Source organism: Roseateles chitinivorans (assembly GCF_050632235.1).
Lineage (GTDB): Bacteria > Pseudomonadota > Gammaproteobacteria > Burkholderiales > Burkholderiaceae_C > Roseateles > Roseateles chitinivorans_A.
This window is the reverse complement of the sequence record NZ_CP192584.1, coordinates 6214809-6271829: the sequence shown is the minus strand read 5'-3', so window position 1 is coordinate 6271829 and position 57021 is coordinate 6214809. Positions and strand designations below refer to the sequence as shown.

The 57021-nt window shown below is 64.9% G+C and carries 49 protein-coding genes, 1 tRNA gene and 3 pseudogenes (1 of these 53 cut by a window edge); 33 read left to right on the top strand and 20 right to left on the bottom strand.

The features are described 5' to 3' along the window. Positions 1-146: 146 nt before the first annotated feature. The gene (locus ACQ859_RS28725) at positions 147-569 is read left to right on the top strand and encodes an OsmC family protein (protein WP_431263835.1); all 423 of its coding nucleotides are present in this window, start codon (positions 147-149) and stop codon (positions 567-569) included. A gap of 26 nt (positions 570-595) precedes the next feature. Here the strand turns inward: ACQ859_RS28725 and coq7 are convergent, their stop codons facing one another. Continuing rightward, a complete protein-coding gene (gene coq7 / locus ACQ859_RS28720; RefSeq protein ID WP_431263834.1) occupies positions 596-1255 on the bottom strand; it encodes a 2-polyprenyl-3-methyl-6-methoxy-1,4-benzoquinone monooxygenase in 660 nt (219 codons plus the stop codon). A 271-nt stretch (positions 1256-1526) separates the two neighbouring features. Between coq7 and ACQ859_RS28715 the strand changes: the two genes are divergently transcribed. The 7 genes and pseudogenes from ACQ859_RS28715 (at position 1527) to ACQ859_RS28685 (ending at position 9468) form a co-directional block, all read left to right on the top strand. Continuing rightward, positions 1527-2561: a porin gene (locus ACQ859_RS28715; RefSeq protein ID WP_431263833.1), complete on the top strand. Its 1035-nt coding sequence runs from the start codon at positions 1527-1529 to the stop codon at positions 2559-2561. Positions 2562-2880: 319 nt separating this feature from the next. After that, positions 2881-3927, top strand: coding sequence for a porin (locus ACQ859_RS28710; protein ID WP_431263832.1), 1047 nt, complete (start codon positions 2881-2883; stop codon positions 3925-3927). A 248-nt stretch (positions 3928-4175) separates the two neighbouring features. After that, entirely contained in the window at positions 4176-5153 is a 978-nt protein-coding gene (locus tag ACQ859_RS28705) for an ABC transporter permease (protein ID WP_431263831.1), read from the top strand. A 1-nt stretch (position 5154) separates the two neighbouring features. After that, positions 5155-6375 carry a M20 aminoacylase family protein gene (locus ACQ859_RS28700; RefSeq protein ID WP_431263830.1) on the top strand — a complete coding sequence of 407 codons (1221 nt, stop codon included), beginning with the start codon at positions 5155-5157 and terminating at the stop codon, positions 6373-6375. 171 nt (positions 6376-6546) lie between these two features. Next, positions 6547-7388 (top strand): annotated as a pseudogene (locus ACQ859_RS28695) (ABC transporter permease). A gap of 24 nt (positions 7389-7412) precedes the next feature. Continuing rightward, a complete protein-coding gene (locus ACQ859_RS28690; RefSeq protein ID WP_431266687.1) occupies positions 7413-8405 on the top strand; it encodes an ABC transporter ATP-binding protein in 993 nt (330 codons plus the stop codon). After that, positions 8402-9468 (top strand): annotated as a pseudogene (locus tag ACQ859_RS28685) (ABC transporter ATP-binding protein). The gene ACQ859_RS28690 and the pseudogene ACQ859_RS28685 overlap by 4 nt, the downstream one beginning before the upstream one ends. A 27-nt stretch (positions 9469-9495) precedes the next feature. On the opposite strand, the gene lptM reads toward ACQ859_RS28685, so the two are convergent. Beyond that, positions 9496-9714, bottom strand: coding sequence for an LPS translocon maturation chaperone LptM (gene lptM, locus ACQ859_RS28680; protein ID WP_431263829.1), 219 nt, complete (start codon positions 9712-9714; stop codon positions 9496-9498). A 43-nt stretch (positions 9715-9757) separates the two neighbouring features. On the opposite strand from lptM, the gene cyaY reads away from it, so the two are divergent. Beyond that, on the top strand, positions 9758-10105 hold the full coding sequence (cyaY, locus tag ACQ859_RS28675; protein ID WP_431263828.1) for an iron donor protein CyaY: 348 nt from the start codon (positions 9758-9760) through the stop codon (positions 10103-10105). 56 nt (positions 10106-10161) lie between these two features. On the opposite strand, the gene ACQ859_RS28670 is transcribed toward cyaY, so the two are convergent. Further along, entirely contained in the window at positions 10162-12603 is a 2442-nt protein-coding gene (locus tag ACQ859_RS28670) for a penicillin-binding protein 1A (protein WP_431263827.1), read from the bottom strand. Between the two features lie 443 nt (positions 12604-13046). Here ACQ859_RS28670 and ACQ859_RS28665 point away from each other — a divergent pair, with 443 nt between their 5' ends. The 12 genes from ACQ859_RS28665 to ACQ859_RS28610 all read left to right on the top strand — a co-directional run bounded on the left by ACQ859_RS28665 (position 13047) and on the right by ACQ859_RS28610 (position 30710). Then, positions 13047-14126 carry a pilus assembly protein PilM gene (locus ACQ859_RS28665; RefSeq protein WP_297528858.1) on the top strand — a complete coding sequence of 360 codons (1080 nt, stop codon included), beginning with the start codon at positions 13047-13049 and terminating at the stop codon, positions 14124-14126. Continuing rightward, the gene (locus ACQ859_RS28660; RefSeq protein WP_431263826.1) at positions 14123-14731 is read left to right on the top strand and encodes a PilN domain-containing protein; all 609 of its coding nucleotides are present in this window, start codon (positions 14123-14125) and stop codon (positions 14729-14731) included. Before ACQ859_RS28665 ends, ACQ859_RS28660 begins: the two co-directional genes overlap by 4 nt. A 7-nt stretch (positions 14732-14738) precedes the next feature. Beyond that, positions 14739-15440 carry a type 4a pilus biogenesis protein PilO gene (locus ACQ859_RS28655; protein ID WP_431263825.1) on the top strand — a complete coding sequence of 234 codons (702 nt, stop codon included), beginning with the start codon at positions 14739-14741 and terminating at the stop codon, positions 15438-15440. 41 nt (positions 15441-15481) lie between these two features. After that, positions 15482-16030 carry a pilus assembly protein PilP gene (locus ACQ859_RS28650; protein WP_431266686.1) on the top strand — a complete coding sequence of 183 codons (549 nt, stop codon included), beginning with the start codon at positions 15482-15484 and terminating at the stop codon, positions 16028-16030. Then, complete coding sequence (gene pilQ, locus ACQ859_RS28645; RefSeq protein ID WP_431263824.1) at positions 16027-18252, top strand: type IV pilus secretin PilQ; 2226 nt, start codon at positions 16027-16029, stop codon at positions 18250-18252. Before ACQ859_RS28650 ends, pilQ begins: the two co-directional genes overlap by 4 nt. Before the next feature lie 168 nt (positions 18253-18420). After that, a complete protein-coding gene (locus tag ACQ859_RS28640) occupies positions 18421-20658 on the top strand; it encodes a hypothetical protein (RefSeq protein ID WP_431263823.1) in 2238 nt (745 codons plus the stop codon). Then, positions 20655-21260 carry a shikimate kinase gene (locus tag ACQ859_RS28635; RefSeq protein ID WP_431266685.1) on the top strand — a complete coding sequence of 202 codons (606 nt, stop codon included), beginning with the start codon at positions 20655-20657 and terminating at the stop codon, positions 21258-21260. The genes ACQ859_RS28640 and ACQ859_RS28635 overlap by 4 nt, the downstream gene beginning before the upstream one ends. Continuing rightward, on the top strand, positions 21241-22356 hold the full coding sequence (gene aroB / locus ACQ859_RS28630) for a 3-dehydroquinate synthase (protein ID WP_431263822.1): 1116 nt from the start codon (positions 21241-21243) through the stop codon (positions 22354-22356). Before ACQ859_RS28635 ends, aroB begins: the two co-directional genes overlap by 20 nt. Before the next feature lie 21 nt (positions 22357-22377). Further along, positions 22378-23508, top strand: coding sequence for a deoxyguanosinetriphosphate triphosphohydrolase (locus tag ACQ859_RS28625; RefSeq protein WP_431266684.1), 1131 nt, complete (start codon positions 22378-22380; stop codon positions 23506-23508). 26 nt (positions 23509-23534) lie between these two features. After that, positions 23535-24239 (top strand): transposase, encoded by a 705-nt coding sequence (locus ACQ859_RS28620; protein ID WP_431263821.1) that lies wholly within the window; start codon positions 23535-23537, stop codon positions 24237-24239. 206 nt (positions 24240-24445) lie between these two features. Then, the gene (locus ACQ859_RS28615; protein ID WP_431266683.1) at positions 24446-29191 is read left to right on the top strand and encodes a glutamate synthase-related protein; all 4746 of its coding nucleotides are present in this window, start codon (positions 24446-24448) and stop codon (positions 29189-29191) included. A 43-nt stretch (positions 29192-29234) separates the two neighbouring features. Beyond that, positions 29235-30710, top strand: coding sequence for a glutamate synthase subunit beta (locus tag ACQ859_RS28610; RefSeq protein ID WP_431263820.1), 1476 nt, complete (start codon positions 29235-29237; stop codon positions 30708-30710). A 210-nt stretch (positions 30711-30920) separates the two neighbouring features. On the opposite strand, the gene ACQ859_RS28605 is transcribed toward ACQ859_RS28610, so the two are convergent. From ACQ859_RS28605 to ACQ859_RS28575, 7 genes and pseudogenes are all read right to left on the bottom strand, one after another. Continuing rightward, complete coding sequence (locus ACQ859_RS28605; RefSeq protein WP_431266682.1) at positions 30921-32057, bottom strand: pilus assembly protein; 1137 nt, start codon at positions 32055-32057, stop codon at positions 30921-30923. Beyond that, the gene (locus ACQ859_RS28600; RefSeq protein ID WP_431263819.1) at positions 31940-34789 is read right to left on the bottom strand and encodes a pilus assembly protein; all 2850 of its coding nucleotides are present in this window, start codon (positions 34787-34789) and stop codon (positions 31940-31942) included. The genes ACQ859_RS28605 and ACQ859_RS28600 overlap by 118 nt, the downstream gene beginning before the upstream one ends. Before the next feature lie 13 nt (positions 34790-34802). Continuing rightward, positions 34803-35417: a pilus assembly PilX family protein gene (locus tag ACQ859_RS28595; protein WP_431263818.1), complete on the bottom strand. Its 615-nt coding sequence runs from the start codon at positions 35415-35417 to the stop codon at positions 34803-34805. Positions 35418-35436: 19 nt separating this feature from the next. Continuing rightward, positions 35437-36630, bottom strand: coding sequence for a PilW family protein (locus tag ACQ859_RS28590; protein ID WP_431263817.1), 1194 nt, complete (start codon positions 36628-36630; stop codon positions 35437-35439). A gap of 8 nt (positions 36631-36638) precedes the next feature. Beyond that, positions 36639-37031: a type IV pilus modification PilV family protein gene (locus tag ACQ859_RS28585; RefSeq protein WP_431263816.1), complete on the bottom strand. Its 393-nt coding sequence runs from the start codon at positions 37029-37031 to the stop codon at positions 36639-36641. A gap of 7 nt (positions 37032-37038) precedes the next feature. Further along, a complete protein-coding gene (locus tag ACQ859_RS28580) occupies positions 37039-37983 on the bottom strand; it encodes a pilus assembly FimT family protein (protein ID WP_431266681.1) in 945 nt (314 codons plus the stop codon). A gap of 56 nt (positions 37984-38039) precedes the next feature. Beyond that, a pseudogene (locus ACQ859_RS28575) lies at positions 38040-38178 on the bottom strand (pilin); the annotation flags it as partial. Positions 38179-38449: 271 nt separating this feature from the next. Between ACQ859_RS28575 and ACQ859_RS28570 the strand changes: the two are divergent. The 6 genes from ACQ859_RS28570 to ACQ859_RS28545 all read left to right on the top strand — a co-directional run bounded on the left by ACQ859_RS28570 (position 38450) and on the right by ACQ859_RS28545 (position 42757). Further along, positions 38450-39292: an ABC transporter ATP-binding protein gene (locus ACQ859_RS28570; protein ID WP_431263815.1), complete on the top strand. Its 843-nt coding sequence runs from the start codon at positions 38450-38452 to the stop codon at positions 39290-39292. Next, positions 39289-40068, top strand: coding sequence for a lipid asymmetry maintenance ABC transporter permease subunit MlaE (mlaE, locus tag ACQ859_RS28565; RefSeq protein WP_431263814.1), 780 nt, complete (start codon positions 39289-39291; stop codon positions 40066-40068). Before ACQ859_RS28570 ends, mlaE begins: the two co-directional genes overlap by 4 nt. 61 nt (positions 40069-40129) lie before the next feature. Then, positions 40130-40618: an outer membrane lipid asymmetry maintenance protein MlaD gene (gene mlaD / locus ACQ859_RS28560; protein WP_431263813.1), complete on the top strand. Its 489-nt coding sequence runs from the start codon at positions 40130-40132 to the stop codon at positions 40616-40618. After that, on the top strand, positions 40615-41664 hold the full coding sequence (locus ACQ859_RS28555; protein WP_431263812.1) for an MlaA family lipoprotein: 1050 nt from the start codon (positions 40615-40617) through the stop codon (positions 41662-41664). The genes mlaD and ACQ859_RS28555 overlap by 4 nt, the downstream gene beginning before the upstream one ends. Before the next feature lie 127 nt (positions 41665-41791). After that, positions 41792-42436 (top strand): MlaC/ttg2D family ABC transporter substrate-binding protein, encoded by a 645-nt coding sequence (locus tag ACQ859_RS28550; protein ID WP_431263811.1) that lies wholly within the window; start codon positions 41792-41794, stop codon positions 42434-42436. A gap of 6 nt (positions 42437-42442) precedes the next feature. Then, positions 42443-42757, top strand: a complete 315-nt coding sequence (locus ACQ859_RS28545) for an STAS domain-containing protein (protein ID WP_431263810.1) — start codon at positions 42443-42445, stop codon at positions 42755-42757. A gap of 86 nt (positions 42758-42843) precedes the next feature. On the opposite strand, the gene ACQ859_RS28540 is transcribed toward ACQ859_RS28545, so the two are convergent. Both ACQ859_RS28540 and zwf read right to left on the bottom strand, forming a co-directional pair. Continuing rightward, positions 42844-43704 carry a MurR/RpiR family transcriptional regulator gene (locus tag ACQ859_RS28540; protein ID WP_088407951.1) on the bottom strand — a complete coding sequence of 287 codons (861 nt, stop codon included), beginning with the start codon at positions 43702-43704 and terminating at the stop codon, positions 42844-42846. 10 nt (positions 43705-43714) lie between these two features. Next, positions 43715-45160 (bottom strand): glucose-6-phosphate dehydrogenase, encoded by a 1446-nt coding sequence (gene zwf / locus ACQ859_RS28535; protein WP_431263809.1) that lies wholly within the window; start codon positions 45158-45160, stop codon positions 43715-43717. Positions 45161-45392: 232 nt separating this feature from the next. Here zwf and tal point away from each other — a divergent pair, with 232 nt between their 5' ends. The 3 genes from tal to ACQ859_RS28520 are packed head-to-tail and all read left to right on the top strand — an operon-like array spanning position 45393 to position 48629. Continuing rightward, positions 45393-46343 carry a transaldolase gene (tal, locus tag ACQ859_RS28530; RefSeq protein ID WP_431263808.1) on the top strand — a complete coding sequence of 317 codons (951 nt, stop codon included), beginning with the start codon at positions 45393-45395 and terminating at the stop codon, positions 46341-46343. After that, positions 46340-47968 (top strand): glucose-6-phosphate isomerase, encoded by a 1629-nt coding sequence (gene pgi, locus ACQ859_RS28525; protein WP_431263807.1) that lies wholly within the window; start codon positions 46340-46342, stop codon positions 47966-47968. Before tal ends, pgi begins: the two co-directional genes overlap by 4 nt. Before the next feature lie 40 nt (positions 47969-48008). After that, the gene (locus ACQ859_RS28520) at positions 48009-48629 is read left to right on the top strand and encodes an HAD family hydrolase (RefSeq protein WP_431263806.1); all 621 of its coding nucleotides are present in this window, start codon (positions 48009-48011) and stop codon (positions 48627-48629) included. A gap of 38 nt (positions 48630-48667) precedes the next feature. Here ACQ859_RS28520 and ACQ859_RS28515 read toward each other — a convergent pair whose 3' ends face one another. From ACQ859_RS28515 to ACQ859_RS28480, 8 genes are all read right to left on the bottom strand, one after another. Further along, the gene (locus tag ACQ859_RS28515; RefSeq protein ID WP_431048699.1) at positions 48668-48877 is read right to left on the bottom strand and encodes a DNA gyrase inhibitor YacG; all 210 of its coding nucleotides are present in this window, start codon (positions 48875-48877) and stop codon (positions 48668-48670) included. Positions 48878-48929: 52 nt separating this feature from the next. Then, a complete protein-coding gene (gene zapD, locus ACQ859_RS28510; protein ID WP_088407952.1) occupies positions 48930-49685 on the bottom strand; it encodes a cell division protein ZapD in 756 nt (251 codons plus the stop codon). A 69-nt stretch (positions 49686-49754) separates the two neighbouring features. Further along, the gene (gene coaE, locus ACQ859_RS28505) at positions 49755-50348 is read right to left on the bottom strand and encodes a dephospho-CoA kinase (RefSeq protein WP_431263805.1); all 594 of its coding nucleotides are present in this window, start codon (positions 50346-50348) and stop codon (positions 49755-49757) included. Between the two features lie 28 nt (positions 50349-50376). Continuing rightward, complete coding sequence (locus ACQ859_RS28500) at positions 50377-51339, bottom strand: prepilin peptidase (RefSeq protein ID WP_431266680.1); 963 nt, start codon at positions 51337-51339, stop codon at positions 50377-50379. Between the two features lie 3 nt (positions 51340-51342). After that, positions 51343-52578: a type II secretion system F family protein gene (locus ACQ859_RS28495; RefSeq protein WP_431263804.1), complete on the bottom strand. Its 1236-nt coding sequence runs from the start codon at positions 52576-52578 to the stop codon at positions 51343-51345. Between the two features lie 125 nt (positions 52579-52703). Next, positions 52704-54437 carry a type IV-A pilus assembly ATPase PilB gene (gene pilB / locus ACQ859_RS28490; RefSeq protein WP_431263803.1) on the bottom strand — a complete coding sequence of 578 codons (1734 nt, stop codon included), beginning with the start codon at positions 54435-54437 and terminating at the stop codon, positions 52704-52706. A 318-nt stretch (positions 54438-54755) separates the two neighbouring features. Continuing rightward, positions 54756-54832 (bottom strand) — tRNA-Pro (locus ACQ859_RS28485). A 39-nt stretch (positions 54833-54871) separates the two neighbouring features. After that, the gene (locus tag ACQ859_RS28480) at positions 54872-55801 is read right to left on the bottom strand and encodes a polyprenyl synthetase family protein (RefSeq protein ID WP_431263802.1); all 930 of its coding nucleotides are present in this window, start codon (positions 55799-55801) and stop codon (positions 54872-54874) included. A 342-nt stretch (positions 55802-56143) separates the two neighbouring features. On the opposite strand from ACQ859_RS28480, the gene rplU reads away from it, so the two are divergent. The 3 genes from rplU to cgtA form a co-directional block, all read left to right on the top strand. Further along, a complete protein-coding gene (gene rplU / locus ACQ859_RS28475) occupies positions 56144-56455 on the top strand; it encodes a 50S ribosomal protein L21 (RefSeq protein WP_297531896.1) in 312 nt (103 codons plus the stop codon). A 37-nt stretch (positions 56456-56492) separates the two neighbouring features. Further along, a complete protein-coding gene (gene rpmA / locus ACQ859_RS28470) occupies positions 56493-56750 on the top strand; it encodes a 50S ribosomal protein L27 (RefSeq protein ID WP_088407914.1) in 258 nt (85 codons plus the stop codon). A 229-nt stretch (positions 56751-56979) separates the two neighbouring features. Then, positions 56980-57021 carry the start of an Obg family GTPase CgtA gene (gene cgtA / locus ACQ859_RS28465; RefSeq protein WP_431263801.1) on the top strand. 1155 nt of this gene lie beyond the right edge of the window, so only the first 42 of its 1197 coding nucleotides appear in the window; the start codon lies at positions 56980-56982; the stop codon falls past the right edge of the window.

Here is a 57021-nt window from a genome sequence, read left to right as displayed (position 1 = left end):
TTTTTGAGGCCTCCGGCCCTGGAGTCGGGCCTCTAAATGCGCAAAATCACCGCCAGAGTGGGTGGCCGCGTGACGTGGCAATGCAGGAAATGGGGTCAGATCGACGCCGGATGGCTCGAACGGCCCATGCAACGAAGGAACGACGAATGGAATGCACGATCAACTGGATGGGCGCTGATGGCATGAGCTTCATTGCCGAGACCGGCAGCGGCCACATGATCAACATGGACGGCGCGCCGGACGGCGGCGGCCGCAACCTGGCGCCACGGCCGATGGAGACGGTGCTGGCCGGCACCGGCGGCTGCACCGCCTATGACGTCGTCCTGATCCTCAAGCGCGGCCGGCACGACGTCCGCGGATGCCAGGTCAAGCTGAGCGCGGACCGCGCGGAGGTCGATCCGAAGGTCTTCACGAAGATCCACATGCACTTCGTCGTGACGGGGAAGAACCTCCCGCAGGCCACGGTCGAGCGCGCGGTCCAGCTCTCCCATGAGAAGTACTGCTCCGCCAGCATCATGCTGGCGAAGACTGCGGCGATCACCACGTCGGTGGAGATCGTCGAGGGCTGACGCCCGCCGCCGGTGGGGGCGGCCCTCTAGAGGTAGTGCGCCGTCCCCGTCATGACCTTGGCCGCGAGGCGCATCAGGCCCCGCACCGGCGCCGGCAGATCGACACCGCCGAGATCACGGGCCTCCTCCGCATGGCGGGCTTCCTCTTCCTTCATCTGCGCCACGATGGCCCGCGAACTGCGGTCCCCGTCGGGGAGCCGCTCCAGGTGGCTGGCGAGATGGGCCTCGACCTGGCGCTCGGTCTCGATGACGAAGCCCAGGCTGACCTTGTCCCCGATCAGGCCCGCGACGGCGCCGATCGCGAAGGCGCCGCCATACCAGAGCGGATTGAGCAGGCTGGGACGGTCGTTGAGCGCTTGGAGCCGTCCGGCGCACCAGGCGAGGTGGTCGATCTCCTCCTGTGCCGCATGCTCCAGGTGTTGCCGCAGCGCCGGGTCGCCGGTGGTCAGTGCCTGGGCGCGGTAGAGCGCCTGCGCGCAGACTTCGCCGACGTGGTTGACCCGCATCAGCGACGCGGCCAGCCTGCGCTGCGGCTCATCGAGCGGTTCGTCGGGGGATTCCGCTTCGGGCGCTCGCCTCGCCATCGGCGCGACGCCCGCCAATGTCTTCAAGCTGTGATCCAGCGCGGATATCCACTTGTCCGCTCCAGAAAGTATGCGCGCCGGGCGCGGAGGCTGAAATTCCATCTTGAATGCTCGCGGTGGGCATGACGCCACAGTTTAGAAGCCGTGCGTCAAGTGGTTCCCTGGTGCCGGCTGATCCTTTGTGCGAATGCGTGATGACACAATTTTTTAATCCCATACGCGTTGCTTCGATCCAACGAAATCAGGACTTTTCCGGGGTGGCGGCTGGTCAGGCGGGATCGGACCTGTTGCAATACACCACAGCTTCATTGCAGGAGCTTGGTTTGCGGGCGATCTACCAACCGCAACCTCATTGAAGATCTAGGAGTCTCTAATGAAGAAATCTCTCGTTGCGCTGGCTGTGCTGGCTGGTTTCGCTGGTGCCGCTGCCGCTCAATCGTCCGTCACGCTGTTCGGCGTGATCGACGTCGCTGCCCGTTACACCAAGGCCAACGGCCAAGACGTCAAGCAACTGACGAACGACGGCAGCAGCTCGAGCCGTATCGGCGTCCGTGGCGTTGAAGACCTCGGTGGTGGCCTGAAGGCTGGCTTCTGGCTGGAAGGCGCCCTGGCTGCCGACGCCGGCACGGCTGGTGACGCACCGACGTCGTCCGCCAACCGCTTCTGGGGCCGTCGTGCTTCCGTGAGCCTGATGGGCGACTTCGGTGAAGTCCGTCTGGGCCGTGGCAAGACCTCGACCCGCCTGGTTGTTGACGACTTCGACGTCTACACCACCACCGGTCTGGGCGACGTCACCCGCACGTACACCCAGCTGGGTTCGGGCATCGACACGTTTAACCGTGCCGACAACCTGGTTCAGTACTTCCTGCCGGCCGACCTGGGCGGCGTGTACGGTTCGTTCGACGTGGCCGCTGGTGAAGGCACCGATGGCAAGAAGTCGTATGGTGGCCGTCTGGGCTACAAGGCCGGCGACCTGAACGTCGCTGGTGGCTATCAGACCACCGACGCGCTGAACTCCAAGTTCAAGCAACTGTCGCTGGGCGCCAGCTACGACTTCAAGGTCGTGAAGGTCCAAGGCCTGTACAGCCAGCTGAAGTTCGGTTCGCGCAAGCAGAACGTGTACACGATCGGCGCCGTGGTGCCGGTGACGGCTGCCGGTTCGGTGACCGCTCAGTACACCAAGGCTGAGACCAACGGCGCTGCTGACGCTATCGTGGCGACGCGCGGCGACGCTCAAGCCTTCACGATCGGCTACCAGCACAACCTGTCGAAGCGCACCGCGCTGTACTCGACCGCGTCGATCATCGACAACGACAACGCCGCCTTCAAGGTTGCGACCAACGCCGTCAACGCCGCTCGCGGTGGCAAGTCCGGCGGTCTGGACGTCGGTATCAAGCACAGCTTCTGATCTCCGGATCAGCGCACTGCGCTACGAAAGCCGCCCCTCGGGGCGGCTTTTTTCGTCTCAACGTTTGTCCGTAGGCCTGGTGTCGCGCAGGTGCCAGGTCTTGCGTGAGTCGATCAAGCACTGTCGCCGCAACGCACTGTTGTGGATTTTGTAGACAGTGAGCGCGGGTTTTCCCTCTGCCGTGCCGTCACAAACTTGACAGGGTTTGCTCGCGTGGGCGATGTGCAACACAAAGCATCTCCGTCTGGGGGCTTCGCTGAGAATCGATCTCGGCGACCACACCAAACATAGATAGGAGACATCACATGAAAAAGCCGCCTTGGCGCTGAGCATCCTGGCAGCGAGCACCAGCGCCGCCTGGGCCCAGTCGAGCGTGCAGCTGTATGGCATCGTCGACGTCGGTCTGCGCTGGACCAGCAACGCCAACGTCGGAAGCTCCGAGAAGCAGGTCATCCCTGGCGGCATGTCCCAGAGCCGTCTCGGCGTGAATGTGACGGAGGACATGGGAGGCGGTCTGAAGGCCATCGCCAACCTCGAGCACCGCCTGAACTCCGACACCGGGACCGTGGCCGCCGCTGACTTCTGGCGCCAGTCCTGGGTCGGCATCCAGTCGGCAGACTTCGGCCGCATCACGCTGGGTCGCCAATACAACATCCTGTTCGACATCTACACGTCGACCTACGCGTCGTTCAAGTACTCGCCCTACATCGAGGCCTACAAGCCCGAGATCGGCCTGTCGATGGGCGCGCGGCAGGACAACATGGTCAAGTACCTGTTCGAGACCGGCCCCGTTCGCGGCGAGATCCAGGTGTCCGCTGGTGAAGGCAACTCCCAGAACAAGTCGTTCGGCGGCCTGCTGCGCTACAACCAGGGCCCCATCGCCTTCGGTGGCGCCTTCCTGCAGGTCGAGGACACCCTGGGCAAGAAGGTCAAGGGTTACACCGCCGGTGGCGCGTACACGGCGGGCCCGTGGTACATCAACCTGTCCTGGGCGAGCAACAAGTTCGACCAAGGCGGTCTGCTGGGCGCTGCCTACACGTCAGGCCTGCTGGGCAACGTGCTGAACGCTGCAGCAAACGACGTGAAGAAGCGGGACATGATCTCCGCGGGCGCCGCCTATCAGTTGACGCCGCAGCTGAACCTGGGTGCCCACTACTGGTATGCCACACAGACGCACTACAGCGCGCCGTTGGCCAACACCAAGAGCAAGGGGCACTACTTGGCCTTCGTCGCCGACTACGCCTTCTCCAAGCGCACCGACGTCTACCTCGAGCTGGACTACACGAAGCATGAAGGCGCGGTCCGCTTCGCCAACAATGCCGAGAAGCGTGGCGGTTCCATCGTGGGTATCCGCCACCGGTTCTGACTCTGCGCTGCCGCGCGTGGTGTTCCGCGCGTCTCCCCGCCAGAAACCGCCCTCGGGCGGTTTTTCCGTTGTGGCGCGACGGCTGGGGCGACGTCGCGTTCACGCCGCGTCAAGGGCTAACCCACTTGCCGGGGGGCGAACGCTCCTCGATGATGGGTTCCTTCTGAAGCGCTCCGCCTCCGGGGTCAGGTCGTGCCAGGGCAGGTCACAAGCCGCGTCGCCCGAGCCCATGCCGGAGGCCCTCGTTCATGCTGGTTTTCATTCTTCGCCGTCTGGCGCAGGCCGTCGTCGTCATGCTGACGGTGGCCTTCATCGCCTTCATGCTGTTCCAGTACGTCGGCGACCCGGTCAACAACCTGCTCGGTCAGGACGCCACACCGGAGCAGCGCGAGCAGCTTCGCAAGGATCTGGGACTCGATCAGAGTTTCATCGTGCAGTTCGCGCATTTCGCCGGCAACGCGGCGCAGGGGGAATTCGGTGTCAGCCTGAAGCAGGGGCGCAAGGTCTCCGCGCTGATCGCCGAGCGTTTCCCGGCGACGCTGGAGTTGTCGGCGACGGCGGCGTTCATCGCGTTGGTGTTCGGCATCCCGCTGGGGGTCTACGCGGCGTTGCGGCGCGGGAGCTTCGGCTCGCAGCTGTTGATGACGCTGTCGCTGCTGGGCGTGGCGTTGCCGACCTTCCTGATCGGGATCCTGCTGATCCTCATCTTCGCGGTGCAGTTGGCCTGGCTGCCGAGTTATGGACGGGGCGAGGTCGTGATGCTCGGCGCCTGGAGCACGGGGCTGCTCACCGGCGACGGGTTGCGCCATCTGCTGCTGCCGGGCGTCACGCTGGCCGTCTTCCAGTTGACGCTGATCATGCGCATCGTCCGCTCGGAGATGCTGGAAGTGCTGCGCGCCGACTACATCAAGTTCGCCCGGGCTCGCGGCCTCACCGACCGCACCATCTACTTCGGGCACGCGCTGAAGAACACGCTGGTGCCGGTCATCACGATCACCGGCTTGCAGCTGGGATCGCTGATTGCCTTTGCGATCATCACCGAGACCGTGTTTCAATGGCCTGGCATGGGTCTGCTGTTCATCCAGGCGGTGCAGTTCGCCGACATTCCGGTGATGGCGGCCTACCTCTGCCTGATCTCGTTGATCTTCGTCGTGATCAATCTGGCCGTCGATCTGCTGTACTTCGCTGTCGATCCGCGCTTGCGCGTGAGCGGCGGCGCGCATTGACATGAACGCTCCTGAGCATCTCACCGCCGCCGCGGCGGGCACCTACCAGCGACTTTTCGAGGCGCGCGGCGAGCTCGTCGCGCTGCGCCGCGAGTTGCACACGATGCCGGAGCTCGGCTTCGAGGAGCACAGGACCGCCGCGCGCATCGTGCAGGCACTGAAGGCCTGTGGTGTCGACGAGATCCATCAGGGGCTGGGCCGCACCGGCATCGTGGCCACCATCCATGGCCAGACGACACCGGGCACGCCGCCGAGACTCTTCGGACTGCGCGCCGACATGGACGCGTTGCCGCTGCGCGAACAGAACGACTTCGCCTGGCGCTCGTCGACCCCTGGCCTGATGCATGCATGCGGCCATGACGGTCACTGCGCGATGCTGGTGGGCACGGCACGCTACCTGGCTCAGACGAGACGCTTCGCGGGTACGGCGGTGCTGGTGTTCCAGCCCGGCGAGGAGGGCTATGGCGGCGCACGCGAGATGATCGCCGACGGCCTGTTCGAACGTTTTCCGGTCGAATCCATCTATGCGATGCACAACTGGCCGCACCTGCCGCCCGGCAAGATCGGCCTCAACCGCGGCGCGATGATGGCGGCGGCGGACCGCGTGAACATCACGATCCAGGGGCGGGGCGGCCATGGCGCCCACCCGCACCTGAGCGTCGATCCCGTCTTGATCGCCGGCCATGTGATCACCGCGGTGCAGAGCCTGGTGTCGCGCAATATCGCGCCGATCGAACAGGCGGTCGTCAGCCTGTGTTCGATGCACGCCGGCGAGCCCAGCGCCTTCAGTGTGATCCCTGAAGCCGCGCAGTTGACCGGCACGGTGCGCAGCTTCAAGCCCGAAGTGCAGCAGTTGCTGGAGGAGCGGATGACGCGCCTGGTCGAATCGGTCGCGCTGGGTTTCGGCGCGAGCGCCAAGGTCGACTACCAGCGCCTGTACCCTGCCACCGTCAACAGCGCGCGCGAGGCCGACTTTGCCGTGCGAGTGGCGCAGTCCCTGGTCGGCGCCGAGAACGTCGACGACAAGCTGGTGCCGAGCATGGGCTCCGAGGACTTCGCCTTCATGCTGCAGGCCAGACCCGGCGCTTATCTGCGGCTGGGGCAGGGTGGCCCCTGCGGACTGCATCAGCCGCGCTACGACTTCAACGACGAGATCCTGCCGCTCGGGTCCGCGCTGTTCGCGGCCCTCGTCGAGCAGGGTCTTCCGCTCGCGCCTCATTGAGCGGGCCCGCCGCGCCCGCCATCGATCCGACAGCCCGCTTCCCGATCCCGAATGACCGCTTCCCTTCCTCCTCCGCCGGCCTCAGGCGCGCCGTCGCCGCGCCCGCCGAATGCGTTCAAGCGCTTCTTCGACGGCGACGTCTGGCATTCCTTCACCCGGTCGCCATTTGCGATGGTGGCGGCCCTCGTCGCGTTGTGCTGCCTGGTCTGCGCGCTGTTCGCGACGTGGATCGCACCGCACGACCCTTTCGATCTCTCCGCGCTCGAGCTGATGGATTCGCGGCTGCCGCCGGCCTGGATCGAGGGGGATCGTCGAAGTACCTGCTGGGCACCGACGACCAGGGGCGTGACCTGCTCTCGGCGATCATGTACGGCGCGCGGATCTCGCTGCTGGTCGGCGTGGCATCGGTGATCCTGTCGATGATCATCGGCGTCGGCTTGGGGCTGTTGTCCGGCTTCGTCGGCGGCAAGGTGGATGCGTTCATCATGCGCATCTGCGACGTGATGCTGTCCTTCCCGTCGATCCTGATCGCGCTGCTGATCGATGGCGTGGGTCGCGTTGTCTTCAAGGACGCGCACGAGTCGCTCGCTTTCGCGGTACTGATCCTCGCGATCTCGCTGACCGGCTGGGTGCAGTACGCCCGGACGGTGCGTGGTTCGACGATGGTCGAGCGCAACAAGGAATACGTCCAGGCCGCGCGCGTGATCGGTGTCCAGCCGATGGCGATCATGTGGCGTCACGTGCTGCCCAACGTCACCGGGCCTGTGCTGGTGCTGGCCACGCTGCAGGTCGCGTCGGCGATCCTGACCGAGGCGACCCTGTCCTTCCTCGGCGTCGGCGTGCCGCCGACCAGTCCCTCGCTGGGTACCCTGATCCGCATCGGCAACGACTTCCTCTTCTCGGGGGAATGGTGGATCACGATCTGGCCCAGCACGATGCTGGTGCTGATCACGGTGTCGGTGAACATGCTCGGCGATTGGTTGCGCGATGCGCTCAATCCCCGTCTGCGCTGATTCGATGGACGGCCCCATGACCGCATCCGCCCCCTGCTGCAGGTCCGCCACCTGCGCGTGGAGTTCCCGACCCGGCGCGGCACGCTGCTCGCGCTGGACGACGTGTCCTTCGACATCGCGCCGGGCGAAGTGCTCGGCGTCGTCGGTGAGTCCGGCGCCGGCAAGTCGCTGACCGGCGCGGCGATCATCGGCCTGCTCGAACCGCCCGGCCGCATCGCCGGCGGCGAGGTCCTGCTCGACGGACGACGCATCGACAACCTGCCCGCCGATCAGATGCGCCGCGTGCGCGGCCGGCAGATCGGCGCGATCTTCCAGGATCCATTGACCTCGCTCAATCCGCTGTACACGGTGGGCCGGCAGCTGGTCGAGACGATCACGACGCACCTCGGCCTGAGCGCGAAGCAGGCCCGTGCCCGGGCGATTGAGCTGCTCGCGGCCACCGGCATTCCGGCGCCCGAGGCGCGCGTGGACCAGTACCCGCACCAGTTCTCCGGCGGCATGCGGCAGCGCGTGGTCATCGCGCTCGCGCTCGCGGCCGATCCGAAGCTCATCGTCGCCGATGAGCCGACGACGGCGCTGGATGTGTCGATCCAGGCGCAGATCATCGCCTTGCTCAAGCGCGTGTGCCGGGAGCAGGGCGCGGCGGTCATGCTGGTCACCCACGACATGGGCGTGATCGCGGAGACCTGCGATCGCGTCGCGGTGATGTACGCCGGGCGTGTCGCGGAGATCGGGCCGGTGCAGGAAGTGATCCACCGACCCGGGCATCCCTACACGTCGGGTTTGATGGGTTCCATCCCTGCGATGGACGAGGATCGCGAGCGGCTGGTGCAGATCGACGGGGCGATGCCGCGACTCACGTCGATCCCGACGGGCTGTGCTTTCCATCCACGTTGCCCGCGCGCCTTCGACCGCTGCCATGAGCAGCGCCCCGAATTGATGACGGCGCCCGCGACCCAGGCGGCGTGCTGGCTGCATGCCGCGGATGTTGCCGTCGCGCAGGGAGGTGTCGCATGACGGTATTGAATGAGACGTCGAGCGCGGCGGACCTGGCGGGAACGACCAGCGCGCTCGCGCAGGCCGGGCCGGGCGCGGTGCTGGTCGAGGTGCGCGATCTTGCGAAGACCTTCGACGTGTCGGCACCGTGGCTGAACCGCGTGATCGAGCGCAAGTCGAGGCAGTTCGTCCATGCGGTGGACGGCGTGAGCTTCTCGATCGAGAAGGGGAAGACGCTCGCGCTGGTTGGAGAGTCGGGGTGCGGCAAGAGCACCGTGGCGCGTCTGCTGGTCGGCTTGTACGCGCCGACGCAGGGCGAGGTCCGTTTCGACGACGTCGACATCGCGACCACGTTGAAAGGACCGGCGGCGCTGGCCTTGCGACGCCGGATGCAGATGATCTTCCAGGATCCGTATGCAAGCCTGAACCCGCGCTGGAAGGTGCAGGATATCGTCGCCGAGCCGTTGCGCGAGCACGGCCTGGTGCGCGACGCGCAGGCGCTGAAGCAACGCGTCGGCGAGTTGCTGCAGTCGGTGGGGCTGGCGCCCGCGGACGCGGAGAAATTCCCGCATCAGTTCTCCGGCGGCCAGCGTCAGCGCATCTCGATCGCCCGCGCGCTGGCGACGGAGCCGGAGTTCCTCGTCTGCGACGAGCCGACCTCGGCACTCGATGTCTCGGTGCAGGCGCAGGTGCTGAACATCATGAAGGACCTGCAGCGTAAGCAGGGACTGACCTACCTGTTCATCTCGCACAACCTCGCGGTGGTGCGACACGTGGCCGATCAGGTGGGGGTGATGTACCTGGGTCGGCTGGTGGAGCAGGCTGACAAGCGCGCGCTGTTCGCGACGCCCCGGCATCCCTACACGCGGATGCTGCTCGACGCGATCCCCGACATCCACATGACGGGGCGTTCGCGCACCCCCGTGCAGGGGAGGTGCCCAATCCGCTGAATCCCCCGAGCGGGTGCAGCTTCCACCCCCGTTGCCCGTACGCCAACACGCGCTGCAGCGCGGAGCGGCCGCAGCTGCTGCCGTTCCAAGGCGTCCGCGTGGCCTGTCACGCGGTGGAGGAAGGGCGGATCTGAGGCCCGCCTCGCGCGGAGCTCGCGGCGTCAGTTCGCGGCGCTTGCCGCCGAGGCGGGCGAAGAGATTGTCGACGCCGAAGCAGGGGCTGGATGCTTGGCCTGCGGCAATTGCAGCGGGCGTTTCTGGCCGCAGGCGCTGACGGCCAGCGCGGCCGCGCACAACATCAGGGTCGTCATGGCCTTGGCGGCGCGATGGCGGGTCGGCGTGGAGGCAGCGCCTACACTTCGCGTCTTCACGTTCTTCATGGGCTCGCAGTCTAGTCCCTCGCGAGCCCGCTTCCGACTGCCCATGACGCCCACCCCGCTGACCGACGCCGACTACGACGCCCGCACCGACGCCGTGCTCGCCAGCATCGAATCCGACGTCGACACCTGGCTCGACGACGACGTGGTCGATATCGACCAGCATCGCACCGGCGGTCTGCTGGAACTGGAGTTCCCGGATCGCAGCAAGATCGTCGTGAACACGCAACCGCCGCTGCACGAGCTATGGCTCGCGTCGCGGCGCGGCGGGTATCACTTCAAGTTCGTTGATGGTCAGTGGATCGACACCAAGGATGGCGTCGCCTTCTTCGCGCGCCTGTCTGAGGAAGCATCGCATCACGCCGGGCAATCGTTGAGCTTCACCCAGGTCTGAGGCCGCGGCTCATGAAAAAGGCGCCCCGAGGGGCGCCTTTGCGTTGGCCGTGTCGATCAGCGCTTGAAGAGATCGAGGATGCTCTTCTTCTCTTCCTCGGAGCCGCTGGTCGGCACATGTTCCTCGCTGCCCAGCGCCTTCACGCCACTGTTGCCGGCGAACTCGTCGTAATACCACTCTCCGTTGATGTTGACGACGCCCTCGGGCGGCTGGATCTCCTGGACCGGCGTGTTGCGCAGCGCGTACTGCATGAACTCGATCCACACCGGCAGCGCCAGACCGCCACCGGTCTCGCGGTCGCCCAGCTTGCGGGGTTGGTCGTAGCCGATCCACACGACCGACACCAACTCGGGTTGGAAGCCCGCGAACCAGGCGTCCATCGAGTCGTTCGTCGTGCCGGTCTTGCCGTAGATGTCGGGGCGTTTGAGGGTGGCCTGGGTGCGAGCCGCCGTGCCGCTGCGCGCGACTTCCTGCAGCAGGCTGTCCATCAGGTAGGCATTGCGAGGCTCGATCGCCCGCTGCGAGTCCTCGAACTGCTTGGGTTGCTGCTGATACAGCACGCGACCGGCGTGGTCCGTGATGCGCTGGACCAGTTGCGGCGCGATCCTGTAGCCGCCGTTGGCGAAGACCGAGTACGCCTGCGCCATCTGCATCGGCGTCACCGAGCCCGCGCCCAGCGCCATCGTCAGATAGGCCGGGTGCTTGTCGGCGTCGAACCCGAAGCGTGTGATCCAGTCCTGCGCGTACTTCACCCCGACGGACTGCAGCACCCGGATCGACACCATGTTCTTGGACTTGGCCAAGGCCCGTCGCAGCGGCATCGGTCCGTCGAACTGGCCGTCGTAGTTCTTGGGCTCCCAGGGTTGGCTGCCCGTGGTCGTCGCGTCGAAGAACAGCGGACCGTCATTGACGACCGTCGCGCCGTTGAACCCCTTCTCCAGCGCGGATGAGTAGATGAAGGGCTTGAAGCTGGAGCCTGGCTGTCGCCAGGCCTGCGTGACGTGGTTGAACTTGTTCTTGTTGTAGTCGAACCCGCCGACCAGCGCCCGCACGCTGCCGTCCTTGGGGCTGAGAGCCACCATCGCTCCCTCGACCTCGGGCAGCTGGGTGATCGTCCACTCGTCCTTGTTGTTCCGGGTCAGCTTGATCACCCGGATCACCGCGCCGCGGCGGATGCGCGTCTTCGGGTTGCCCTTGTCGGACAGGCCCGACGTGGCGGGTTTCAGCCCCTCGCCGGTGATGGTCACGGACTCGCCGCTCTGCAGTGCTGCCACGACCTGCTTCGGGCTGGATTCCAGCACGACGGCCGCCAGCAGTTCGTCATTGGCAGGGTGGTCGGAGAGCGCCTCGGCGATGCGGGTATCCAGCTCCTTCGGGTCGGCGGGCAGATCCACGTAGGCCTCGGGCCCCCGGTACACCTGGCGGCGCTCGTAGTCCATGATGCCGCGGCGCAGCGCCCGGTAGGCGCGCTCCTGCTCGTCGGCGTGCAGTGTCAGGTAGACGTTCAGCCCGCGCGTGTACGCCTCATCGCCGTACTGGCTGAAGATCAGTTGGCGGGCCAGTTCGGCGACGTACTCGGCGTGGCTGGCGGCCTCCTGCGGCGGCCGGATGCGCAGTTTCTCGGCCTTGGCCTGGGCGTGCTGCTCGGGCGTGATGAAGCCCATTTCCAGCATCCGGTCGATGATGTATTGCTGGCGCAACACTGCGCGGCGCGGATTGTTGATGGGGTTGTAAGCAGATGGTGCTTTCGGCAACCCGGCCAGCATCGCCGCCTCGGCGACCGACAGCGCCTTCAACGGCTTGCCGAAATAGACCTCGCTGGCCGCGGCGAAGCCGTAGGCCCGGTGTCCCAGGAAGATCTGGTTCATGTAGATCTCGAGGATCTTCTCCTTGGGCAGCGCGCTCTCGATCTTCAGCGCCAGCAGGATCTCGTAGATCTTGCGCGTGAAGGTCTTCTCGGTGGAGAGATAGAAGTTGCGCGCCACCTGCATCGTGATCGTCGAGGCCCCCTGGCTCCTGGATTCACTGACGTTGGCCAGGCCGGCCCGGATCACGCCCAGGTAGTCCACCCCGCCGTGCTGATAGAAGCGCGCGTCCTCGATGGCCAGGATCGCGTCCTGCATCAGCTTGGGAATCTCGCGGATGTCGGAGTAGCTGCGGCGTTCTTCCCCGTACTCCGCCAACAGCTGGCCCTCGCTGGACATCACCCGCAGCGGCAGCTTCGGCCGATAGTCGGTGAGTCCGCTGATGTCGGGCAGCTGAGGGTAGGCGATCGCCAGGGCCATGCCGACCAGCAGCACGACGGCGCCCACCCCGGCCAGCACCAGCCCGAACACCCAGCCGAGCAACCGCACGAACCAGGGCCGGCGCGGCTTGGCGTCGCCCTTGGACTTCTTGCGGGGCGTGTCGCTTTTCTCTTTCCTGGAAGCGCTGCCCTTGCCCGAATCGGACGGGGCGTCGAAGGAGGGTTCGTTGTCGGGGGAATTCTTCGAGGGCATGGGCCGGAGTGTGCAATCTTGCGTGCCTGGCCGCGCCCTATCAGGGCCTGTACGGGTGACGATGCGGGCCGCGAGCGACGATTATAGGAACGGCCCCAGGCGAGGCTCCGCGCGTCCGATCCGTGACCTCTTGACTGTTACAGGTGTCGTGAGGACTTTCGCGGACACTGCGCGGCTGCCTTTTCTGCCAGACCTGAGACATCCCTCTTGAAGGTGTCCGGGCGGGGGATTGGGCAAAGCGGGAATCTGAGTAATACCGTTCGAAATGGGGTGGAAATCGTCGATTTTTGGCGCTTTCCCCACCCATCGATGGCGTGTATGTTACGCAACGCTGCGTTACTTGCTGTGACCGCTTTGCCTTGGGGCGACAAAGGCTTTGCTGATAGCATTCAAGTAACTTATTAACAAACCGGCGCATGAGCGGCGCGTTGGGGGAACGCATCATGGGGCTGTTGGACCTACTGCGCGGACGTGCGCATCCACCCATGATTGGCCTGGACATCTCGTCGTCCAGTGTCAAGCTTGTGGAATTGAGTCAAAACTCGAACGGCGAATACGTGCTTGAACGTTTCGCCACCGAGCCATTCGAAAAAGGCTGGATTACCGACGGCCAGATCGAGAAATTCGACGAGGTCGCGGACGCTGTCCGCCGGGTGGTCACGCGCAGTGGCAGCAGGACCCGGCAGGCATCGCTGGCGATGCCTCAGAGCTCGGTCATCACCAAGAAGATCATGTTGCCGGCAGGCCTCCGCGAGGAGGAGCTCGAGCTGCAGGTCGAGGCCGAAGCCAACCAGTACATCCCGTTCTCGCTGGATGAGGTCTCACTGGACTTCTGCGTCATCGGCCCGAGCCCGACCTCGGTCGGCGACGTCGAAGTGCTGATCGCCGCATCCCGCAAGGATCGCGTCCAGGATCGTCAGGCGCTGGCGGAGGCTGCTGGCCTCAAGCCGGTCGTGCTGGACATCGAGTCCCATGCATCGCGGATGGCCGTCGGCCGTCTGGTCGAGACGCTGCCCAACGAGGGCAAGGATGCGCTGGTTGCGTTGTTCGAGATCGGCGCCGACACCACCTCGTTGAAGGTGCTGCGCGACGATGAAATGCTCTACGACCGTGACCAGGCTTTTGGCGGCTCGCAGTTGACCCAACTGATCTCGCGACAGTACGGCTTCTCGTTCGAGGAGGCGGAGTTGAAGAAGCTCAGCGGCGAACTGCCGGACGACTACGAGACTCAGGTGCTGAATCCCTTTGTCGATTCTCTGTCGCAGGAGATCGGCCGGGCGCTCCAGTACTTCTTCACCAGCACCCCGCATCACAAGGTTCATTACGTGATGCTGGCCGGCGGCACTGCCACGTTGCCCGGCCTGAAGGAGCGGGTGACGGAGCTGACCGGCTTCGCCTGCATGGTGGTCAACCCATTCGAGAACATGGTGCTCGGTTCTGCGGTGCGCGAGTCCAAGCTGCGCCGTGAAGCGCCGGCGTATCTGACAGCGTGCGGCCTCGCCATGCGGAGGTTCTTTCAGTGATTCTGATCAACCTGCTCCCGCACCGTGAGGAGAAACGTAAGCGCCGCAAGGCCGCGTTCTTCGTCGGGCTGGGAATGTCCCTCGTCGTCGGTCTGCTTGTCGCGGCCTTCATCTATCTGCTGTTGCAGCAGTTGACTGCTGCGCAAGCCGCGCGCAATGACTATCTGAAGGCCGAGATCACCAAGCTCGACATCCAGATCAAGGACATCGCGACGCTGCGTGCGGAAATCGATGCCTTGCGTGCCCGTCAACGCGCGGTCGAGAACCTCCAGAGCGACCGCAACACGCCGGTGCATCTGCTCAACGAACTCGCGAAGTTCACGCCCGAGGGTGTCTTCCTCCAGTCGATGCGGCAGACTGGCAAGGTCGTGGTGATCGCGGGCGTGGCAGCTTCCAACGAGCGCGTGTCCGAAATGCTGCGCAACCTGAGCCGCGCTGAATGGGTGGAGACTCCCGATCTCGTCGAAATCCGGGCTGCTGCCGTGAACCCGCGTGATCCGCGGCGGTTGTTCGATTTCTCCATCAAGGTCGGGATCAAGAGCGTGACGCCCGATCCCGCCGCCGATGGTGCCAGCGGCCCCGGCGCGCCAGCGAAGAAGACGTGAGGACACCATGGCTAACTTGAAAAACCTGGACCTCAACGCCTGGTTCGCGGACTTCTCCGGTCAGTTTCAGAACCTGAACATGCAGGAGCCGGGCCAATGGCCGCCGGCGCCGCGGTACGCCGCGTTCATCGTGGTGGCGCTGCTGACGGTGGTGCTGGGCTGGTTTGCCGTGTTGTCGGACGAGCAGGCGGCACTGGATGCGGAAGGACAGAAGGAACCGCAGTTGAAGGAAGACTTCAACAACAAGCTGACGCAGGCGGTGAACCTGCCCGAGCTTCGCAAGCAGAAAAGCCAGGTCGAGGAGTACGTGCTCCAGCTGGAGAAGCAGCTGCCCGGCAAGGCCGAGATGGATGCCCTGCTGTCGGACATCAACCAGGCAGGCCTGGGGCGTGGCCTCCAGTTCGAATTGTTCCGTCCGGGCGGCATCGTCATGCGGGACTACTACGCCGAGCAGCCGATCGCGATCAAGGTGACCGGGCGCTATCACGACATCGGCGCATTCACGGCGGACGTGTCGAACCTGTCCCGGATCGTCACGCTGCACGACCTGTCCATCATTGTTCCTGGCGCATCTGGCGGCGCCCCGCCTCGCACCGACACCAACACGACCTTGTCGATGGAGGCCACGGCCCGGACCTACCGTTATCTCGACCCGAACGAGGTTGAGGAGCAGAAGAAGGCCGCGGCGGCCGCGGAGAAGAAGAAATGACGCGCTTCGTTCGCCCCCGCACGACGTCGCCCGGCACGGCGATGTCGGATCGAGCTACGATCCGGGCGCTCGGCCTGGTCAGTCTCGCCTTCGCCGGCGCGTTGCTGGCAGGCTGCACGTCCAGCACGGATGAGTTGCAGCAGTGGATGGACGAGCAACGGGCGCAGGCGCGGCCCACTGTCAAACCGCTGACGCCGCCGAAGACCTTCCAGCCGCAGCCCTACGAGGCGCAGGCGGTGGTCGACCCGTTCAGCACCCAGAAGCTGACCGTGGCGCTGAGGCGCGAGGCCTCGCAGCCGAGCTCGTTGCTTGCGGCCGAGATGAAGCGTCGTCGTGAACCACTGGAAGCCTTCCCGCTGGATTCGATGGCGATGGTCGGCAGCGTCTCCAGGGACGGCCGCCCTTATGCATTGCTGCGGGTCGACAGCCTGCTGTATCAGGCGCGGGTCGGTGATTACATGGGCCAGAACTTTGGCCGCATCACCAAGATCAGCGAAACCGAAATCACGTTGCGAGAAGTCGTCCAGGACGCTGCGGGCGAATGGATTGAACGCACCAGTACTCTCCAGCTTCAGGAGCAGGGACGATGAAGAACACTGTTGTGGAGAACGCTTCGATGAGCGTCCGTACGAGGGAACGAGAAGGGCGCGTCAAGCGCTGGCAGGCTCTGGCTTGCGCGGTGGGGCTGGCGGTGCTGATGCCCGTCCAGGCCTGGGCGCAGAACATGATCAAGTCGATCAGTGCGACTCAGCAATCCGGCTCGGACATTGTCCGGATCGAACTGGCGCAACCGCTGACCGAGGTGCCGCGCGGTTTCGCCGTGCAGGTGCCGCCGCGTATTGCGTTGGATCTTCCCGGCGTGTCGAACGGTCTGGGGCGCAACGCGGTCGAGATCAATTCCGGCAACATGCGTTCGGCCAATGTGGCGCAGGCGGGTGATCGCTCCCGCGTGGTGCTGAACCTGCGCCAGGCGAGCACTTTCCGCGCGCAGCTGCAGGACAACTCGCTGCTGATCTTCCTGGATGCCGCATCGGGCGCAGCGCCGGCCGCTGCTGCCGCCGCGACGTCCGCCGCGTCCGAACCTGTCCACTTCGCACCGAGTCAGAACGCCGCCGCGCAAGGGTTGCAAGACATCGACTTCCGTCGCGGCAATGACGGCGCAGGTCGCGTCGTGGTGAACCTGCCGAGCAGTCAGGTCGGCGTCGACATCCAGCAGCAAGGCCAGAACCTGATCGTCGAGTTCCTGCGCAGCACGCTGCCGGAGCGCCTGCGTCGCAAGCTGGATGTCACGGACTTTGGCACGCCGGTGCAGTCGATTGCGGCCAGCCAGCAAGGCGACCGCGTGCGCCTCGTCGTGACGCCGAAGGGCGTCTGGGAGCACAGCGCCTACCAGAGCGACAACCAGTTCGTGCTGGAAGTGCGTCCGCAAAAAGTTGACCCGAACAAGCTGACGCAGGGCCCGGGCTATGCCGGCGACAAGCTGAGCCTGAACTTCCAGAACATCGACGTGCGCGCGTTGCTGCAGGTCATTGCCGACTTCACCAACTTCAACGTCGTCACCAGCGATACCGTCACTGGCAATGTGACCTTGCGTCTGAAGGACGTCCCTTGGGACCAGGCGCTGGACATCATCCTGCAGGCCAAGGGCCTAGGCATGCGCAAGTCGGGCAACGTGCTGTGGATTGCGCCGAAGGAAGAGCTGGCCAGCAAGGAAAAGGCCGAGCTGGAGGCGAAGCAGGCAGTTGCTCAACTGGAACCGCTGCGCACGCAGTCTTTCCAGATGAATTACACGAAGGCTGAAGACGTCGCCAAGGGGCTGACTGGCCAGAACAATCAGGGCGGCGGCGGCGCCCAGACGTCCCGCATTCTGTCGCCGCGCGGCAGCGTGATCTGGGAGACCCGCACGAATCAGCTGTTCGTCAGCGACATTCCAGCCAAGCTCGAAGAGATCCAGGCGCTGATTGCGAAGATCGACGTGCCTGTTCGCCAGGTGCTGATCGAGGCTCGCATCGTCGAGGCCGACGACCGCTTCGGGCGTGCCCTGGGCGTCAAGCTGGGGGCGAGCGACCTGCGTGGACGCCAGGGCGGCATTCCGGGCTACAACGTGGGCGGCAGCAACTACTTGACCATCGGTGGCAACTACTCAGCCGTCGGTTCACAGACAAATCAGCAGAGCGGCTACACCTATGCTGACTCGCAGTTCGTCAACCTGCCGGCCAACACCACCGGTGATGGTTTTGGCGGTGCGACGGCAGCGAACTTTGCCCTCTCATTGTTCAGCGCAACCGCGAACCGCTTCCTGAATCTGGAAATCTCCGCACTGGAGGCTGATGGGCGCGGCAAGATCGTGTCCAGCCCACGTGTCGTCACGGCTGATCAGACCAAGGCGCTGATCGAGCAGGGCGAGGAAATCCCGTACCAGCAATCGACCTCCAGTGGCGCCACGTCGATCAGCTTCAAGAAGGCCGTGCTGAAGCTGGAAGTCACGCCGCAGATCACACCGGAAGGCAACGTGATCCTGACGGTGGACGTGAACAAGGACAGCCGCGGCACGCTGACTCCGCAAGGCTACGCGATCAACAACAAGCATGTGCAGACGCTGGTGCTGGTCGAGAACGGCGGCACGGTCGTGATCGGCGGCATCTATACGCAGGAAGACCTCGAGAGCGAGAACAAGGTGCCTTACCTCGGCGACATCCCGCTGCTGGGCAACCTGTTCAAGAACCGGTCGCGCAGCACGTCGAAGACGGAGCTCTTGATCTTCATCACGCCGAAGGTGGTGAGCGAGCGTGTGACAGCGACTGCACGCTGAGCGACGCTGGCGCCAGCGCCAGTTCGACCACAGCGTCGGAACCACAAAGCCAAAGCGCGTTCGCGTGAGAACAGCCGCCACAAGAGCCGGAAAGGGCCGGTGGCGCGAACGCATTTCAGAGAGGATGCCGCGGCCAGGCAAATGCCGCGGACGCAGGAGTAGCAAGACATGAAGCGAATCGAACGAGTGGCCAGCGTTGGCGACAATTCCACGATGACCCGTGGTGCCGCGCGCCTGGTGTTGACGGCCACGATGGTGGCGGTGCTGGCCGCTTGCGGTGGCGGTGGCGGTGGTGATGCCGGCACGCCGGTGGTGGGGCCGGGTAATGGCACTGGCGGAGGCACCACCACGCCGACGACGCCGACGATCGCCCTGGCGTTGTCCAGTACGACAGTCACCTCTTCGGCGCCGGCGACCGCATCCGTGACGCTGAAGGATGCTTCCGGTGCACCGCTGGCTGGCGTGGTTGTCGCTTTTGCCGTGACGAACAGCCAGGGCACGCCCCAACCCGCATCCGCACTGACGGATGCGAACGGCGTCGCGAAGACGACGCTGGCTCCGACCACGGCTACCGCAGCGGGCGCGGACACGTTGACGGCTACTGCAGTGGTGGGTAGTACCACGCTGAGTGCGACCGCCGGATTTCAGCTGACCGCGACCGATGTGACGATCACCGCGTTCTCTGCCGACGTGACATCGCTGGGCGCTTATGGTCAGACCGGCCTGACAGTGGATCTGGGCGGCACCTCGCCAGCAACGCCCGTCACCGTGACACTGACCTCGTCCTGTGTGTCCGGAGCGCATGCGACGTTGACGCCTGCGTCGGTCTCGACGTCTACCGGAAAGGCCACGTTCACATTCCGCGACAACGGCTGCGGTTCCTACCAGAACAGCGATACGTTGCAAGCTACCGTGTCGGGCTCGGCGGTTTCGCGGTCGCTGACGCTTCCCGTCGTGGCCCCGACGGTGGCCAGTGTGACCTTTGCTGACGCCACGCCGCCGACCATCTATCTGAAGGGGTCGGGGGCCGTCGAGAACTCCAACGTTACTTTCCGCATCGTCGACGCGAACGGCAACGGCGTGCCCAATCAGACGGTCAACCTGACCGCAACGACCTGGGCAGGCGGACTCACGCTGGACGGCGTCACGAATCAGACCATTACGCGCACAAGCGACTCCAATGGCGCCGTGATCGTTCGCGTCAATTCGGGGACGGTCCCGACCCCCGTGCGAGTTCGTGCGGCCTTGGTCAATACTCCCGCTGTTCAGGCCGTCTCGAGTGCATTGTCGATCGCGGTCGGCTTGCCTTCGCAGCTGAATTTCTCGCTGGCGCAAGGCGCTGCCAACATCGAAGGTGCCAACTTCGACGGCACCCCAAACACCTATACCGTGACGGTATCCGACCGCATGGGGAACCCGGTGCCGGATGACACTGCGGTGAACTTTGTCGCTGAAGGCGGGCAGATCAACGCGTCGGCCAAAACGGCGAAGAATGCAGCGGGCATTGCGACGGCGACAGCCAATTTCGTGAGTTCGGAGCCAAGGCCCGCCGACGGTCGAGTTACCGTGACTGCCTATGCATTGGGTGAAGAGTCGTTCATCGACCAGAACGGAAACAACATCTTCGATGCTGGCGAACCGTACCAGGATCTGGGTGACATCTACGTCGATCGGCTGTTCAACAACTTCTACAACTCGAACTCTGATCAGCTGATTTCCGCGAGTCTCGGCGCGAGCCTCGCCTGCAGCGCATGGGCGACCGAACCGGGCGCATCGCTCTTGCAGCTGAATGCGTCGATTCCGAGCAAGCCTGGATCCTGCGATCAGGCCTGGGGCCGCGCTTATGTTCGTCGGGCGGTCACGACCGTTTTCTCGACGTCGGGCGCATTGCCCGTCTTCACGATGAATGACGCCAAGAAGGTGGTCGGAGATGGCTCACCTGCCACTTGCGTATATCGCAATCTGATCGACTTCTCCTACGTTTTGGGCTCCGACGAGAACGGCGCAGCCAGCACGTGGCTGGGTTATTCGCCGGAAGCGACTCCGCGCAAGAATCTGGTCAACTATCTCGCGATGGGGGCCGGTACCCATTACGCTGGTAACTCGACCGTCGGAACACTGAACTTCTACGTTGCTGACAGCAACAGCACGGCATTCAACCCGATGCCAGCGGGTACCAAAATCACCGCCAAGGCGTCGACGGGCATCACCGTCGAAGTGCTGGGCGGAACGCCCTTGATCAGCACGACAGACCCGACGCTCGCCTCGGTTTCGTATACCTTCGCGACCGGTACGTCGGCGGGTACGGTGACGGTGAATTTTGAGAGCCCCAAGGGCACGGTGTCGGGCGTGACCCAGAAAGTGTCCGTGGGAAGCCCCGCTGTCGGCACCGCGTGCAGCAACTGACGATCTCCCTGGTCGGCATGCCCGGCGGTGGTAAATCCACCGTCGGCCGCATGCTGGCCCGGCAGCTCGACATCCCTTTCGTCGACACCGACGCCGAGATCGAAAAGGATCTCGGCGGCGAGACGATCAAGGACTACTTCGCCCGTGAGGGCGAATCGTCATTTCGGGACCTCGAATCGCGCACCATCGCGCGCTTGCTCGATGATGCGGACGCAGGCAGGGAGATGATCCTCGCGACCGGTGGCGGTGCGGTGCTTCGCGAAATCAATCGGGATCGTCTCAAGTCGCTTTCGACAGTCGTGTACCTTCGGTCATCGCCTGAAGAACTCTTCCGACGCTTGAGGCACGATACGCAACGTCCGCTGCTGCAGGTGGCCAATCCGATGGCCAAGTTGCGCGAGCTGTATGGGCAGCGCGATCCCCTCTATCGGCGTTGCGCGCATTTCGTGCTCGAGTCCAGTCGCCCTTCTGTCCACGGTCTGGCGAACATGATCCTGATGCAGCTGGAGCTGGCAGGGTTGATCGATCCGGCGCGGGTCGCGGCCACCGTCGGCGCCAGTGAGGCCCCGTACACTCCCGGGAATGATCGCTCCGGCTCCTGACTCCACGTCCACGGTCGCCATCGACCTGGGCGACCGTCGTTACGACATCCTCATCGGCTCCGGCCTCTTCGACACGTCGTCGTCCTGGTCAGGACTGCCGCGGGCCTCGGCGGCGCTGATCGTCACCAACGACGTCGTCGCGCCGATCTATCTCGATCGACTGAAGCGTCAACTGGCGCCCCATTACACGCGGATCGAAGCCGTGATCCTGCCGGACGGCGAGCAGCACAAGAGCTGGGCGTCGCTCGACGTCGTCATCGACCATCTCCTCGCCGGCGCGGCCGATCGCAAGACCGTGCTGTTTGCATTGGGGGGCGGCGTGATCGGTGACCTCACCGGCTTCGCCGCGGCGATCTACATGCGCGGCGTGCCGTTCGTCCAGGTTCCGACGACCTTGCTAGCGCAGGTCGATTCGTCGGTCGGCGGCAAGACCGCCATCAATCATCCGCGCGGCAAGAACATGGTCGGCGCGTTCTATCAACCGGCCCGCGTCGTCGCCGATCTGGACACGCTCGACACCTTGCCTGAGCGGGAGCTTTCCGCCGGCCTCGCCGAGATCATCAAGTACGGACCGATCGCCGATGCGGCCTTCCTCGAGTGGATCGAGGACAACCTCGACGCGATGCTGGCCCGGGACAAGTCAGCGCTGGCTTACGCCGTGAAGCGCAGCTGCGAGATCAAGGCTTGGGTCGTCGGTCAGGACGAGCGCGAAGCCGGCCTGCGCGCCATCCTGAACTTCGGTCATACCTTCGGCCACGCGATCGAGACCGGTCTCGGCTATGGCGCCTGGCTGCACGGCGAAGGCGTCGGTTGCGGCATGGTGCTTGCGTCGGAGTTGTCAGCACGGCTCGGTTTGATGCCCACTTCCTTCGTCGACCGGATGGCGCGGCTGATCGAGCGGGCGCGCCTGCCGGTCAAGGCGCCTGCGATGCCGATCGATCGATGGCTCGATCTGATGCGGGTCGACAAGAAGAACGAAGGGGGCGAGATCCGGTTCGTCGTCATCGAAGGCCTCGGCAAGGCCGGCATGCGGGGAGCGCCCGACGCGCTCGTGGCCGAGGTGATCGCCGCTCACACTGAGTCCGGATCCCGCTGAAAGCCTGAAACGACCATGATGATGCTGCGCGCGCCCTTTGCCTCCGACCCCGCGCGCAGTCGCGGTCGACGGCATTCCGAGGCGTCGGCGCCAACGCGTAGCGAATTCCAGCGTGACCGCGATCGGATCGTCCACAGCACGGCCTTTCGCCGGCTGGTCTACAAGACGCAGGTCTTCCTCAACCATGAGGGCGACCTCTTCCGCACGCGGCTGACGCATTCGCTGGAGGTCGCGCAGTTGGGGCGCTCCATCGCGCGCAGCCTGGCGCTCGACGAGGACCTCGTCGAGACCATCGCGCTGGCCCACGATCTGGGGCACACGCCGTTCGGCCATGCCGGTCAGGATGTGCTGAACGACTGCATGAAGGCGCACGGCGGGTTCGAACACAACCTGCAGTCCCTGCGGGTGGTCGACAAGCTCGAGCAACGTTATCCGGCCTTCGACGGGCTCAATCTCAGTTTCGAGAGCCGCGAGGGCATCCTGAAGCATTGCGGCAAGCGCGATGCTCAACGCATCGAGGACCGCGAGCCGGGAGGCGTTGCGGCGCGCTTCCTGCGCGGCGGACAGCCGAGCCTGGAGGCGCAACTCTGCAACCTGGCCGACGAGGTGGCCTACAACGCGCATGATGTGGACGACGGCGTGCGATCGGGGCTCGTGACCTTGGAGCAGCTGGAGCAGGTGCCTCTCGTCCATCGCTACCTGCGCGAGACGCTGGCCGCGTATCCGGGCCTGACCGGCAAGCGGCTGCTTGCGGAGACCATCCGCCGGATGCTGTCGCAGCAGGTCTACGACATCATCGACGCCACGCGCGCCGCCATCGAGGCCGCCGCGCCCGCCGACGCCGAGGATGCGCGCACGAAGGGACCACTGGTGCGCTTCAGCCCCGAGATGCGTCAGGCGAGCACGGAGCTGAAGCGCTTCCTCTTTGCCAACCTCTATCGCCACCCGGTCGTCCAGCATCAGCGCGACCGGGCCGAGCAGGTGTTGCGAGAGCTGTTCCAGCTCTACCTCACCGATCCGGGGCATCTCCCGCCGGACTTTGCGGACGGCGAGGACCATGCACGTGCCTGCGCCGACTACATCGCCGGCATGACCGACCGGTTCGCGCTCAAGGAGCACGAGCGGCTCACCGGGAAGAAGCTCATCGCATAATTGGGGACAGACTACTGTTCCCTGCCATGGCCCGACTTCCCCGGCTGGCGCTCGCCGGCCATCTGCACCACCTGATCCACCGCGGGCACAACCTGCAGCCCATCGTTGTCGATGACGACGATCGTCGGGCGCTGCTCGCCGCGCTGCAAGAGAGTGCCGCCACCCACCGGGTCGCGATCCATGCGTACGTGGTGATGCCGAACCATCTGCACTTGCTGGCAACCCCTGCAGCCGACGAGGGTCTTAGTCGCATGATGCAGGCGCTGGGGCGTCGTTACGTGAGCGCTTTCAATCTCCGCCATGGCCGGGTCGGCACCCTGTGGGAAGGGCGCTTTCGCGCCGCACCGCTGGAGGCGGAGAGTCATCTGCTCACCGTTATGCGCTGCATCGAGTTGAACCCGCAGCGTGCCGGCCTCAGCGTCGAGCCCGGCGACTTCGTCTGGTCATCGGCGGCGCACCATCTCGGACGCCGACGCGACCCGCTGATCAGCGATCCGCCGGGATTCTGGGCACTCGGCAATACGCCGTTCGAGCGCGAACTCGCCTGGCGTCGCTGGCTGGAAGAGGGGGAGTCGGAGATGGAACGCGCTCGCCTCATCGACGCGGCGCTCAAGGGGTGGCCACTGGGATCGGCACGTTTCCTGCAATTGCTTGGCGAGGTCAGCCCGCGGCCAATGAGCCCGCGTCCGCGTGGTCGCCCTCGCAAGATCAAGGTGTCGGCGCCGGATTGATTTACTCTGTCCCCAATTAATCGATACCTGAAGACAACGTTCGATCTAATTCGAGTCTGACCCCATTTAGTTGTGCTTGTGCCACTTCGGCACGCGTCTTAACCTGCGCGGGTTTCGTTATCCGAGAGTCCAGGAGGCCACCGATGTCGGCAGCTCAAGATCCGCGCCCCGCGCAAGCATCGTCCCCCGTCGAGAACCCGGCCGCCATGCCGGTGAGCGGCCCGTCCACGAACGAGATCCGCGAGCTCGCCGCCCACGGCCTGTATGACGGCGCCAACGAGAAAGACGCCTGTGGTCTCGGCTTCGTGGCGCACATCAAGGGACAGAAGGCGCACCACATCGTCCAGCAGGGCCTGAAGATCCTGGAGAACCTCGATCACCGCGGTGCGGTCGGTGCGGACAAGCTGATGGGCGACGGCGCCGGCATCCTGATCCAGATCCCCGACGAGTTCTACCGTGCGGAGATGGCCAAGCAGGGCGTCACGCTTCCCCCGCCCGGCGAGTACGGCGTCGGGATGATCTTCCTGCCGAAGGAACACGCGTCGCGCCTGGCCTGCGAGCAGGAACTGGCCCGTGCGATCAAGGCTGAGGGCCAGGTGTTGATCGGCTGGCGCGACGTGCCGGTGGACCGCGACATGCCGATGTCGCCGACGGTGCGAGAGAAGGAACCGATCATCCGGCAGATCTTCATCGGCCGTGGTCCGGACATCATCGTCCCCGACGCTCTCGAGCGGAAGCTGTACGTGATCCGCAAGACGGCTTCCAGCGCGATCCAGGCGCTCAAGCTGACGCACAGCCGCGAGTACTACGTGCCGTCGATGAGTTGCCGCACCGTCATCTACAAGGGGTTGCTGCTCGCCGACCAGGTCGGCAAGTACTACAAGGACCTGGCCGACCCGCGTGTCGTGAGCGCCATCGCATTGGTGCACCAGCGCTTCTCGACCAACACCTTCCCGGAGTGGCCGCTGGCCCACCCGTACCGCATGGTCGCGCACAACGGTGAGATCAACACCGTCAAGGGCAACTTCAACTGGATGCGGGCCCGCGAGGGCGTCATGAAGTCCCCCGTGCTGGGCGACGATCTGAAGAAGCTGTATCCGATCAGCTTCGAGCACCAGTCGGACACGGCCACCTTCGACAACGCCATCGAACTGCTGACGATGTCCGGTTATCCGCTCGCGCACGCCGCGATGATGATGATTCCCGAGGCGTGGGAGCAGCACGAGTGGATGGATGAACGACGCCGCGCGTTCTACGAGTACCACGCCGCGATGATGGAGCCGTGGGACGGCCCGGCCGCGATGGTGTTCACCGACGGCCGCCAGGTCTGTGCCGCGCTGGACCGCAACGGCCTTCGACCAGCCCGCTACTGGGTCACCGACGACGACCTCGTCGTGTTGGCTTCCGAATCCGGTGTTCTGCCGATCCCCGAGTCGCGCGTCGTCAAGAAGTGGCGCCTGCAGCCGGGCAAGATGTTCCTGATCGACCTGGAGCAGGGGCGCATCATCGATGACGAGGAACTCAAGACCCAGTACGCGAACGCCCGCCCCTATCGCCAGTGGATCGAGAACGTCCGCGTCAAGCTCGACGAGATCCCCGCGCCGGAGGTCACCGCCCCGGTGTTCCCGGCTTCGCTGCTGGATCGCCAGCAGGCCTTCGGCTTCACGCAGGAAGACATCAAGTTCCTGCTCGCGCCGATGGCGGCGAACGGCGAGGAGGGCATCGGCTCGATGGGCAATGACAGCCCGCTGGCCGTTCTGTCCGACAAGAACAAGCCGCTCTACAACTACTTCAAGCAGCTGTTCGCGCAGGTCACCAACCCGCCGATCGATCCGATCCGCGAGGCGATCGTGATGTCGCTGAACAGCTTCATCGGTCCGAAGCCCAACCTCCTCGATATCAACGCGGTGAACCCGCCGATGCGGCTGGAGGTGACACAGCCCGTGCTGGACTTCGAGTCGATGGCCCGCCTGCGTGCGATCGAGCATCACACCAATGGCAAGTTCAAGCCCTACGAGCTCGACATCACCTATCCGCTGGATTGGGGGCGCGAGGGGGTTGAAGCCCAGCTTGCATCGCTGTGCGCCGAAACGGTCGATGCGATCAAGGGCGGCCACAACATCTTGATCATCACCGACCGTCACCTGAGCGCGAACCGCGTGGCGATCCCGGCGCTGCTGGCGTTGTCGGCCGTTCACCACCACCTGGTGCGCGAAGGCCTGCGGACGACGGCCGGTCTGGTCGTCGAGACTGGCACCGCGCGCGAGGTGCATCACTTCGCCGTGCTGGCCGGATTCGGCGCCGAGGCGGTCCACCCCTACCTGGCGCTGGAGACGCTGCAGGCGATGACGTCCGAACTGCCGGCCTCGCTGTCGGCGGACAAGGCCGTCTACAACTACATCAAGGCGGTGGGCAAGGGCTTGTCGAAGATCATGTCCAAGATGGGCATTTCGACCTACATGTCCTACTGCGGCGCGCAGATCTTCGAGGCCATCGGCCTGAAGGCCGATCTCGTCGCCAAGTACTTCCGCGGCACGCCGACCCAGGTCGGCGGCATCGGCGTGTTCGAGGTCGCGGAAGAGGCGCTGCGCCTGCATCGCGCCGCCTTCGGCGACGATCCGGTGTTGGAACACATGCTCGACGCCGGCGGCGAATACGCCTGGCGCGCCCGCGGTGAGGAGCACATGTGGAGCCCCGACGCGATCGCCAAGCTGCAGCACAGCACGCGCTCGGGCAAGTTCGACACGTACAAGGAATACGCCCAACTGATCAACGACCAGAGCAAGCGCCACATGACGCTGCGCGGTCTGTTCGAGTTCAAGTTCGATCCGAGCCAGGCGGTCCCGCTCGAGGAGGTCGAATCGGCCGCCGATATCGTCAAGCGCTTCGCCACCGGCGCGATGTCGCTGGGCTCGATCTCCACCGAGGCACACGCAACGCTGGCCGTGGCGATGAACCGCATCGGCGGCAAGAGCAATACCGGCGAGGGTGGAGAAGACCCGGCCCGTTATCGCAATGAGCTCAAGGGCATCAAGATCACGGCCGGCACCAAGATGTCGGACGTCGTCGGCAGCAAGGTCGTCGAGGTCGACTACGAGCTCAAGGACGGTGACTCGATGCGGTCGCGCATCAAGCAGGTCGCGTCGGGCCGCTTCGGCGTCACGACCGAATACCTCGTGAGCGCCGATCAGATCCAGATCAAGATGGCGCAGGGCGCCAAGCCCGGCGAGGGCGGCCAACTGCCCGGCGGCAAGGTCACCGACTACATCGGCTTCCTGCGCCACTCGGTCCCGGGTGTGGGCCTGATTTCGCCGCCGCCCCACCATGACATCTATTCGATCGAGGATCTGGCGCAGCTGATCCACGACCTGAAGAACGTGAACCCGCGCGCCGATGTGTCGGTGAAGCTGGTGTCCGAGGTGGGCGTCGGCACGATCGCGACCGGCGTGGCGAAGGCCAAGGCGGACCACATCGTGATCGCCGGCCACGACGGCGGCACCGGAGCGTCGCCGTGGAGTTCGATCAAGCACTGCGGTACGCCGTGGGAGCTTGGCCTGGCGGAAGCGCAGCAGACGCTGGTCCTGAACCGGTTGCGTGGACGTGTGCGCGTTCAGGCTGACGGCCAGATGAAGACCGGTCGCGACGTTGTCATCGGCGCATTGCTCGGCGCGGACGAGTTCGGCTTCGCGACAGCCCCGCTGGTCGTCGAGGGCTGCATCATGATGCGCAAGTGCCACCTGAACACCTGCCCGGTCGGTGTGGCGACACAGGACCCTCTGCTCCGCAAGAAGTTCAGCGGCAAGCCCGAGCACGTGGTGAACTACTTCTTCTTCGTTGCGGAAGAAGCACGTCAGATCATGGCGCAACTGGGCATCCGCAAGTTCGATGACCTGATCGGTCGTGCCGACCTGCTCGACACGAAGAAGGGCATCAGTCACTGGAAGGCCAAGGGCCTGGACTTCACCCGCGTCTTCCACCGTCCGGAGCTGGCGGCCGACGTGGCCCGCCTGCACAACGACCAGCAGGACCACGGCCTGGACCGCGCGCTGGACGTCAAGCTGATCGAGAAGTGCCTGCCCGCGTTCGAGAAGGGCGAGAAGGTGCGCTTCATGCAGGAAGTGACCAATGTGCGCCGCACCGTGGGCGCGATGCTCTCGGGCGAGTTGATCCGCCGCCGTCCGGAGGGCCTGGACGACCAGACCATCTTCATCCAGATGGAGGGCACGGGCGGACAGAGCTTCGGCGCCTTCCTGGCGCCGGGCATCACCTTCTACCTGATCGGTGACGCCAACGACTACACCGGCAAGGGGTTGTCGGGCGGCCGCATCGTGGTGCGACCCTCCATCGACTTCCGCGGTGATGCGACGAAGAACATCATCGTCGGCAACACCGTGCTGTACGGCGCGACCAAGGGCGAGGCCTTCTTCCGCGGCGTCGCCGGGGAACGCTTCGCGGTGCGCCTGTCCGGCGCGACCGCAGTCGTCGAAGGCACGGGCGACCACGGTTGCGAATACATGACCGGCGGTACCGCGGTCGTGCTGGGCCGGACCGGTCGCAACTTCGCCGCCGGCATGAGCGGCGGCGTCGCTTACGTCTTCGACGAGGACGGTCAGTTCGCCAAGCGCTGCAACACCAGCATGGTCTCGCTGGACAAGCTGCAGCCCGCGCATGAGCAGGAAGCCACGATGGACAAGGCGCTCTGGCACAAGCTGGGAGACGGCGAGGCCCGTACCGACGAGGCGCTGCTCAAGAAGCTGATCGAGGACCACCACCGCTGGACCGGCAGCCAACGCGCGCGGGACATCCTGGACCATTGGGCCGAATCGCGCGCCAAGTTCGTCAAGGTGTTCCCGAACGAGTACCGCCGGGCCCTGGGCGAGATGGGGGCGGCCAAGGAAACCGCCGCCACGATCGCCCACGCCAAGGCCCCCGCCGCCAAGGCCAAGGTCTGACCGTCACCGCATCGAAGATTCAGGAATTCAGGAGAGAGCCGCCATGGGAAAAGTCACCGGCTTCATGGAGTACGAACGTCTGGAAGAGGGCTACGAGCCCGTCGAGGCGCGACTCAAGAACTACAAGGAATTCGTCATCGGCCTCAACGTCGAGCAGGCGAAGCAGCAGGGCGCACGTTGCATGGACTGCGGCACGCCGTTCTGCAACAGCGGGTGCCCGGTCAACAACATCATTCCGGACTTCAACGACCTGGTGTACCGGGGCGGGGACGCGGACTGGAAGAGCGCCATCGCGGTGCTGCACTCGACCAACAACTTCCCCGAGTTCACCGGCCGCATCTGCCCGGCGCCTTGCGAGGCTGCCTGCACGCTGAACGTCAATGACGACGCGGTCGGCATCAAGTCGATCGAGCACGCGATCATCGATCGAGCCTGGTCCGAAGGCTGGGTGCCGCCGCGGCCGGCGAAGGTGAAGACCGGCAAGACCGTCGCCATTGTCGGTTCCGGCCCAGCGGGCCTGGCGGCCGCCCAGCAGTTGGTGCGGGTGGGCCACAGCGTTACGGTGTTCGAGAAGAACGACCGCGTCGGTGGTCTGCTGCGTTACGGCATTCCCGACTTCAAGATGGAGAAGAGCCACATCGACCGTCGCGTCCAGCAGATGGAAGCGGAGGGCGTGGTCTTCCGCACCGGCGTGATGGTGGCGCACCTGCCCGAGGGCTCGAAGGTCACGAACTGGGCCAAGGACGTGGTCACCGCCGAGGAGCTGACGCAGCAATTCGACGCGGTGTTGCTGGCGGGCGGTGCCGAGCAGTCGCGCGACCTGCCGGTGCCGGGGCGCGATCTGGCCGGTGTGCATTTCGCGATGGAGTTCCTGCCGCAGCAGAACAAGGTCAACGCGGGCGACAAGCTCAAGGGCCAGTTGCGCGCCGATGGCAAGCACGTCGTCGTGATCGGCGGCGGGGACACTGGCAGCGACTGCGTCGGTACGAGCAACCGCCATGGCGCCAAGAGCGTGACGCAGTTCGAGTTGATGCCCCAGCCGCCCGAAGTCGAGGACCGGCCGATGACTTGGCCCTACTGGCCGATCAAGCTGCGCACCTCGTCTAGCCACGAGGAAGGCTGCGATCGCGAATTCGCGATCGCGACCAAGGAGTTCCTTGGCGAGAAGGGCAAGGTCACCGGCGTGAAGACGGTGCGCGTGGAATGGGTCAACGGCAAGGTCGTCGAGGTTCCGGGCAGCGAGCAGATCCTCAAGGCAGACCTCGTGCTGTTGGCGATGGGGTTCGTGAGCCCGGTCGCCGCGATCGTCGAGGCGTTCGGCGTGGCCAAGGATGCGCGCGGCAACGCCAAGGCGACGACCGAGTTCAATGGAGGCTACAAGACCAACGCGGCAAAGGTATTCGCGGCCGGCGACATGCGTCGCGGCCAGTCGCTGGTGGTCTGGGCGATCCGAGAGGGCCGCCAGGCGGCGCGTGCGATCGATGAGTTCCTGATGGGTGACAGCGCACTGCCGCGTTGATCCTCGACGACACTCACGAAACTCGAAGGCCCGCTGTCGCAAGACAGCGGGCCTTTTCGTTGGCACTGCGTGCCACTTGAATGTCCCTGGGCGGCATGTCGATGCCAGGCACAGGCGAAAAAAGCCCGGCACTGGCCGGGCTTCTGTTGAAACGAGCGTCGGATTACTGGACGCCGCCCGTGGCGCTGCGCAGCGGGACTTCGCGCCAGTTCAGCAGTCGGTTGCCAATGCCCGCAGGCGGTTTGACACACTGCAGACCGAGCGGGCCGGTGACGGCCTCGGAGCCGGGGGGCAGTCCTTGTCGCCAGACGGTTGCGCCTTGACGTTGCTGTCGCCGGATCCACCGATCGCCAGGGCCACGCCACCATCCCCACCGTCTCCGTGGGGCGACGGAATTCGAACGAACTGGAGATCCGTGACCGCAAAACCTGGCGAGAGGTAGGCGGCATTGTTGGCGAGTTGAGACCGCCCAGAACCCAGGTCGATGGCGTAGACGATGCTGCTTCCGGAAGGGTTGCAGGGGTTGGAGCTGTTCGGCAGCGTCGCGGCGTAAGCCACGGTGCCGCCGTAATACACCGGGTCGGTGATCACTCGATATCCCGCAACGGCGTCGACATACCAGCCCACTTTCTCCGAGTAGTCCACGACCGTTGCTTGCGTCAGATCGTTCAGCCGCGTCAGATTGGAAGGGGTGATCGGGAAAGTCACACCCTTCGGCAGATTGCCAGCCGAATTGAAGCGCCCTGCGTTGCCATCCCAGACGGCATACAAGCGTTGACCTTGAGAATCCTTCAAGTCGCTGGCTGCAAGCAGCTTGCCGGTGCCGAATGCGATGAAGCGGCGGTTGGTGTTGGGCTGGGCAATGACCGCGATCCGGGTCGTGATCGGCTCCGGATTGTTGGCCGAATCGGCCGCCTGAGCGATCTTCACCGGCGTGGCGAAGGGATCTTGGGGATTCTTCTTTTCACCGCGCAGATCGAATCGCCAGACAGCGCCCGACAGATCACCGCCATACACCGACTCGGCCACCAGTGAAGAGATATCGGCGTAGAAGGCCGAGATCGTGGACATCCCGCTGGGGCTGTCCGGCGTGCCGGCGTCCGCCGCCGGGTTTACCGCAGGCGGGTTCACGACCGGCGTGTCGATGCGTGCCAGTTCTTTGCCCGTTTTGGGATCCAGGATGAACAGATGATTCTTGCCGGAGGCGTTGTTGTAGCCGGCGGGCACCATCACCACCCAGCCGAAACGCTCCACCTTGGCGATGAGGGGCTCGCCGAACTGGAAGCCCATGTCGGTCCCCGAGTACTCCCACAGCACCTTCTTGGCGGCGAGCTCGTCGGTGGTGATCCCGTCGACGTCGGTGACGTCCAGGGCATAGATGCTGCGCCCCCCTTGCCCATGCCGCCGACGACGATGGTGTGCCAATCCGACACGGGGTTGTTCAGGTCGCCGTTGGTGCGGTTGAAGTCCACGTCCGCCGTGGCAATGGGGCCGTCGACCAGGAAGCGATGGTTCATGGCCGGGTTGCCCACCCAGGCCAAGCCGTCCAGCGGAGCGCTCGCGAGGAGGTTGGTGGGGCCGAGGTAGGTGCCACCCGGGACGTAAGCGAACAACTCCTTGCCGGGGATCCGCTCGGGCTTGATGCTCGCGTCCAGAGAACCGTCGATCACATGAACGACGCCAGCGTTGGTCGCCGTCACCAGGATGGTTCGGCGGTCAGCCTTCGCGGCCACGAACGCTGCGTAACCCGGGTTCGACGCTTCAGCCAAGGCTGCAGACGGCGGCCCGATGGTCACGAGCTTGGAGTTGACGATGTCCCCGAGCAACGCTACGCGGTTGCGGTAGGCCTTGAGGCTGTTGTCGAGGGTGGAGCTCTGTTCGTTTGTGCGGTCGCCCCGCAGATAATTCAGGTAGCTGCTCCCGTCATCGCCCTTGCCATACGTCGTATCCAAGGCGGACTGCTGCAATTTGGACAGACTGTCGTACTTGAATGGCACGACCGTCTGTTTCTCGGTGTTGTAGGTGGCCATGAACCGCCCATTTTTCCAGCCCACGTCGGCCAATTGGGCTGCGAGCTTTTCCGAGAAGCGCCAGACGTCGTTGCTGGTCAGCGCGTTCGTCTTCGTGTCGACACCCAGCTTGCGTGCGACAACTTCGCCGCTCCAGCTTGTGGCATCGAACTGTGCCGCGTAGTTGGCGGTGTCGGCGGCGCCGATAGAGCGGCTGGTGGTGGACAGAGCTGTCGAATAGGCCTTCATCCGCGACGCGATGCTCGAGAAGGCCTTCGACAGGCCGTCGACCATCGAGTCCGGTTTGCCCGCCGTGAAATAGGTGTCGGGCCTCAACTGACCACCAACGGTATCGCTCGAGTCGCCGGTGTGCCACCAGGCCTGCGTCAGGTCGGCGGTGCGTTTGGTGGGATCAAAGTCGTCGGCCAGCGTGGCGCCGCCGTATTTGGTCGCCAGGTAATACTGGTTGTTCGTCTTGAAGGTCTGGAGCTCCAGCACGTCGACCCAGTAGGTCTGCACGGTCTGCCGCCCCTCAAGATCCGGGCGGACGTCGTTCGTGTTGGCCCAGTAGGCCATGCCGGCCATGAGCGCGCCGTTATTGGTGCAGCAGCCGTTGTAGGGCTGCTGGTCCGCGAGATTCTTGATGCCGCTCATGGTGCCGACGTAATTGGTGAACGTCGTCGCGTCGAACGCCTTGTCGTTGCTCACTTCCGTGGGCTGCGGTTTCGGCTCGGAGTTGCCGGAGCCGCCGGGCACATTGCGGTCGGCATGGGTGTTGACGTCACCGATGCCGAGCACGAAATTCTTCTGGCACGCGTACAGGACCGGGTCCTTCCAAGGGGAGACCACCGGGAAGTTGTCGGCGTACGCCTTGGCATCCGACACCTTCGGTGCGGACCAGGTTGACACATCGCCCAGATTCCTGAGATAGCGGAGCGTTGCGTAGTACAGCTCACCCACCGGGTCATAGGTCTTGTAGGTGCCGGTATTCCCGAACTTGTTCAGGTAATTCATCACCCCGCTGTTCTCGATGGTTCCGAACGCCGTGGCTGTATTCTTGACGTCGTCGGGGCTGGCGTTGGGATACATGACGCCGGTCACCGAACTCCATTCCGCGACGTCATTGACCTTGTCGGTCCCGCCCGGGATGGGTTCGCGCGGACCGACAAACTTCTGCGACGCGCGAAGGACCCCACCGTCACGGTTGAGATCGCCGTCGTTCAGATAACCGAACGCGCTGAACCGGATCTGGTTCGCATACTGCTGGATCAGGCCTTCCGGCTTGTAATTGGTCCCGTACTGCTTGCAGTTGGCCTCCAGATACTCGATGCCCAGCGTGCTGTCGCAAACCTTGGCATTGACGTTGAGCACGAACGACGTGCCCATTGCCCAACTGGTGCTGGCCGGATTGAAGGCGGAGGGGTTGCCGCTGTTGTTGTTGCCGCTGCCGCTGAAGCGCATCTGGCGGCCCAGGCCTTGGATCCGGATCTTCAGGCTGGTCCAGGGAACAGTCTTGTTCTTGTCGATATCCACCAGCGGCGTAGCGCCAGCGATGACGGTGGACGAAGTGATGTTGCGATCGGGGAAGTTGCCGGTGCCGCCCTGGCCGGAAGCGTAGGCCTTCTGAAGCACCGTCACGAAGTCGGTGTCGAGCGTGCGGTACCCGCCGGTGAGGGCCCAGCGGAACGGGTCGATCGTTTGTGTGGTGGCCCAGTTCAGGAAGTTGCCGCTCCACTTGCCCGAGCACACATGATCCACAGCCTTGGCGACCGGCGCGAAGTGGTCGACGGTGATCGCCTTGGCCCCTGGGGCCGCGGCGAGCCGGTAGTCATAACACTTCTTCGGGTCGAAATAGCCCAGATAGGTGGAGACGGGGTTGTAGGTGGCGTCGATATGGGCATTGCCGACGGCGGTGGGGAACTCCACCGACAGCGCCAACGCCAGATTGCCCGGCACGGTGACGGCGGAGAACACGGGCTGATCCGCCAGCGGCGTTACGGCGAATGCCGGAACCGCGGCCAGCGCAGCGGTGGCAGCACTCAGGCGTCTGCTCAGGAGTGATTTGGACATCGTGGAACCTCGATCAGTTCGAAAGCTGGGTCGTGTACGTGGTCTGGAAGAACGAGTACGCGTCGTGCGGCCCCATGACGCGCACGGTGATCCGGTACATCGGCTGCTGCTTCGGTTGCAGCTGGTACTTGTCGGATCCGGCCTTGACTTCGTTGCCGGCCACCAGACATCTGGATTTGTCGAAGGCGCCGGTGGCGTTGCACAGGCGCTCGATCAGATAGTGGATGCGCAGGCCATCGTCAGGGAGCGAAATCTCCTTGGTGGCGCTGCCCGCACCGTTCATCGTCGCAGGCGTCGAGCCGATGTTGAGCATGGCCTGAGGGATGCCGGAAGCATCCGTCGGCAACATGGTCGCGCTGTAGTTGAATGCCGCATTGCTGTTCTCGCGCGAAGCCTCGGTCTTCAGATCGCCCACGGACAGCACAGTCGCGGCAGCACGTACGGCGAGCTCCGCGCGGTTCGCCATGTCGCGCTTGAAGCCGAAGTTGCCGACGCTGGACAGCGTCACGCTCATGGAACGCATCGCGACTGCGGCGCCGATCAGCAGCACCGACAGCGTGATCAGGGCAATGACCATGATCACACCGCGTTGGCGGGAGAGCGGGAAGGGCATGGTAGTGGGGCGCATCGTGTGCTCGGGCAGGGCGTCAGGGAATGTCGGGACGGTCGGACAGATTGGTGATCGCGTTGCGCACCGGCACCGTGAACTCGACGAGCTTGTAGGTGCGTTTGAGTTCGTCGCCTGCGATGTTCCGTGTCACCTGCATGTTCGCTGGCAGGGACGAGAACATCTTGAAGGAGCTCGGCGAGGACACGTCGTTCTCGATGCGTTCGGCGCGCAACAGCATCGACACGCGAATCGCCACAATTGCGCTGAGATTGGCGGAGGAATCGGCGGAGCCGTCGCTCAGCGTGGCGCCGGAGAAGGCGCCGCTGGGGGTTACCCAGTTGGTGGTGATCTTGCCGCCGACCACCGAGCCGATGCCGTAGCGCACCCGAAGGTCCATCACGCCGTCGGCCAGCGGCACCGGGGCGGTGGCGTCATTGGGCATGTTGTTCAATCGCAGCATGTCGTAGCTGACGAGTTGCTGGGCAGCATTGACGCCCAGCAATTGAAATCGCGGGGTATTGCCAGCCTGATTGCCGAGGTTGACCAGCGATGTGAACTCGCCGCTCATGCCGAAGGTGACGATGCTGACGTTGTTGATCGACGACGAGAAGAAGGTTCCGCCCAGCGGCAGCGCGGGATTGGGACTGGCCGAGGCGGCCGGAATAGCCCCGGCCTGCACGACCATGCACGGGGCGGGGAGGGGTTCCGCCAGCAGCAGCAGATCGTTCTGACGAATGCCGATAAAGTTGTCCAGTTGAAGGGTCGTGGCCTTGACACTTTTGGGGATCACCTGCATCGGTGTCTCGCTGACGCCGGCGGACGTGTTCATCACCTGGATCAGGTCGGACCCACCCTGGCCGGCGCCCTCCCAGACCATCAACGGAATCATGCGTACATTCTTCGACACGCTGCCGAACGGTGCCGGGAACGCAGTCAGGGCCGGCAGGATCTGGCTGCCGGCGATGGAGGAATGCATCAGACATCCGAACGATGTGCTGAGTCGGTAGAAACCGGAGCCGGCACTCCGCAGCTGGCGATCCAGGTCGTAGGTCAGATAGCCGCTGTTGAGCGCGAGGTCCGAGGTCGACGAGTTGCGACGCTTGGAGATCTCGTAGCGGTTCACCACCGTGCCCAGTGCGGCGATCAGCACCAGGCCGATCGTCATCGAGATGAGCAACTCGATCAGGGTGAAGCCGCGCGCGGCGCGCGGTGGCAGGGAGTGGAAAGACATCGGCATGATCAGTTCAGGCGCACCTGCGTGACGTACTGACGGGCGATTCCCGTCGGCGGAGTCCACGAGACGGTGATGGTGGCGATCTGCGTCGTGGCATCCACGGCCACGGTGCCGGTGGCGTTCGGCAGACCGGACTGCGTAGCAGTCGCGACCCGGGTGACCCAGGCCGCCGTGGTGGGCGGGTTGAGCACGCCGTACGCCCACATGTCGTTGGCCAGGTCGGACGCCAGCAGGGCGGCGCGTTGCGAGTCCTCGACGCCGGCCGTGGCTTGGGAGGCCCGCGCCATCAACGTGACCAGACCGACGATGCCGATCGTCATGATCACCATCGCGACCAGCAGTTCAATGAGGGTCATGCCCCGCGCGGAGCGCCGATGGGGGAAAGGGGTGCGCTTCATGGGAGGCTCAATTGATGATGGCGGGGCAGCCGTCAGGCATGTCGGCCGACTCCAGCCGGTCGCGATCGCACAGCCGGACGGTCCCGCCCAGGGTCACCCAGACCGCGAGACGCTTGAGACCGTCGGCAGGCGCTCCAGTCGCGGAATCGACCCGGAAGATCGTCTGCCCGTCGTTCGGCACGGTGCAGGCGGCGACGGCGCCGGTCTGCGGTGCAGCATTGGTCAGCGAGATGGGACGGCCGTTCGGCCCGAAGCAGACGGCCGTGGGGCCGGTCAAGGTGACCGTGCTCGCGCCACCCTTGTCGGAGATCCGGCCGCACATCGCCGGTGCCGTGACAGCGTTGCTGGCCATGGTGAGCGCGACATTGGGCACGACGCGGACCACCCAGTTGTTGCCGGTCGCCACCGGCTTTTCACCACCTGTGCACGTGGTTTCGTCGGTACGGTAGAAGGCGACCGGTTGATAGCTCTTGATCGCTTCGGCCTGTGCCGCGCGCAAGGCCGTCGCGATGCCGCTGCCAGCGCCGCGCATCTGCGCGTTGGTACTGAAAGTGCGCAGCGTCGGCGCGGCGAGCGCCGTGGCCAATCCGATGATGGCCACGACGATCATCAGCTCGATCAGCGAAAACCCGCGCGCGCCGCGGCAGGGGGTTCTGGTCAGCATGCCTCGCCCTTGACCATCACCCAGCGCGACCCGCAGGTCGTGGCGGAGTTCGCCATCCAACCCAGGGGCGCTTTCGTCGTGCGGGTGTCCTGCTGGTTGACGGTAAAGACGAATGAGCTGAGATTGGCGTCCGTGCTGACGGCCTGAAGGACGTAACCGGTGGCATTGGCGCTGCCGTTGGGCGTGTTGCAACTGATCATGAACTTGCCGTTCTTGACCGGTGTCGTGCAAGGGGGAGTTGCTCCCGCTCGTCGTGTAGGTGCGGAAGTTCTGGTAGTAGGCTTCCATGTCGGCTCGCATCCCCGTCAGGCCTGATGCCGCGTCCGTCAGCGAGCCGCGGATCACGTAGGTGCGATAGGCCGGCAAGGCGATGGCGGCCAGGATGCCGACGATGGCCACGACGATCATCAGCTCGATCAGCGTGAAGCCCCGGGCGCCAGGGCGGCCACGGTGAGCGGAAGAGGTCTTGAGGTTCCCGAACATGAAGCGCTCCTTGTTTGCGAAATTATCGACAGCGGCCTCCGGAAGGCGAGCCCGCTCGTCGTGCCTCGGATTCCGCCCGTCTCGCGACGATCTCCGAATGTGACGTCCGTCACGCCTGGGCGGCCGCGACCGGCCGTGGGGCGGATGCCGCGTTCTCTCATATATCTTCACCCCGCCCCAGGTGCCCTCCGGCATCAATTCGGGCTTTACCCTATGATCCCGGCTCCCGGACGACTGCCGCCCGGCATCGTCCCGGATCGATCTCAACGAAATGGCCTTTACTGATCCCAATTCATCCAGAAGCGTCCGCCCACTGATCGAGGTGAAGGATGTGACCGTCGGCTATGGCGACCGGATCATCCTGAAAGACGTCAACGTGACGTTGCCGCGCGGCAAGGTGATGGCGCTGATCGGCTCATCGGGCGGCGGCAAGACCACGTTGCTGCGGTTGCTGACCCGGCAATTGCGGCCCCGTTCCGGGCAGGTCCTGTTCGACGGCCATGATCTCGCGCCGATGAGCCAGACCCAGCTCTACGCCCAACGGCGCCGGATGGGGATGCTGTTCCAGTTCGGGGCCCTGTTCACCGACCTGAGCGTGTTCGAGAACGTCGCGTTCCCGCTGCGCGAGCACACCCGGCTGCCGGAACCCATGATTCGCGACCTCGTGCTGATGAAGCTCAACGCGGTCGGACTTCGCGGCGCTCGCGACCTGATGCCCAACGAGGTGTCCGGCGGCATGGCGCGTCGTGTCGCTCTGGCGCGCGCGATCGCGCTGGACCCGGATCTGGTGCTGTACGACGAACCCTTCGCGGGCCTCGACCCGATCTCGCTCGGCGTGACCGCCCGCCTGATCCGTGACCTCAATGACGCGCTCGGCCTGACCAGTGTGATCGTCTCCCATGACATCCACGAGACCTTCGGCATCGCCGATCACGTGGTGATGGTCGCCAACGGCGCCGTCGTGGCGCAGGGAACGCCGGATGAGCTGCGGCACAGCACGGACCCGCTGGTACACCAGTTCGTCAATGCCGAATCCGACGGTCCGGTGCGCTTCCACCAGCCCGCCAAGCCGGTCCGCGAGGACTTCGGCCTGCCGCAAGAGGTGTCGGCATGATCGGTTTCGCCACCTCGATCGGACGCGGGCTGCGCCTGAAGCTCGGCGACTGGGGCGCTTCGGCCCGGCTCCTCGGGACGCTGCTGCTGCATGTGGGCGCCTGTCTGCGCCGCTTCTCACTGGTGCGGGAGCAGATCTTCTTCCTCGGCAACCGGTCGCTGTCCATCATCGGCGTGTCCGGGCTGTTCGTCGGCTTCGTGCTGGCGCTGCAGGGGTACTACACGCTGCAGCGTTACGGTTCCGCGGAGGCTGTCGGCCTGCTGGTCGCGCTGAGCCTGGTGCGCGAACTCGGACCGGTGGTGGCGGCGTTGCTGTTTGCCGGACGGGCCGGGACGTCGCTGACCGCGGAGATCGGCCTGATGAAAGCCGGCGAACAACTCAGCGCCATGGAAATGATGGCGGTCGATCCAGTGCAGCGTGTCCTGGCCCCGCGCTTCTGGGCGGGCTTCATCGCGATGCCGCTGCTCGCGGCGATCTTCTCCGCAGTGGGCATCATCGGCGGCTGGCTGGTGGCCGTGCCGCTGATCGGCATCGACGCGGGATCGTTCTGGTCGCAGATGCAAGGTGGCGTCGACGTGTTCAAGGACGTCGGCAACGGCTTCGTCAAGAGCGTGGTGTTCGGCGTGACCGTCAGCTTCGTCGCGTTGTTGCAGGGCTACGCTTGCAAGCCTACGCCGGAAGGGGTCTCCCAGGCGACGACCCGCACGGTCGTGCTGTCGTCGCTGGCCGTGCTGGGGCTGGATTTCATCCTCACCGCCATGATGTTCTCGATCTGACGCGCCGCGCGCGATCCGTCGACACCACAACCGAATTCAAGAGATATCTCGGAGTTGCCTGATGCAATCCTCTCGTTATGACGCGCTGGTCGGATTTTTCGTGCTCTTGGGCGGCGCGGCCCTGCTGTTCCTGGCCTTGAAGGCCGGCAATCTGCTGTCGCTGAATTTCCAGGACACGTACACCGTGACTGCCAAGTTCGACAACATCGGCGGGTTGAAGCCTGGTGCGGCCGTCAAGAGCGCAGGCGTCGTGGTCGGTCGTGTCGGCGCGATCAGCTTCGACGACAAGAGCTTCCAGGCGCGTGTGATCCTGAACATGAGCCAGGGCGTCGCCTTCCCCAAGGACAGCTCGGCCAAGATCCTCACGTCCGGCCTGCTGGGCGAGCAATACATCGGCCTGGAGCCGGGTGCGGAAGAAAAGAACCTCGCCGCGGGCGACATCATCACGCAGACGCAGTCGGCGGTGGTGCTGGAGAACCTGATCGGCCAGTTCCTCTATAACAAGGCGGCCGACGCGTCTTCGACGCCGGCCTCGGGAGAGAAACAATGACCACCACCACAACGGCCGGGTCCGCTCGCGCGGGCCGGACCGAATTAGCGGCCGTTCTGCTGAGCGCCGCGCTGCTGGGCGCTGCGACGCCGGCGATGGCGCAGGCCGCGGAGCCGCCTGAACAACTGCAGACGCTTGCCGAGCAAGCCGTCGCGCCCGTGCAAGCCGCGGAACAACAGGTCGACGAGCTGGCGACCGCGCCACAGGCCGATGAGGAGGAGGCCGCACAAGACCAGGTCGCCGCACCGGCGTCCGCGGCCTCCGCCGCTGCGCCCGAAGCTGGGGCGTCCGCTGCCGAGCCGGCTGCGGCAGGGCAGGCCGGTGCGGCCGCTGCCGCGGCGCAGGAGGCGCCGACGCCCGGCCCCCGCGTGCGCAACCGGCTGGACCCCTGGGAGGGCTGGAACCGCAAGGTCTTCAACTTCAACGAGAAGCTCGACGAGAACCTGCTGCGTCCGGTCGCCACGGCGTACTCGGACCTCGTGCCGCAGCCGGCGCGCCAGGCCGTGGACAACTTCTTCGGCAATTTCTCGGACGCGTGGTCGGCCGTCAACCTGTTCCTGCAGGGGCGCTTCAAGAACGGCGCGACGCAGACGATGCGTGTCGCCGTGAACTCCGTGTTCGGCATCGCCGGCCTGATCGACATCGCGACGCCGGCAGGTCTCGAGAAGACGTCGGAAGACCTGGGGCGCACGCTCGGCTACTGGGGTGTCAAGACGGGGCCGTACATCGTGTGGCCACTGCTGGGACCGTCGTCGCTGCGCGACTCTGTGACCTTGCCGGCCAACATCTACTACTCACCGGCCTACCTGTTCGACGATGGCGAATACAAGTTCGCGATCTCGGCGCTCCAACTGATCAACACGCGCGCGAACCTGCTGCGGGTGACCGACATGCTGGATGGCATCGCGCTGGACAAGTACACCTTCGTGCGCGACGCCTACCTGCAGCGTCGGACGATCAAGACGCACAAGGAACAGGAAGAGGACGACGACTACGAAGTCATCACGCCGGACGAGAAGCCGGTCAATCCTCAAGGCGATCGCTGAACGGCCCGTGAAGGCGGGTTGAGCGTCGCAACAACCGGTAACGCCCGTGGGGGCGACCGGTGAACCGGAACGGGTCTTGCCACGTTGTGATCCGGTCCGTGTCATCAAGAGAGAGAAAGGACAACGCATGAATGCCACCAAACGACTGCTGCTAGGCGCGATCGTCTCGATCGCCACGCTGAGCCCGCTGGCCTCCTTCGCGGCCGACAGCTCGGCGCCGGACCAGCTGATCCGCGAGCTGTCGATCGAAACGCTGGATGCCGTCAAGGGCGACAAGGCCATCCAGGGCGGCGACGTCAACAAGATCATGGACCTGGTCGACACCAAGGTGATGCCGCACGTCGACTTCCAACGCATCACCGCCACGGCGGTGGGCCGTTTCTGGCGGCAGGCGACGCCGGAGCAGAAGCAGCGTCTGCAGGACGAATTCAAGACGCTGCTGGTGCGCACGTATGCTGGCGCGCTGACGCAAGTCAAGGACCAGACGATCGCGATGAAGCCGATGCGTGCGTCGCCCGAAGACAAGGAAGTCATCGTGCGCACCGAGATCCGCGGCAAGGGTGATCCGATCCAGTTGGACTACCGCCTGGAGAAGCTCGACTCCGGTTGGAAGATCTACGACGTGAACGTCCTGGGCATCTGGCTGGCCGACCAGTACAAGAACAGCTTCGCGCAGGAGATCAACGCCAAGGGCATCGACGGCCTGATCAAGTCGCTGGCAGAGCGCAATGCGCGTCCGGCCCCGGCGGCGTCCGCTGCCAAGAAGGGCTGACACGAGATGCTGAAGCTGCCGTCGCGGCTGCGTCTCGAGAACGCGCCCGAGGAGTGGGTGCGGCTCGAGAGCGCGCTGCGCGCTGAGCTGGCGCAGGTCGGCAATGCCGCGGGCCGCAGCATCACGCTGGATGCCAGCGGGCTGAACGACTTCGACTCGGCGGCGTTGAGCCTGTTGCTCAGCGCGCTGAGGTTGTGCGGTCAGGACGGCTGGCAGTTGACGCTGCAGCAGGCGCCCCGCGAGTTGCGAGAGCTGGCGCGGGTGTACGCCTTGGAACACCTGTTCTGGGCCGATGCCGTGGCGCCCGCTGAAATGGCGTGACGCGACGCTTCCGATGACAACGGGCCGCTTGACGCGGCCCGTTTCTTTTCAGCGATGCATGCATCCCGCGACGAGATCGCGGACCGCTACTGCGCGTAGCGTTTGGTGCGGAGGTTGCGTTTGATCTCCTGCAGCATCGGACGGAGGTTCTCGCCCAGTCGCAAGGCGACGCCGGTGGTCAGCACGTCCACGACGATCAGGTGCAGCAGTCGCGACACCATCGGGCTGTAGCGGTCGTAGTCTTCCGGATGGTCGACGGCCAGCAGTACCTGGCCCGGCAACTGTCCCATCTGGGCCAGGGGCGAACCGCTGGCGGTGATGATGATCGTCGTTGCCCCCTTCTTGCGAGCGATCTCGGCCGCATCCATCAGGTCGCGGCTGCGGCCCGAGTTGGAGATGATCACCGCGCAGTCGCCGGCGCCCAGCATCGTGGCGCTCATCAACTGCACGTGGCCGTCGCTGCAGGCGAAGGTGTTGGCGCCGAGTCGGAAGAACTTGTGCTGCGCATCCTGCGCCACGATGCCGGAGTTGCCGACGCCGTAGAACTCGATGCGCTGGCGCTGGCGGGCCGTTTCGGAGAGCGCCGTGATGGCGCGGTCGAAGGCATGGCTGGCGGCGTCGTTGCGGTAATGAAGCAACGCGGCGACAGCGTTGTCGACCACCTTGACGATCAGGTCGCCTGGTTTGTCGTCCTCGTCGACAGCGCGATGGACGAAGGGCACGCCCTCGTTGACACTGCCGGCGAGTTTCAGCTTGAAGTCGGCCAGGCCGTCGTAGCCGACGCTGCGGCAGAAACGCACCACTGTCGGTTTGCTGACATGGGAGCGATCGGCGAGCTCGCTGACAGGCAGGCTCGCGAACGAGCGCGGGTCGGCCAGCAGCAGCTTGGCGACCCGCTGTTCGGCGGGCGGCAGCGCGGGCAGCGCGGCCTTGACTCGTTCGAGCATGCTCATCGCGTCAGCATTCCTCGATCCAGGAGTGGCCGTCGCGGGCCACCAGTGCGCTCGAGGCGGGCGGGCCCCAGCTGCCGGCGACGTAGGTGCGCGGACCGGTGCTGTCCTGCTTCCAGAAGTTCAGGATCGGCTCGACCCAGCGCCAGGCCTGTTCCTGCTCGTCACTGCGCACGAACAGGTTGAGGCGTCCGGCGATCGCGTCCAGCAACAACCGCTCGTACGCGCCGACGCGCGTGTGCGCGAAGGCCTTGTCGAAGTCCAGGTCGAGCGAGACCGGGCTCAAGGCCTCGGTGCTGGAGCCGCCCTTGTTGGCCATCAACTGCAGCTCCAGGCCGTCCTCGGGCTGCAGCTTGATGATCAGCCGGTTGGGGCAGCTGCTGCCCGGGAAGATCGGATGCGGCACCGGACGGAAATTGATGACGATCTGCGCGTCACGCGCGGCGAGGCGCTTGCCGGTGCGCAGGTAGAAGGGGACGCCTGCCCAGCGCCAGTTCTGGATCTCCGTCTTCAGCGCGACGAAGGTCTCGGTGTGGCTGTCCGCGGGGATCTTGCCTTCGTCCAGGTAGCCCGGCACCGGCTTGCCCTCGGCGTTGCCGGCCCGGTACTGACCGCGCACCACATCGCGTGCGACGCTTTCCGCCGTGAACGGCTTGAGCGCGCGCAGCACCTTCAGCTTCTCGTCGCGGATGGCGTCGGCGTCGTTGCTGGAGGGCGCCTCCATCGCGATCATCGTCAGCAGTTGCAGCGCATGGTTCTGGATCATGTCGCGCAGCGCGCCGGTGCCGTCGTAGAACGGACCGCGCGTGCCGACGCCCAGCCCTTCGGCCAAGGTGATCTGGATGTTGGCGATGCTTTCACGCCGCCACAACGGCTCGAACAGCGCGTTGCCGAAGCGCAGCGCCATCAGGTTCTGCACCGACGGCTTGCCCAGGTAATGGTCGATCCGGAAGGCCTGTGTCTCGGAGAACACCGAGCGCACGACGCGGTTGATCTCCTGCGCGCTGGCCAGATCGTGGCCCAGCGGCTTCTCCAGCACCACGCGCACGTTGTCGCCGTTCAAGCCCGCGGCGCCGAGCTGCTGGCAGATCTGCGTGAACAGGTGGGGACTGGTCGCCAGGTAGAACACGACGGTGTCGGCATCGCGCTCGCCCAGCCACTCCTTCAGCCGGGCATAGTGGTCGGGCTGGGACAGGTCCATGCGGCGGTAGTGCACCAGCTCGGAGAAGCGGGCGAACTCTTCGTCGTTCGGTCGCTTGCCGGCCTCGACTTCCTGGAAGCGCTCCTTCAGCCACTCGCGGTAACGCTCGTCGGACTGCTCGTCGCGGGCGACGGCCAGGATGCGGCCGCCTTCGGGCAGCTTGCCGTGGCGGAACGCCTGGAACAGCGCGGGCATCAGCTTGCGCCAGGTCAGGTCACCGGTGCCACCAAAGAAGACGAGGTCGAAGGACATGAGCGCGGCGCCCCGCGTCGGGGCGTAAGAGTTGTTGGCGATGTCTTGATGTAACGAAGTTACCGGAATTATGATGCCCCAGTTTCTTGGGCCGGTCAACGTGCGCGGCGCCTCCGAAGGCGGGGGCCGCCAGCAGTTCTAATAGGGGTTTTTCTCCGTCGGTGGATTGGGGCAAGGCCCATGCCTCCGATGCGTCCCGTCCGTTTTCGACCGCCCCCAGGCGCCTACGCTCATGAACCAGCTCGAACAACTCAAGGCCTTCACCACCGTCGTCGCCGACACCGGCAACTTCAAGCAGCTGGCGCAGTTCACGCCGCGCGATGCGACGACCAATCCGTCGCTGATCCTGAAGGCGGTGCAGTCGCCTGACTATGCCCACCTGCTGGAGGACACTGTCGCCGCGAACAAGACCGACTCGCTGGACCTGATCGTCGACAAGGTGCTGGTGGCCTTCGGCCTGGAGATCCTGAAGGTCGTGCCGGGCCGGGTCTCGACCGAGGTCGATGCGCGCCTGAGCTTCGACACCGTCGCCACGCTGGCGCGGGCTCGCCGCCTGATCCAGATGTACGAAGACGCTGGCATCGGCCGCGACCGTGTGCTGATCAAGGTCGCGTCGACCTGGGAAGGCATCCAGGCCGCGCGCGAGTTGGAGCTTGAAGGCATCCACACCAACCTGACACTGCTGTTCTCGTTCTGCCAGGCCGTGGCTTGCGGCGAGAACGGCATCCAACTGATCTCGCCCTTCGTCGGCCGGATCTACGACTGGTACAAGAAGGCGGCCGGCCCGAACTGGGACGAAGCGGCCAGTGCCGGCGTCAACGACCCCGGCGTGAAGTCGGTGGCCGCCATCTACAACTACTTCAAGAAGCACGGCATCCAGACCGAAGTGATGGGCGCGAGCTTCCGCAACGTCGGCCAGATCCAGGCGCTGGCCGGTTGCGACCTGCTGACGATCAGCCCCGACCTGCTCGCGCAGTTGCAGGGCAGCGAGGCCCCGTTGGCGCGTGCGCTCGACGCGGATGCCGCCAAGGCCCAGGACTTGCCCAAGGTCTCTTTCAACGAGGCGGCGTTCCGCTTCGCCCTCAACCAGGATGCCATGGCCACCGAGAAGCTGGCTGAAGGCATCCGCCTGTTTGCCGTCGATGCCGGCAAGCTGGACCAGATGATCGAAAGCCTGCGATGACCGAGTTCCCGCGTTGCGACCGCAGCCCGACCTGGGCGGCCTTGCAAAGTCATTTCCAGCAATCCGGACGCGCGTTCGATGTGCGTCAGGCCTTTGCGACCGATGAGGGCCGCTTCGCGGACTTGTCGCTGCAGGCGCCGGAGGTGTTCGCGGATCTGTCGAAGAACCGCATCGACGCCCGCACGCTGGAACTGTTGCTGACGCTGGCCCGGGACGTGCAGCTGGAGTCGCAGCGCGAGGCGCTGTTCAACGGCGATCCCATCAATGCGACCGAAGGTCGCGCAGTGCTGCACACCGCGTTGCGCGCGCCGGCGGGGAAGGGGCCGCACTCGGACGAGGTGCAGGCCTCGCTCGCGCGCATGCTGGCCTTCGCCGACGCGGTCCGCGATGCGGCCAGCAGCGGCATCACCGACGTCGTGCATATCGGCATCGGCGGCTCGGACCTCGGACCGGCGATGGTCGTGCAGGCCTTGCAGTCCTATGTGCCGGCCGGACTGACGCTGCATTTCGTGTCGAACGTCGATGGGCACGACCTGGCCCCCGTTCTGCGGAACCTGGATCCGAAGACCACGCAGTTCATCGTCGCCTCCAAGACCTTCACGACGCAGGAGACGCTGGCCAACGCGATGGCTGCGAAGGCCTGGTTCCTGCAGAACGGCGGGACCGACATCGCAAAGCACTTCGCTGCCACGACGAGCAACGCGAAGGCGGCGGCCGACTTCGGCATCACGACGACCTTCGGCTTCTGGGACTGGGTCGGCGGGCGCTATTCGCTGTGGTCGGTGATCGGTCTGCCGATCGCGATCGCCGTGGGCTCCACGCACTTCCGCGCACTGCTGGCTGGCGCGCATGCAATGGACCAGCATTTCCGCAGCGCGCCGCTGGACAGGAACCTGCCCGTGCTGCTGGGCCTGCTGGATGTCTGGTACCGGAATTTCCACGGCTTCACCAGCCGCTCGGTGGCGCCATATCACCAGGGTCTGCGTCGGCTCCCCGCCTATCTGCAGCAGCTGGAGATGGAGAGCAATGGCAAGGGTGTGGATCGCGCCGGTGATCCGCTGAGCTTCGCCACCAGTCCGGTGGTGTGGGGCGAGGCCGGTACCAACGGCCAGCACGCCTACTTCCAGATGCTGCACCAGGGGACCGATGTGATCCCGGTGGAATTCATCGCCGTGAAGACGCCGAACTTCGGCGCGCATGTCGGCGGCGAGCTGCTGGAGAAGCTTCAGGACCAGCACGTGAAGCTGCTGGCGAACTGTCTCGCGCAATCGCAGGCGCTGATGCAGGGAAAGACGGCGGAAGCCGCGCGCTCGGAGAAGGCGCCGACGGCGTCGCAGGACCTGGACCCGGACGTGCTGGCGCGGCATCGGAGCTTCACCGGCAACCGGCCGAGCACGACGCTGCTGCTGGACGCGCTGACGCCGTCGTCGCTGGGCGCGTTGATCGCGCTGTACGAGCATCGCGTGTTCGTCAGCGGCGCCGTGTGGAACATCAACAGCTTCGACCAGTGGGGCGTGGAGTTGGGCAAGGCGCTGTGCAACAGCCTGCTGCCGCGCCTGACCAGCGGCGATGCGTCGGGCCTGGATGCCTCCACCGCCGGCCTTCTGGCGAAGGTGCGCAGCTGAGCGCGGCTCTCCGATCTCAACGCAGTAGAGAACGAATCAGATGAAGATCGTGTTCGATTTCGGTGCGGTGCTGTTCCGTTGGCACCCGCCCAGTTTCCTGGCCCGCGTCTGGTCGCATCGCGCCCCCGACGAGGTCCAGGGAGCCGCGCTCGCCAAGGAACTCTTCCAGGACTACCGCGGCGATTGGGGCGCGTTCGATCAAGGCCTGATCGACGCCTCCACGACCGCGGACCGCATCCATGCGCGCACCGGATGGCCGCGGGAGGACATCGTCGCCGTGATGGACGCCGTGCCGTCGGAGCTGAAGCTCATCGAAGGCTCCGCAGCGTTGATCCAGGAACTGAAGGCGCACGGGCACACGCTGCACTTCCTGTCCAACATGCCGGAACCGTATGCCGACTACCTCGAACAGACGTTCCCGCTGAAGGACTGGTTCGTGTCGGGCGTGTTCTCGGGGCGAGTGAAGCAGTCGAAACCGTCGCGTGAGATCTTCGACCTCGCGCTCGAGCAGTTCGGCGCCAAGCCCGACGAGGTGCTGTTCCTCGACGACCATCCGGACAACATCGCCGCGGCGAAGGCGCTCGGCTGGCACACGCACCTCTTCACGACGCCGGAACTGGCTCGGCAGGACCTGGTCCGCCGAGGACTGCTTCCGGCCTGAAAGACGTCGACAGACGCGCGCACCGCGCGCGCAGCGACCTACTTCGAGGCGTCGTCCTCGTCGATCGTCGTCGGCGGCGCGGCCACGCGGAACGATTCGTCGGACCAGTGGCCCAGATCGATCTGGCGGCAGCGCTCGCTGCAGAACGGGCGCCAGAGGTTGCTCGGTGCGAACAGGCTGTCACCCCCGCAGGTGGGGCAGGGGACGATGCGAGGCGCCGGCGTGGCGGGGATGAATTTCTCGGGCATGACGGAGTCGGCACTACGGGTGCGGGAGGCGCTCAGCGCCGCGCACACCGGGTCAGGAACACAGGGTCAGTTCGAAGGTGGCGTCGACCGGCGCCGGTTTCAAGCGCCCGTCCTCATCCTGGCGCATCAGCCGGATCGAGACCATCAGCCGGTGGCCGCTGATCTCCGGGATCAGGCCCAGGCTGGGATCGATGCGCATGCGCAGCATGTGGAAGCTGCGGCCCGGCGGGAGGCTCTGCTGGTACTGGCCGCCGTGGGCGGCCACCTTGTGCGGTGAACCGCTGTCACGCAGCAGACCCAGCAGCACGTTGAGTGCCTCGGCCAGGGGCATCAGCGTCTGCGCCCACTGCATCAGGTCGTTACGGCGACGCACCGGCAACAACTGCTGCCACGCGTAGTAGGCCGGCAGATCGAACTCGCAGGTACCGCCGGGGATCGAGATCCGGCTGCGGATGCTCATCAGCCACTCGTTGGTCGTGAGCGCATGGCCAGCCTTGCCGGGCAACTGGTTGAGCTTGTCGAACGCGGCATCGATGCGGCCGACCACCTCGTCCAGTACGGCTTCAGATACCGCTGGATTGCCGCGGTAGCTGTTGAACTGCGTGCGGTGACGTTCCAGCTCCTTGAGCAGGTCGGCCTTGAGGTCGGCACGCGAAGCGACGTCCATCACCTCGAAGATGGTGGCCAACGCGAAATGGTGATCCATCGCGGTGTCGCGCGCCATCAGCTGACCAAGCCGATCGAACAGGTGTTCGAGTCTGAGCATCGTGCGGATGCTCTCGTTGAACGGGTATTCGTAGAGGACCAAGTCGACATCCCTTTGCGGCAAGTGACCATTGTTCCACAGTGTCACAGCGCCCCCTGATCGGGGATGGGGTCAGAGCAGGGGACTCGTGAGCAGCAGGCGGACTTCTTCCTTCAGCTGTTCAAGCGTGAGGCCGTCGTTCTGGATCACCGCATCCGCAGCGGCGCGGCGCTGCGAGCGTGTCGCCTGCTGCGCCAGGATGGCCCGCACGGCCGACTCGCTCAGGCCCGAACGGGCGATGACGCGGGCGACCTGGGTTTCTTCTCCGCAGTCGACCACCAGTACTCGGTCAACCAGGCGTCGCCAGCGCCCGGATTCGACCAGCAGCGGCACGTCGAATACGACGCGTTGTCCCGTCGACGCGCGCGCCGATTGCCGCGACGTTTCCGCGCCGATCATCGGATGCAGGATGGCTTCGAGCGCCCGCTTGGCCGCCGGGTCACGGAACGCGAGTTCTCTCATCGCGGCGCGATTGAGTGCGCCCTCTGCTGTGACGAAGGCGGCGCCGAACTGCGCCAGGATGGCCGGCATCGCGGCGCCGCCGGGCCGGGTCAGATCACGGGAAATCGCGTCGGTGTCGACCAGCAGCGCGCCGCCAAGGGTGACAAGCGCCGACGCGACGGTGCTCTTGCCGCTGCCGATGCCCCCCGTCAGGCCGATGCGCATGATGCGGGTCCTCGCTGGCGAACCAGCGTCAGACAGGGGGAATCAGCCAGGTGGCGACGCGGGCCGGGCCGACCAGCAGCACCGTCAGTCCGCCCCCGGCCAGGAATGGGCCGAACGGGACGACGTTCCCCTCGCGCAGACTGCCGTTGAACTTCATTCCCAATCCCACCAGCGCTCCGACGAGCGACGCGCACAGTGCCACCGGAATCAGCATCTGCCAGCCCAGCCATGCGCCAAGCGCCGCCAGCAGTTTGAAGTCACCGTGGCCCATGCCTTCCTTGCCGGTCAGCAGCTTGTAGCCCCAGTAGATCGACCACAACGACAGGTAACCGACGACCGCGCCGATCAAGGCGTCATTCAGCGTCACCGGGATCCAGCCCAGGAATGCCCCGAGCAGGCCGGCCCAGATCAGCGGCTGGTTGATGTGCTCGGGCAACAGAGTCGTGTCCCAATCGATGCCTGCGAGCGCCACCAATGCTGCAGCAAATCCGCAATAAAGCAGCGTGACAGGCTCTGAACCCAAGCGCCAGGCGATGGCTGCGAACAAGGTGCCGGTCAACAGCTCGATGAAGGGATACCTGGCCGAGATCGGCGCCTTGCACGAGGCACATTTGCCGCCGAGCCGCAGCCAGCCAAGCAGCGGCAGATTTTCATGCCAGCTGAGCTGGTGCCCGCAATGCGGACAGCGCGAGGCCGGTCGCGCCAGCGAGAAGGGCGGTTGCGCCGCCAGGGCCGCCCCCATCGGCGCGGCAGCCTCCGCCAGCTGTCCAGCCTGAGTGGCGTCGATGCCGGTATACCGCTGCAACTCGTCGGTGAGCGCCATCTGCTCCGCGCATTCGGACAACCACTCGCGATGCAGCATCACCGGCGTGCGGTAGATGACGACGTTCAGGAAGCTGCCGACGCACAGTCCGATCACCGCCAGGAATGCCGGCGACAGCACGATCTCCCGCAGGACCGGGTCCCGCAGGATTTCCAACACGGCATCCAGCACTTACACCACCGCGCCCAGCTTGAAGATCGGCAGGTACATCGCGATCACGATGCCGCCGATCAACGTGCCCAGGAACACGATGATGATGGGCTCCATCAGGCTGGACAGGGCCTTGACGGCATCGTCCACCTCTTCTTCATAGAAATCGGCCGCCTTGCCCAGCATGTGGTCCAGCGAGCCGGACTCCTCGCCGATGGACGACATCTGCAGCACCATGATCGGGAAGATGCCGGTCGTCTGCATCGATGTCGTCAACGAGGCGCCGGTCGACACGTCGCGCTGGATCTTCTCGGTCGCCTCGACGAACACGGCGTTGCCGGATGCGCCGCCCACTGAATCCAGGGCTTCCACGAGCGGCACACCCGCAGCGAACATCGTTGCCAGCGTGCGTGTCCAGCGTGCGATCGCGGACTTGTAGAGCAACTGCCCGAAGATCGGGATCTTCAGCAGGAGGCGGTCCATGAACTTCTGCATCTTCTCGGAGCGTTTCCAGCTCTGGAAGAAGAAGTACAGGCCACCACCGATGACGCTGAATATCAGCCACCAGTACGCGACGAACAGTTCCGACATTGCCATCACGAACAACGTGGGGGCCGGCAGGTCGGCACCGAAGGACTTGAACACGTCCTTGAAGGCCGGGACCACGAAGATCATGATCACCGCCGTCACCACGAAGGCCACGATCATCACCGCGATCGGGTAGGTCAGGGCCGACTTGATCTTGCCCTTCAACGCGACGGTCTTCTCCTGGTAGATCGCCAGACGGTCCAGCAACGCTTCCAGGATACCGCCCTGCTCGCCGGCCTCGACCAGGTTGCAGTACAGCGCATCGAAATAGAGCGGGTGCTTGCGGAAGGCGGCCGACAGCGAGGTGCCGGTCTCAACGTCCTGACGGATGTCGGTCAGGAGCTTGGTCATGCGTGGGTTCGGGCTGCCTCGTGCGACGATGTCGAAGGACTGCAGCAGCGGGACGCCGGCACGCATCATCGTCGCCAACTGCCGTGTGAAGACCGAGATGTCCTTCTGCTTGATCGACCTGCCGCCGGAACTGCGCCGTTTCTTGATCTTGCTGACCAGGATGCCCTGCCGCCTCAGCGAGGCGCTGATGACGGCTTCGCCGCCGGCCCGCATCTCCCCGCGAACGATCTTGCCGTTGCGGTCCTTGCCTTCCCATTCGAAGACGTATTCCTTGATGCCCTTGGCCGCGCTCTTGCCGCTTGCGGTGGTCGTCGCCATATCACCTCCTGCCGTCGCGCCAGACGAGTGGCGCTCCCAATCTTTGACTCGTTCGAACGGTCCTGGTAGCCCGACGCCAGACGCACGAACGCGGCCCCCGAGGACGCCGCGTCATGTCGCCGATGTCATTCGTTGGTGGCCGCCAGCACCTCTTCCAGTGTCGTGACGCCCGCCCGGACCTTGATCAGCCCGGACTGCCGCAGATCCCGCACGCCATCCGCACGGGCCTGATGGGCAATGTCCACGGCCGTTCCCTCGGACAGGATGATCCGCTGGATCGGCTCCGTGATGGGCATCACTTGGTAAAGGCCGACCCGTCCACGATAACCATTGTTGCAATTCGCGCAGCCGACCGCTCGGTAGGGCTTCCAGCTGCCGTCGAGATCTGGTTCCGTGAAGCCGGCGCGCAGCAGGGCCTCCCTCGGATATTCGGCGGGTACCTTGCAGTTCTCGCACAGACGGCGCGCGAGTCGTTGTGCGGTGATCAGCAGCACGCTCGAGGCGATGTTGAAGGGCGCCACGCCCATGTTCAGCAAGCGGGTGAGCGTCGTCGGCGCGTCGTTGGTGTGCAGTGTCGACATCACCATGTGGCCAGTCTGCGCTGCCTTGATGGCGATGTCTGCCGTCTCGAGGTCCCGGATTTCACCGACCATGATGATGTCGGGATCCTGACGCAGGAACGCCTTGAGCGCGGCCGAGAAGGTCAGCCCCGCCTTGTCGTTCACGTTGACCTGATTGATGCCGGGCAGGTTGATTTCTGCCGGATCCTCGACGGTCGAGATATTGGTGCCAGGCACGTTCAGGATGTTCAGGCAGGTGTACAGCGACACCGTCTTGCCCGAGCCCGTCGGCCCCGTGACCAGGATCATTCCGTAGGGCCGCTGGATGCAATGAAGCAGCCGTTCCTTTTCGATCTTCTCGTAGCCCAGGGCCTCGATGCCAAGCTTGGCCGAGGACGGGTCCAGGATCCGGATCACGATCTTCTCGCCGAACAGTGTCGGCAGCGTCGAGACCCGGAAGTCGATCGCCTTGGAGCCGAACTTCAGCTTCATCCGACCATCCTGGGGGACGCGGCGTTCGGAAATGTCCATCCGCGAGATCACCTTGATCCGCGACGAGAGCTTGTCCTTGATCGCGATGGGTGGCTGCGTGATCTCGCGTAGTTCGCCGTCGACCCGGAACCGAACGCGGTAGTGATATTCGAAGGGCTCGAAATGCAGGTCCGATGCCCGCATGTTGATGGCGTCCACCAGCATCTTCTGCAGGAAGCGCACGACCGGTGCATCCTCGACATCGGTGATTTCCTGCGATTCCTCGGGAGGGGGCGCGTCGTCCTCGGCAATGTCGAAGTCGAAGTCCTCGCCCGCGATCGCTTCCAGGGCTTCTGATGTGGATGCGGCGGTGATGCCCAGCAGTTTGGCGAGCTTGTCGTGCTCGACGATGATCCACTCGGGCGTCAGCTGGGTGGCGAACTTGATGCGCTCGACGACTTCCTGTTCGGTCGGATCGGCTCCGCCGATGAACAGCCGGTTGCCTCGGCGCGCCAGCACCACGACTTGGTACTGCGCCGCCAGCTTGGCGTCGATGATGTTCTGTGGGAGCTTGTGCCCGTCGACCGAATTCAGGTCCAGCAGCGGCAAGGCGAGCGCATGCGACAGCGTGTGCGCCAAGTCGGATGGCGTGACAGTACCCGACGCCATGACTGCATTGACGAAGCTGGTCTTCTTCTCCCGGGCCAGCTTCACCAGATCCTCGGCAGCCTGCGGCTTGAGCTTGCCAGCGTGCACGAGCACTCGGGCAACGCCTGACAGGGCGGACTGAGGGGGTTCGGCCAGGGTGGTGTCCACGGATATCGCCATCGGGTAGGGTCTTGCCGGATGCCGGCGCGTGCGCCGGAACAGCCCCTCACTTTACCCCCATGAACGGAGGGCCGGCGGCAGGGGCTGCCCTGGCTTTTACTGAAGTCAGACGCTTCGTGCGATTTCGGCTTTGGTCACTGGAAATTGAGCGCGAAATGTGCGACACCTTGCGATCGAGAGGTGGTGGCCCCGCAAGGCCTGACCCCTGGGAGCCTTGTTCAAGCGCGATCGCGTCACGCTGATCGGCGGAAGTCCTGTCTTTATCGCGGACAAAGAAAAACGCCGCGAACCTTGCGATTCGCGGCGTCATCGATGTCCTGGTCGGGGTGAGAGGATTCGAACCTCCGGCCTCTACGTCCCGAACGTAGCGCTCTACCAGGCTAAGCTACACCCCGTTTTGGTCACTCGATCAAGAGTCTTTCAAGAACGTTTGTTCAAGAACTTCTCTCCACCGACTGAGCCGCAAATTCTAGCAGGCTTTCTTTCCACTTGGAAAGAGGGAGTGCCGACAAATGTTGTCTCGCCTGTGCGACCTCCGCGCGGGCCGCTTCGCGTGTCGCCTCCAGCGCGCCGGTGCGACGAACGATGGCGACGATGTCCTGCAGGCGCTCCACCTCGCCATGCTCGATGGCATGGCGGATGAGGGCCCGGTCGTCCTCGGTGCCGCGCTCCATCGCGATCAGCAGCGGCAACGTGGGCTTGCCCTCACGGAGATCGTCGCCGACGTTCTTCCCGAGCGATTCGCTGGTGCCTTCGTAGTCCAGCGTGTCGTCGATCAGCTGGAAGGCCGTGCCCAGGGCTCGGCCATAACCGGCGCAGGCTTCTTCCAGTGCGGGCGGCGCGTCGGCGAGCACCGCGCCCAGCCGCGCGCTGGCCTCGAACAGCTTGGCTGTCTTGTAGCGGATGACGCGCAGGTAGCTGTCGACCGCGACGTCCGGGTCGTGCATGTTCATCAGCTGCAGGACCTCGCCTTCGGCGATCACGTTGGTCGCATCCGCCAGCACTTCCAGCACGCGCATCCGGTTGACCGACACCATCATCTGGAAGGCGCGCGAGTACAGGAAGTCGCCGACCAGCACGCTCGCCGCATTGCCGAACAAGGCGTTGGCGGTCTGCTTGCCGCGCCGCAGCGCGGACTCGTCGACGACGTCGTCATGCAGCAGCGTGGCGGTGTGGATGAACTCCACGACCGCGGCGAGCTCCCGGCTGGCCGGGGAGTCCGCGTCCAGCGCATTGGCGAACATCAGCACCAGCTTCGGACGCATCCGCTTGCCGCCGGCGTGGATGATGTACGCGGAGATCTGGTTGATCAGCGCGACGTCCGAGCGAAGCCGCTGCGCGATCACGGCATCGACTTCATTCATCTGCGCGTTCAGCGCCTCGAGGACCTCGGCAACTGGGGTAGAGGCAATGGGCTGCACTCTGGACTCACTGTGAGGGGAAGCGCGGATTATAGGAAGGCGCGGGGCCAGGTCTGTCCGAGACGTCCACGCCTTCGCACGCCTGCGTCGTCAACGCGACTTCGTCGCCTTGCAATGCCGGTGGCCACGGGCTTCGCGGCGTATCAGGGTTTGCATCGAGGATGGTGGATGTGCTACATTCTCGGGCTCCGCATCTTTGTGCGGTGTTTTTTCTTGGGCGGTCGACGGGTGCTTCCGGAAGATTTCCGGGTACCTGACGAACCGCTCTCATGTGAAAGGGCTGATATGTACGCGGTCATAAAAACCGGCGGCAAGCAATACAAAGTTGCTGCTGGCGAAAAGATCAAGGTAGAACAGATTGCTGCGGACGTTGGCCAAGAGATCGTGATTGACCAGGTGCTGGCCGTCGGAAACGGCGCGGACCTGAAGATCGGGACTCCCTTGGTTGCGGGTGCAAGCGTCAAGGCCACCGTGGTGGCGCATGGCAAGCACGACAAGGTGCGCATCTTCAAGCTGCGTCGTCGCAAGCACTACAAGAAGAGCCAAGGCCATCGCCAGACGTTCACCGAGCTGGAAATCAGCGCGGTCAACGGCTGATTCCTGACTCTCTCGTAATCTGATCAAGGAGTAATCCATGGCACAGAAAAAGGGCGGCGGCTCAACACGAAATGGCCGCGACTCGAAGCCGAAGATGCTGGGCGTCAAGGTGTACGGCGGCCAGACCATCTCGGCTGGCTCGATCATCGTCCGCCAACGCGGCACGAAGTTCCACGCTGGCACCAACGTGGGCATGGGCAAGGACCACACGCTGTTCGCGCTGATCGACGGCACGGTGTCCTTCACCGTCAAGGGCGAAAACAGCCGCTCCACGGTCGTCGTCACGGCGATCTGAGCGACTTGATGTCCTGACGCCGCGACGCGGGAGACCTGGTCTCCCGTGTTCGGCGGACCCAGAGCCCCGGCCTCGTCCGGGGCTTTGTTTTTCGAGGTCCGACATCGTCGGACGTCGCGCCGACCGTGAGTCCGGCGAAACCTGACTCGCACCGATTCAAAGCATGACCTCGCGCGGGAGCGCGGGGGCGTGAATTACGATAGCCCCGCTCCGGGACTGAAGGCCATCCATGAAGTTCGTTGACGAAGCCACCATCGATATCGCCGCCGGC

What these genes read in the sequence shown, in the direction of transcription:
- ACQ859_RS28590 (WP_431263817.1), bottom strand. Translation starts at nt 36,630, where the DNA reads ATGTCTTTCCACTCCCTGCCACCGCGCGCCGCGCGCGGCTTCACCCTG.
- cyaY (WP_431263828.1), top strand. Translation starts at nt 9,758, where the DNA reads ATGACGCCCACCCCGCTGACCGACGCCGACTACGACGCCCGCACCGAC.
- ACQ859_RS28515 (WP_431048699.1), bottom strand. Translation starts at nt 48,877, where the DNA reads ATGCCCGAGAAATTCATCCCCGCCACGCCGGCGCCTCGCATCGTCCCC.
- ACQ859_RS28625 (WP_431266684.1), top strand. Translation starts at nt 22,378, where the DNA reads ATGCTGCGCGCGCCCTTTGCCTCCGACCCCGCGCGCAGTCGCGGTCGA.
- ACQ859_RS28700 (WP_431263830.1), top strand. Translation starts at nt 5,155, where the DNA reads ATGAACGCTCCTGAGCATCTCACCGCCGCCGCGGCGGGCACCTACCAG.
- ACQ859_RS28670 (WP_431263827.1), bottom strand. Translation starts at nt 12,603, where the DNA reads ATGCCCTCGAAGAATTCCCCCGACAACGAACCCTCCTTCGACGCCCCG.
- zwf (WP_431263809.1), bottom strand. Translation starts at nt 45,160, where the DNA reads ATGTCCTTCGACCTCGTCTTCTTTGGTGGCACCGGTGACCTGACCTGG.
- ACQ859_RS28550 (WP_431263811.1), top strand. Translation starts at nt 41,792, where the DNA reads ATGAATGCCACCAAACGACTGCTGCTAGGCGCGATCGTCTCGATCGCC.
- ACQ859_RS28655 (WP_431263825.1), top strand. Translation starts at nt 14,739, where the DNA reads ATGGCTAACTTGAAAAACCTGGACCTCAACGCCTGGTTCGCGGACTTC.
- ACQ859_RS28545 (WP_431263810.1), top strand. Translation starts at nt 42,443, where the DNA reads ATGCTGAAGCTGCCGTCGCGGCTGCGTCTCGAGAACGCGCCCGAGGAG.
- ACQ859_RS28580 (WP_431266681.1), bottom strand. Translation starts at nt 37,983, where the DNA reads ATGGAAGCCTACTACCAGAACTTCCGCACCTACACGACGAGCGGGAGC.
- ACQ859_RS28610 (WP_431263820.1), top strand. Translation starts at nt 29,235, where the DNA reads ATGGGAAAAGTCACCGGCTTCATGGAGTACGAACGTCTGGAAGAGGGC.
- mlaE (WP_431263814.1), top strand. Translation starts at nt 39,289, where the DNA reads ATGATCGGTTTCGCCACCTCGATCGGACGCGGGCTGCGCCTGAAGCTC.
- ACQ859_RS28620 (WP_431263821.1), top strand. Translation starts at nt 23,535, where the DNA reads ATGGCCCGACTTCCCCGGCTGGCGCTCGCCGGCCATCTGCACCACCTG.
- ACQ859_RS28595 (WP_431263818.1), bottom strand. Translation starts at nt 35,417, where the DNA reads ATGCGCCCCACTACCATGCCCTTCCCGCTCTCCCGCCAACGCGGTGTG.
- tal (WP_431263808.1), top strand. Translation starts at nt 45,393, where the DNA reads ATGAACCAGCTCGAACAACTCAAGGCCTTCACCACCGTCGTCGCCGAC.
- ACQ859_RS28555 (WP_431263812.1), top strand. Translation starts at nt 40,615, where the DNA reads ATGACCACCACCACAACGGCCGGGTCCGCTCGCGCGGGCCGGACCGAA.
- ACQ859_RS28665 (WP_297528858.1), top strand. Translation starts at nt 13,047, where the DNA reads ATGGGGCTGTTGGACCTACTGCGCGGACGTGCGCATCCACCCATGATT.
- ACQ859_RS28570 (WP_431263815.1), top strand. Translation starts at nt 38,450, where the DNA reads ATGGCCTTTACTGATCCCAATTCATCCAGAAGCGTCCGCCCACTGATC.
- ACQ859_RS28650 (WP_431266686.1), top strand. Translation starts at nt 15,482, where the DNA reads ATGTCGGATCGAGCTACGATCCGGGCGCTCGGCCTGGTCAGTCTCGCC.
- rplU (WP_297531896.1), top strand. Translation starts at nt 56,144, where the DNA reads ATGTACGCGGTCATAAAAACCGGCGGCAAGCAATACAAAGTTGCTGCT.
- coq7 (WP_431263834.1), bottom strand. Translation starts at nt 1,255, where the DNA reads ATGGAATTTCAGCCTCCGCGCCCGGCGCGCATACTTTCTGGAGCGGAC.
- ACQ859_RS28725 (WP_431263835.1), top strand. Translation starts at nt 147, where the DNA reads ATGGAATGCACGATCAACTGGATGGGCGCTGATGGCATGAGCTTCATT.
- ACQ859_RS28640 (WP_431263823.1), top strand. Translation starts at nt 18,421, where the DNA reads ATGAAGCGAATCGAACGAGTGGCCAGCGTTGGCGACAATTCCACGATG.
- pilB (WP_431263803.1), bottom strand. Translation starts at nt 54,437, where the DNA reads ATGGCGATATCCGTGGACACCACCCTGGCCGAACCCCCTCAGTCCGCC.
- ACQ859_RS28615 (WP_431266683.1), top strand. Translation starts at nt 24,446, where the DNA reads ATGCCGGTGAGCGGCCCGTCCACGAACGAGATCCGCGAGCTCGCCGCC.
- ACQ859_RS28480 (WP_431263802.1), bottom strand. Translation starts at nt 55,801, where the DNA reads ATGAATGAAGTCGATGCCGTGATCGCGCAGCGGCTTCGCTCGGACGTC.
- pgi (WP_431263807.1), top strand. Translation starts at nt 46,340, where the DNA reads ATGACCGAGTTCCCGCGTTGCGACCGCAGCCCGACCTGGGCGGCCTTG.
- ACQ859_RS28495 (WP_431263804.1), bottom strand. Translation starts at nt 52,578, where the DNA reads ATGGCGACGACCACCGCAAGCGGCAAGAGCGCGGCCAAGGGCATCAAG.
- ACQ859_RS28520 (WP_431263806.1), top strand. Translation starts at nt 48,009, where the DNA reads ATGAAGATCGTGTTCGATTTCGGTGCGGTGCTGTTCCGTTGGCACCCG.
- pilQ (WP_431263824.1), top strand. Translation starts at nt 16,027, where the DNA reads ATGAAGAACACTGTTGTGGAGAACGCTTCGATGAGCGTCCGTACGAGG.
- ACQ859_RS28540 (WP_088407951.1), bottom strand. Translation starts at nt 43,704, where the DNA reads ATGCTCGAACGAGTCAAGGCCGCGCTGCCCGCGCTGCCGCCCGCCGAA.
- lptM (WP_431263829.1), bottom strand. Translation starts at nt 9,714, where the DNA reads ATGAAGAACGTGAAGACGCGAAGTGTAGGCGCTGCCTCCACGCCGACC.
- ACQ859_RS28585 (WP_431263816.1), bottom strand. Translation starts at nt 37,031, where the DNA reads ATGAAGCGCACCCCTTTCCCCCATCGGCGCTCCGCGCGGGGCATGACC.
- aroB (WP_431263822.1), top strand. Translation starts at nt 21,241, where the DNA reads ATGATCGCTCCGGCTCCTGACTCCACGTCCACGGTCGCCATCGACCTG.
- ACQ859_RS28715 (WP_431263833.1), top strand. Translation starts at nt 1,527, where the DNA reads ATGAAGAAATCTCTCGTTGCGCTGGCTGTGCTGGCTGGTTTCGCTGGT.
- mlaD (WP_431263813.1), top strand. Translation starts at nt 40,130, where the DNA reads ATGCAATCCTCTCGTTATGACGCGCTGGTCGGATTTTTCGTGCTCTTG.
- coaE (WP_431263805.1), bottom strand. Translation starts at nt 50,348, where the DNA reads ATGCGCATCGGCCTGACGGGGGGCATCGGCAGCGGCAAGAGCACCGTC.
- ACQ859_RS28600 (WP_431263819.1), bottom strand. Translation starts at nt 34,789, where the DNA reads ATGTCCAAATCACTCCTGAGCAGACGCCTGAGTGCTGCCACCGCTGCG.
- ACQ859_RS28705 (WP_431263831.1), top strand. Translation starts at nt 4,176, where the DNA reads ATGCTGGTTTTCATTCTTCGCCGTCTGGCGCAGGCCGTCGTCGTCATG.
- rpmA (WP_088407914.1), top strand. Translation starts at nt 56,493, where the DNA reads ATGGCACAGAAAAAGGGCGGCGGCTCAACACGAAATGGCCGCGACTCG.